Annotated in this window: 51 protein-coding genes (2 of these 51 only partly in view); 19 read left to right on the top strand and 32 right to left on the bottom strand. The window is 59.9% G+C overall.

The annotated features are described in order from the left end of the window. The 6 genes from GTU76_RS16235 to ilvD all read left to right on the top strand — a co-directional run. Window positions 1–528: the 3' portion of a type 1 glutamine amidotransferase domain-containing protein gene (locus GTU76_RS16235; protein WP_016983221.1), read on the top strand. It extends 12 nt beyond the left edge of the window; the window shows 528 of its 540 coding nt (coding positions 13–540); its start codon lies beyond the left edge, outside the window; the stop codon is at window positions 526–528. A 173-nt stretch (window positions 529–701) separates the two neighbouring features. Continuing rightward, the gene (locus GTU76_RS16240) at window positions 702–1,898 is read left to right on the top strand and encodes a class I SAM-dependent rRNA methyltransferase (protein WP_016983220.1); all 1,197 of its coding nucleotides are present in this window, start codon (window positions 702–704) and stop codon (window positions 1,896–1,898) included. Between the two features lie 455 nt (window positions 1,899–2,353). Continuing rightward, the gene (locus GTU76_RS16245) at window positions 2,354–3,427 is read left to right on the top strand and encodes a SagB family peptide dehydrogenase (protein ID WP_180699061.1); all 1,074 of its coding nucleotides are present in this window, start codon (window positions 2,354–2,356) and stop codon (window positions 3,425–3,427) included. Next, window positions 3,424–4,401, top strand: coding sequence for a diiron oxygenase (locus GTU76_RS16250; RefSeq protein WP_175555564.1), 978 nt, complete (start codon window positions 3,424–3,426; stop codon window positions 4,399–4,401). Before GTU76_RS16245 ends, GTU76_RS16250 begins: the two co-directional genes overlap by 4 nt. Then, complete coding sequence (locus tag GTU76_RS16255; protein WP_175555565.1) at window positions 4,394–5,626, top strand: multidrug effflux MFS transporter; 1,233 nt, start codon at window positions 4,394–4,396, stop codon at window positions 5,624–5,626. The genes GTU76_RS16250 and GTU76_RS16255 overlap by 8 nt, the downstream gene beginning before the upstream one ends. 268 nt (window positions 5,627–5,894) lie before the next feature. Beyond that, complete coding sequence (ilvD, locus tag GTU76_RS16260) at window positions 5,895–7,736, top strand: dihydroxy-acid dehydratase (protein WP_077574927.1); 1,842 nt, start codon at window positions 5,895–5,897, stop codon at window positions 7,734–7,736. A gap of 192 nt (window positions 7,737–7,928) precedes the next feature. Here ilvD and GTU76_RS16265 read toward each other — a convergent pair whose 3' ends face one another. Further along, window positions 7,929–8,990: an HAD family hydrolase gene (locus GTU76_RS16265; RefSeq protein ID WP_016983215.1), complete on the bottom strand. Its 1,062-nt coding sequence runs from the start codon at window positions 8,988–8,990 to the stop codon at window positions 7,929–7,931. Between the two features lie 240 nt (window positions 8,991–9,230). On the opposite strand from GTU76_RS16265, the gene GTU76_RS16270 reads away from it, so the two are divergent. Then, entirely contained in the window at window positions 9,231–10,622 is a 1,392-nt protein-coding gene (locus GTU76_RS16270) for an L-cystine transporter (protein ID WP_175555566.1), read from the top strand. A gap of 89 nt (window positions 10,623–10,711) precedes the next feature. Here GTU76_RS16270 and GTU76_RS16275 read toward each other — a convergent pair whose 3' ends face one another. Next, the gene (locus tag GTU76_RS16275) at window positions 10,712–11,224 is read right to left on the bottom strand and encodes a dihydrofolate reductase (protein WP_016983213.1); all 513 of its coding nucleotides are present in this window, start codon (window positions 11,222–11,224) and stop codon (window positions 10,712–10,714) included. Window positions 11,225–11,309: 85 nt separating this feature from the next. Here GTU76_RS16275 and GTU76_RS16280 point away from each other — a divergent pair, with 85 nt between their 5' ends. Then, on the top strand, window positions 11,310–12,689 hold the full coding sequence (locus GTU76_RS16280) for a DUF2868 domain-containing protein (RefSeq protein ID WP_180699062.1): 1,380 nt from the start codon (window positions 11,310–11,312) through the stop codon (window positions 12,687–12,689). Further along, window positions 12,682–14,067, top strand: coding sequence for a GTPase/DUF3482 domain-containing protein (locus GTU76_RS16285; protein ID WP_175555568.1), 1,386 nt, complete (start codon window positions 12,682–12,684; stop codon window positions 14,065–14,067). Before GTU76_RS16280 ends, GTU76_RS16285 begins: the two co-directional genes overlap by 8 nt. 67 nt (window positions 14,068–14,134) lie before the next feature. Here GTU76_RS16285 and GTU76_RS16290 read toward each other — a convergent pair whose 3' ends face one another. From GTU76_RS16290 to GTU76_RS16325, 8 genes are all read right to left on the bottom strand, one after another. Beyond that, window positions 14,135–15,280, bottom strand: coding sequence for an integrase core domain-containing protein (locus GTU76_RS16290; RefSeq protein WP_102902214.1), 1,146 nt, complete (start codon window positions 15,278–15,280; stop codon window positions 14,135–14,137). A gap of 230 nt (window positions 15,281–15,510) precedes the next feature. Beyond that, the gene (locus GTU76_RS16295) at window positions 15,511–16,071 is read right to left on the bottom strand and encodes a phosphonate degradation HD-domain oxygenase (RefSeq protein ID WP_180699063.1); all 561 of its coding nucleotides are present in this window, start codon (window positions 16,069–16,071) and stop codon (window positions 15,511–15,513) included. Next, window positions 16,071–17,204: a TIGR03364 family FAD-dependent oxidoreductase gene (locus GTU76_RS16300; RefSeq protein ID WP_180699064.1), complete on the bottom strand. Its 1,134-nt coding sequence runs from the start codon at window positions 17,202–17,204 to the stop codon at window positions 16,071–16,073. Before GTU76_RS16300 ends, GTU76_RS16295 begins: the two co-directional genes overlap by 1 nt. 119 nt (window positions 17,205–17,323) lie before the next feature. Continuing rightward, on the bottom strand, window positions 17,324–18,349 hold the full coding sequence (locus GTU76_RS16305) for a putative 2-aminoethylphosphonate ABC transporter substrate-binding protein (protein ID WP_016983209.1): 1,026 nt from the start codon (window positions 18,347–18,349) through the stop codon (window positions 17,324–17,326). Between the two features lie 26 nt (window positions 18,350–18,375). Then, on the bottom strand, window positions 18,376–20,100 hold the full coding sequence (locus GTU76_RS16310; RefSeq protein ID WP_180699065.1) for a putative 2-aminoethylphosphonate ABC transporter permease subunit: 1,725 nt from the start codon (window positions 20,098–20,100) through the stop codon (window positions 18,376–18,378). After that, window positions 20,100–21,176: a putative 2-aminoethylphosphonate ABC transporter ATP-binding protein gene (locus GTU76_RS16315; RefSeq protein WP_016983207.1), complete on the bottom strand. Its 1,077-nt coding sequence runs from the start codon at window positions 21,174–21,176 to the stop codon at window positions 20,100–20,102. The genes GTU76_RS16310 and GTU76_RS16315 overlap by 1 nt, the downstream gene beginning before the upstream one ends. A gap of 232 nt (window positions 21,177–21,408) precedes the next feature. After that, window positions 21,409–22,272 carry a LysR substrate-binding domain-containing protein gene (locus tag GTU76_RS16320; RefSeq protein ID WP_180699066.1) on the bottom strand — a complete coding sequence of 288 codons (864 nt, stop codon included), beginning with the start codon at window positions 22,270–22,272 and terminating at the stop codon, window positions 21,409–21,411. A gap of 13 nt (window positions 22,273–22,285) precedes the next feature. Then, a complete protein-coding gene (locus GTU76_RS16325; protein ID WP_180699067.1) occupies window positions 22,286–24,595 on the bottom strand; it encodes a heavy metal translocating P-type ATPase in 2,310 nt (769 codons plus the stop codon). 84 nt (window positions 24,596–24,679) lie between these two features. Between GTU76_RS16325 and cadR the strand changes: the two genes are divergently transcribed. Further along, entirely contained in the window at window positions 24,680–25,129 is a 450-nt protein-coding gene (cadR, locus tag GTU76_RS16330) for a Cd(II)/Pb(II)-responsive transcriptional regulator (RefSeq protein ID WP_016983204.1), read from the top strand. 121 nt (window positions 25,130–25,250) lie between these two features. Here the strand turns inward: cadR and GTU76_RS16335 are convergent, their stop codons facing one another. The 3 genes from GTU76_RS16335 to GTU76_RS16345 form a co-directional block, all read right to left on the bottom strand. Continuing rightward, entirely contained in the window at window positions 25,251–26,222 is a 972-nt protein-coding gene (locus GTU76_RS16335; protein ID WP_007913001.1) for a thymidylate synthase, read from the bottom strand. A 50-nt stretch (window positions 26,223–26,272) separates the two neighbouring features. Then, entirely contained in the window at window positions 26,273–27,088 is an 816-nt protein-coding gene (gene lgt / locus GTU76_RS16340; RefSeq protein ID WP_095186949.1) for a prolipoprotein diacylglyceryl transferase, read from the bottom strand. A 79-nt stretch (window positions 27,089–27,167) separates the two neighbouring features. Further along, complete coding sequence (locus GTU76_RS16345) at window positions 27,168–27,950, bottom strand: sulfite exporter TauE/SafE family protein (protein ID WP_122604460.1); 783 nt, start codon at window positions 27,948–27,950, stop codon at window positions 27,168–27,170. Window positions 27,951–28,082: 132 nt separating this feature from the next. Here GTU76_RS16345 and GTU76_RS16350 point away from each other — a divergent pair, with 132 nt between their 5' ends. Next, window positions 28,083–28,829 carry an NRDE family protein gene (locus tag GTU76_RS16350; protein WP_180699068.1) on the top strand — a complete coding sequence of 249 codons (747 nt, stop codon included), beginning with the start codon at window positions 28,083–28,085 and terminating at the stop codon, window positions 28,827–28,829. Window positions 28,830–29,154: 325 nt separating this feature from the next. Here the strand turns inward: GTU76_RS16350 and ptsP are convergent, their stop codons facing one another. Both ptsP and GTU76_RS16360 read right to left on the bottom strand, forming a co-directional pair. Then, on the bottom strand, window positions 29,155–31,434 hold the full coding sequence (gene ptsP / locus GTU76_RS16355; protein ID WP_180699069.1) for a phosphoenolpyruvate--protein phosphotransferase: 2,280 nt from the start codon (window positions 31,432–31,434) through the stop codon (window positions 29,155–29,157). 22 nt (window positions 31,435–31,456) lie between these two features. Next, window positions 31,457–31,936 (bottom strand): RNA pyrophosphohydrolase, encoded by a 480-nt coding sequence (locus tag GTU76_RS16360; RefSeq protein WP_003229203.1) that lies wholly within the window; start codon window positions 31,934–31,936, stop codon window positions 31,457–31,459. Window positions 31,937–32,079: 143 nt separating this feature from the next. Here GTU76_RS16360 and GTU76_RS16365 point away from each other — a divergent pair, with 143 nt between their 5' ends. Further along, on the top strand, window positions 32,080–32,736 hold the full coding sequence (locus tag GTU76_RS16365; protein WP_016987422.1) for a histidinol-phosphatase: 657 nt from the start codon (window positions 32,080–32,082) through the stop codon (window positions 32,734–32,736). Between the two features lie 104 nt (window positions 32,737–32,840). Here GTU76_RS16365 and GTU76_RS16370 read toward each other — a convergent pair whose 3' ends face one another. Further along, entirely contained in the window at window positions 32,841–33,254 is a 414-nt protein-coding gene (locus GTU76_RS16370; RefSeq protein ID WP_016987423.1) for a DUF2269 family protein, read from the bottom strand. A 40-nt stretch (window positions 33,255–33,294) separates the two neighbouring features. Then, complete coding sequence (gene ilvA, locus GTU76_RS16375; protein WP_180699070.1) at window positions 33,295–34,809, bottom strand: threonine ammonia-lyase, biosynthetic; 1,515 nt, start codon at window positions 34,807–34,809, stop codon at window positions 33,295–33,297. A 147-nt stretch (window positions 34,810–34,956) separates the two neighbouring features. On the opposite strand from ilvA, the gene rpiA reads away from it, so the two are divergent. Continuing rightward, on the top strand, window positions 34,957–35,631 hold the full coding sequence (gene rpiA, locus GTU76_RS16380; RefSeq protein ID WP_007913886.1) for a ribose-5-phosphate isomerase RpiA: 675 nt from the start codon (window positions 34,957–34,959) through the stop codon (window positions 35,629–35,631). A gap of 145 nt (window positions 35,632–35,776) precedes the next feature. Here rpiA and GTU76_RS16385 read toward each other — a convergent pair whose 3' ends face one another. The 4 genes from GTU76_RS16385 to GTU76_RS16400 form a co-directional block, all read right to left on the bottom strand. Beyond that, the gene (locus GTU76_RS16385) at window positions 35,777–36,694 is read right to left on the bottom strand and encodes an SdiA-regulated domain-containing protein (RefSeq protein WP_180699071.1); all 918 of its coding nucleotides are present in this window, start codon (window positions 36,692–36,694) and stop codon (window positions 35,777–35,779) included. A 117-nt stretch (window positions 36,695–36,811) separates the two neighbouring features. Beyond that, window positions 36,812–37,735, bottom strand: coding sequence for an SdiA-regulated domain-containing protein (locus GTU76_RS16390; protein ID WP_016983786.1), 924 nt, complete (start codon window positions 37,733–37,735; stop codon window positions 36,812–36,814). Window positions 37,736–38,003: 268 nt separating this feature from the next. Continuing rightward, window positions 38,004–38,669 (bottom strand): fumarylacetoacetate hydrolase family protein, encoded by a 666-nt coding sequence (locus GTU76_RS16395; protein ID WP_007913879.1) that lies wholly within the window; start codon window positions 38,667–38,669, stop codon window positions 38,004–38,006. Window positions 38,670–38,710: 41 nt separating this feature from the next. Continuing rightward, window positions 38,711–40,105: an FAD-binding oxidoreductase gene (locus GTU76_RS16400; protein ID WP_110718062.1), complete on the bottom strand. Its 1,395-nt coding sequence runs from the start codon at window positions 40,103–40,105 to the stop codon at window positions 38,711–38,713. Between the two features lie 204 nt (window positions 40,106–40,309). Here GTU76_RS16400 and serA point away from each other — a divergent pair, with 204 nt between their 5' ends. Continuing rightward, complete coding sequence (gene serA, locus GTU76_RS16405; protein ID WP_008085296.1) at window positions 40,310–41,539, top strand: phosphoglycerate dehydrogenase; 1,230 nt, start codon at window positions 40,310–40,312, stop codon at window positions 41,537–41,539. Between the two features lie 62 nt (window positions 41,540–41,601). Here the strand turns inward: serA and GTU76_RS16410 are convergent, their stop codons facing one another. Continuing rightward, on the bottom strand, window positions 41,602–42,027 hold the full coding sequence (locus GTU76_RS16410; protein WP_016983788.1) for a DUF4399 domain-containing protein: 426 nt from the start codon (window positions 42,025–42,027) through the stop codon (window positions 41,602–41,604). Between the two features lie 135 nt (window positions 42,028–42,162). Between GTU76_RS16410 and GTU76_RS16415 the strand changes: the two genes are divergently transcribed. Then, window positions 42,163–42,726 carry a transporter substrate-binding domain-containing protein gene (locus GTU76_RS16415; RefSeq protein WP_175555579.1) on the top strand — a complete coding sequence of 188 codons (564 nt, stop codon included), beginning with the start codon at window positions 42,163–42,165 and terminating at the stop codon, window positions 42,724–42,726. 192 nt (window positions 42,727–42,918) lie between these two features. Here the strand turns inward: GTU76_RS16415 and GTU76_RS16420 are convergent, their stop codons facing one another. Together GTU76_RS16420 and GTU76_RS16425 are read right to left on the bottom strand one after the other, a co-directional pair. Continuing rightward, window positions 42,919–43,404, bottom strand: a complete 486-nt coding sequence (locus GTU76_RS16420; RefSeq protein WP_180699072.1) for a 2-thiouracil desulfurase family protein — start codon at window positions 43,402–43,404, stop codon at window positions 42,919–42,921. A gap of 1 nt (window position 43,405) precedes the next feature. Continuing rightward, on the bottom strand, window positions 43,406–44,038 hold the full coding sequence (locus tag GTU76_RS16425) for a 2OG-Fe(II) oxygenase (RefSeq protein WP_077574950.1): 633 nt from the start codon (window positions 44,036–44,038) through the stop codon (window positions 43,406–43,408). A 108-nt stretch (window positions 44,039–44,146) separates the two neighbouring features. On the opposite strand from GTU76_RS16425, the gene GTU76_RS16430 reads away from it, so the two are divergent. Then, window positions 44,147–44,878 carry a DUF2059 domain-containing protein gene (locus tag GTU76_RS16430; protein ID WP_180699073.1) on the top strand — a complete coding sequence of 244 codons (732 nt, stop codon included), beginning with the start codon at window positions 44,147–44,149 and terminating at the stop codon, window positions 44,876–44,878. A 132-nt stretch (window positions 44,879–45,010) separates the two neighbouring features. Here the strand turns inward: GTU76_RS16430 and bipL are convergent, their stop codons facing one another. Continuing rightward, on the bottom strand, window positions 45,011–45,958 hold the full coding sequence (gene bipL, locus GTU76_RS16435; RefSeq protein WP_150706335.1) for a phospholipase BipL: 948 nt from the start codon (window positions 45,956–45,958) through the stop codon (window positions 45,011–45,013). A gap of 98 nt (window positions 45,959–46,056) precedes the next feature. On the opposite strand from bipL, the gene GTU76_RS16440 reads away from it, so the two are divergent. Both GTU76_RS16440 and GTU76_RS16445 read left to right on the top strand, forming a co-directional pair. Next, window positions 46,057–46,635, top strand: a complete 579-nt coding sequence (locus tag GTU76_RS16440; protein WP_180699074.1) for a DUF6436 domain-containing protein — start codon at window positions 46,057–46,059, stop codon at window positions 46,633–46,635. Between the two features lie 102 nt (window positions 46,636–46,737). After that, window positions 46,738–49,149, top strand: coding sequence for a penicillin acylase family protein (locus GTU76_RS16445; RefSeq protein ID WP_180699075.1), 2,412 nt, complete (start codon window positions 46,738–46,740; stop codon window positions 49,147–49,149). Between the two features lie 181 nt (window positions 49,150–49,330). Here the strand turns inward: GTU76_RS16445 and GTU76_RS16450 are convergent, their stop codons facing one another. Further along, a complete protein-coding gene (locus tag GTU76_RS16450) occupies window positions 49,331–50,296 on the bottom strand; it encodes a GlxA family transcriptional regulator (RefSeq protein WP_180699076.1) in 966 nt (321 codons plus the stop codon). 154 nt (window positions 50,297–50,450) lie between these two features. Here GTU76_RS16450 and GTU76_RS16455 point away from each other — a divergent pair, with 154 nt between their 5' ends. After that, the gene (locus tag GTU76_RS16455) at window positions 50,451–51,089 is read left to right on the top strand and encodes an HD domain-containing protein (RefSeq protein WP_175555584.1); all 639 of its coding nucleotides are present in this window, start codon (window positions 50,451–50,453) and stop codon (window positions 51,087–51,089) included. 148 nt (window positions 51,090–51,237) lie between these two features. Here GTU76_RS16455 and GTU76_RS16460 read toward each other — a convergent pair whose 3' ends face one another. The 6 genes from GTU76_RS16460 to GTU76_RS16485 all read right to left on the bottom strand — a co-directional run. Then, window positions 51,238–52,128, bottom strand: coding sequence for an ABC transporter permease subunit (locus GTU76_RS16460; RefSeq protein ID WP_180699077.1), 891 nt, complete (start codon window positions 52,126–52,128; stop codon window positions 51,238–51,240). Continuing rightward, window positions 52,125–53,006, bottom strand: coding sequence for an ABC transporter permease subunit (locus tag GTU76_RS16465; RefSeq protein ID WP_180699085.1), 882 nt, complete (start codon window positions 53,004–53,006; stop codon window positions 52,125–52,127). The genes GTU76_RS16460 and GTU76_RS16465 overlap by 4 nt, the downstream gene beginning before the upstream one ends. Before the next feature lie 35 nt (window positions 53,007–53,041). Beyond that, window positions 53,042–54,184, bottom strand: coding sequence for an ABC transporter ATP-binding protein (locus tag GTU76_RS16470; RefSeq protein WP_007913856.1), 1,143 nt, complete (start codon window positions 54,182–54,184; stop codon window positions 53,042–53,044). Window positions 54,185–54,250: 66 nt separating this feature from the next. Continuing rightward, on the bottom strand, window positions 54,251–55,348 hold the full coding sequence (locus tag GTU76_RS16475) for a polyamine ABC transporter substrate-binding protein (RefSeq protein WP_180699078.1): 1,098 nt from the start codon (window positions 55,346–55,348) through the stop codon (window positions 54,251–54,253). A 188-nt stretch (window positions 55,349–55,536) separates the two neighbouring features. Continuing rightward, entirely contained in the window at window positions 55,537–56,649 is a 1,113-nt protein-coding gene (locus GTU76_RS16480; protein WP_008085325.1) for a polyamine ABC transporter substrate-binding protein, read from the bottom strand. A gap of 172 nt (window positions 56,650–56,821) precedes the next feature. After that, a protein-coding gene (locus tag GTU76_RS16485) for an aspartate aminotransferase family protein (protein WP_180699079.1) crosses the window boundary here: on the bottom strand, window positions 56,822–57,542 show its 3' portion. 644 nt of this gene lie beyond the right edge of the window; 721 of the gene's 1,365 nt are visible here — the last part of the coding sequence; its start codon lies off the right edge, out of view; its stop codon occupies window positions 56,822–56,824.

The raw sequence follows: 57,542 nt of genomic DNA on the forward strand, positions 1-57,542 counted from the left end.
CTCAACGGCAAGCGCGTCGCTTTTTTGGTAACCGATGGTTTCGAACAGGTTGAATTGACAGGTCCCAAGCAGGCTTTGGAGCAGGCTGGCGCGCAGGTCGACATCCTCTCCGCCGAGCCCGGCAAGGTCAAAGGCTGGAACCACGACAAACCGGCAGACGATTTCACGGTCGACCAGACTTTCCAGAGCGCCAGCAGTGAGCAGTACGACGCGATCGTCCTGCCGGGCGGCGTGCAGAACTCCGACACCATCCGCATTGATCAGGATGCCCAGCACCTGGTCAAGACCGGCGCTTCTGCCGGCAAACCGATTGCGGTGATCTGCCATGGCGGCTGGTTGCTGATCTCGGCGGGGCTGGTCAACGGCAAGACCATGACCAGTTACACGACGCTCAAGGATGATCTGATCAATGCCGGGGCCAATTGGGTCGATAAAGAAGTGGTCAAGGACGGTCACCTGATCAGCAGCCGGCAGCCGGATGATATTCCGGCGTTCAACAAGGAGTTGATCAACGCACTGTCGGCGTAGCATTGGGGACCGCATTCGCGAGCAGGCTCGCTCCCACATTGATCTTGTATCGGTCACAAGCCCTTTGTGGGAGCGAGCCTGCTCGCGAAGGGACCATCAGCGTTTCATCGCTCATCAAACCCGACACAAGTCGCAACACGCTATACTCCCGCTCTTTTTTCCGGAGCGACGTCATGTCCCTGCCTAGCTTGCGCCTCAAAGCCAACGCCGACCGTCGCCTGCGCGCCGGTCACCTGTGGGTCTACAGCAACGAAATCGACGTAGCCGCCACCCCTTTGCATGGCTTCCAGGCCGGCGATCAAGCCATCCTCGAAGCTGCCGGCGGCAAACCGCTGGGCATCGTGGCGATGAGCCCGAACAACCTGATTTGCGCTCGCCTGCTGTCGCGCGACATCAAAGTGCAACTGGACAAATCGCTGCTGGTGCACCGCCTGAACGTGGCCCTGTCGCTGCGCGAACGCCTGTTCGACAAGCCGTTCTATCGTCTGGTCTACGGTGATTCCGACCTGCTGCCAGGCCTGGTCGTCGACCGTTTCGGCGACATCCTCGTCGTACAGATCGCTTCGGCCACCATGGAAGCGCATAAAGATGACGTGATCGCCGCACTGACCCAAGTGCTCAAGCCAAGCGGCATCCTGTTCAAGAACGACTCCGCCGCACGCGACGCCGAAGGCCTCAACCGCTACGTCGAAACCGTGTTCGGCCTGGTGCCGGAGTGGGTGGCGCTGGAAGAGAACGGTGTGAAGTTCGAAGCGCCGGTCATTCAGGGCCAGAAAACCGGGTGGTTCTATGACCACCGCATGAACCGCGCTCGCCTGGCCCCTTATGCCAAAGGCAAACGCGTCCTCGACCTCTATAGCTACATCGGCGGCTGGGGCGTGCAGGCTGCTGCGTTCGGCGCCAGCGAAGTGTTCTGCGTCGATGCTTCGGCCTTCGCCCTCGACGGCGTCGAGCGCAACGCAGCGCTGAACGGTTTCGCCGACAAGATGACCTGCATCGAAGGCGACGTTTTCGAAGCCCTGAAAGAACTGAAAGCCAGCGAAGAGCGCTTCGACGTGATCGTTGCCGACCCGCCGGCGTTCATCAAGCGCAAGAAAGACATGAAAAACGGCGAAGGCGCCTACCGTCGCCTGAACGAGCAAGCCATGCGCCTGCTCAACAAGGACGGCATCCTGGTCAGCGCATCGTGCTCGATGCACTTGCCGGAAGATGACCTGCAGAACATCCTGCTGACCAGCGCCCGTCACCTGGATCGCAACATCCAGCTGCTGGAACGTGGTGGCCAAGGTCCGGATCACCCGGTGCACCCGGCCATCGCTGAAACCCGCTACATCAAGAGCATCACCTGCCGCCTGCTGCCCAACAGCTGATCCTGCGGATGACGGGGAGCCAGCAGGCTCCCCGTTTGCTGTACGCCTGGCCCTGGCAGTCATTCCGCGCCTGTTGATCCTTCCGACGTTTACGACTTCCTACACTTGCCTTCCTATGAACGTGCAGGATATTTCCTTACGTCTTTTAATTATTGAAACTTACCCTACAAAATCAATCTCCAGCTAAAGATTATTCCGACAAAATTACTGGAGCATTCCTACTTAATATCCACTTGCCAATAATCCATTACAAACTATTATGAAGTCGTCGCCACGAGGTGACTTAAAATTTCAACGAACAAGGAGTTCACATCATGAAAAAGATTTCTCTGGAAACCAACAAAATCGCAAACCTGGCTTTTCTGGTTGCTCCTAAAGCCCGTTAAGTAAGTCAGGACGCTGGGGAGTGCCGGCAACTCAGCGTCCTTTCGACTTCAGCCAGAGTGAACAGCCCCATGTACATCAACCCTTATCTGTTTATATTGCCGCGCTCGCCAGGACAAGTAGTATGGAATTACAAAGACCACACTCAACATGAACTCGACATCAACTATTCATCGCGCCTTGCCCAACTAATAAACGATCCAGACCTGTTCGACACCCACAACATCATAGATACACAACTATTAAGCGTGGGCATTCTAACCATTGCAAAAATCGACACCCCGCAATGGGGCTGGGATGAATTATCAAAGATTTATCACATCGGCACTCAAAACATTCCCTGCGAACACTCACCACAGAACATTCATGAGTGGTCCAGACAATATCTGGCGCACTGCAACGAAGTATTGGCTAGCCCGCCCCCCTCGACTGAACGCCCGCAGCATGAAACTGATCAGCGCATTGCGCTGCCCGTTCCGTGCGCATTGAGCAACGACAGCCTGAATAACGCGTTGCTTCAGCGAAAGACTTGCCGCTCCTTTACCAATGCAGCGATGACGCTCAGCGACGTCGGCACCCTGCTTTATCTTTCACTCGGTTATCTCCACGAACGCGACATTGATCGCGACGACAGCATCGCTCAAGGCTTCGGCGCACGTCGCAGCAGCCCCTCCGCAGGCGGCCTGAACGCCTGTGAAGGCTTTCTGCTGGTACAGAATGTCGAGGATCTGGAGCCCGGCATCTACGCCTACCACCCGGCGCAACACACCCTGAGCCGGGTCAATCCATTACCACAACCGGCACTGGGCGATTTGCTCGGCGGCCAGCATTTCATCAACAACCTGCCGCTTGGGTTGTTCATCACGGCCCGATTTGATCGGCTCTGGTGGAAGTACGAGCACTCACGGGCCTATCGAATGGCGTTCGTTGAAGCAGGTCATCTATCGCAGACCTTTCAACTGGTTGCCACAGCGCTTGGCCTTAACACCTGGCTGACCGGTGCGTTTGCCGACAAACATGTCGAAACACTGCTCAAACTTGAGGGAAGCGCTGAACAAACGCTGTTTTTTGTCGGCTGCGGTGCGAGCGACGGATACGTGATGTGCGCGGAAATGCGCGATCTGCTGCGCGAGGTCCAGGCATGACCCTGCTGATCCCCGATCCGAATGAAGTACCGGTGTCATGGGCGCTCAAGTTCACCCTGGGGGACTGGGACAGCCGAGCCTCGGTACGCAGCAGCACCCACGACTATCAATTGCCGGACGACGTGCAGCAGCAACTGCAAAGCCGCTACTGGTTCCCTCCGGCCTTCCTGCCCTACCTGGCTCATCCCGCGATTCAGGCCGCAGGGCGTGAGGTGGTGCACCGACTGAGCGCCAACCATCTGGTGCATTTTCTGGATTACACCACCCTGCTCGAACACCGTATCGTCAATCGCGCGGTGGAAGTCATCGTCCACCGGGAACTGCCCATCTACGTACCCTTGCCAATGAAACACGCGGCGCTGCAGCTCTACACCGATGAGGGTTACCACGCGCTGTTCTCCAATCGTCTGGCCGAACAGATCGCCGCGCTCTATGGGATGACCGGACGTCCGGTTGTGCCGAAGCGGATCACCCGCATGAACGCAATGATCGCCCGCACCCCAGAGAAGAACCGCCCACTGGCATGGTTTCTGCTCGGCTTCGTCTCGGAGACCATCATTGCCCGCGAGCTGCTGGACATCTGCCGCGACACTCTGGTGTCCAGCGTGAACGACATGCTGCGCGATCATCTGACCGACGAAGCCCGCCACAGCCGCTACTTTGCCGAGGCGTTCCATTACTTCTGGCTGTCCATGAACAGTCGCCAGCGTACGTTTGTGAGCAGAACGCTGCTGGAGATCATCGGAATTTTCTTCGAGGTCGACGAACGCTGGCTGCAACAGAGCATGCGTGGCGCGGGCATCGCAGACAGTGACGTGATGGAGATAGTCGGCGGCATGGCAACGGTGCAGGCCAACCGCGCGCGTGCACGATCAGGTTGCATCGCTACGGTGGATGCATTGCGCAAGGCCGGATTTTTCGCCACGCCCCATAACCAGACACTTTTTGCCAAGGCAGGACTGATCGATGGATAAAGGAAAATCCGTGGTAACTCCCCGTCAACGTCGCGGGGCGGTCAGCCTGTTGCTCGCAATGGTGCTGCTTGGCGTGTTTCCACTGGATGTCCTGCTGCCTTCGTTTCCGGCACTGGCGGCGCATTTTCGCAGTACACCGGCGGACATCGCACTGTCGATCAGTCTGTTCGCCGTAGGTATCGCGTTTGCCCAGGTGTTGATCGGCCCACTGTCCGACGTGATCGGGCGCAAGGGCTTGTTGCTCGCCGGCATGAGCGTATCGATGCTCGGTGCCGTCGGTTGCGTGATGACCAGCGATTACGCATTGTTCCTGATGTTCCGGGTAGTACAGGCCTTGGGGTGCGGCTGCTTCGTGCTGTCCCAGGCACTGGTACAGGATCTGTTCGAAGGTGAAGAGCGTGATCGCCTGCGTATCCTGATGGTTACGGCCACCGGGATTTTCATCTCCGTATCGCCGCTGGCCGGCACTTTTCTGCAAGCAACCCTTGGCTGGCGCGGCAGCTTCTGGGTGTTCACTGCGCTGGCTGGCGCAGTGTTGCTCAAGGCCTGGATTTTTCTGGAGAACACCCGCCCCGTTGTCAGCGGCCCTCCCATGAGTTTCCTCAAGGCCTATCGACGGGTGTTGGGAGATTTCGACTTCCTCGGCTACTGGCTGATTTCGGCCTTCGCATTTGCCTGCCATTTTTCCTTTATCGTGATTTCACCGCTGATTTTCATGGACCAACTGCAATTGTCGGCCTATGAGTTTTCGCTGATCCTGCTGGTATACGGCGCCGCGTATGTCGTGGGCGGCATCATTGCCACGGTATTGAACCGACGTATCACGCCGGGCCGGCAAATCATCACCGGTCTAAGCCTGATTCTGCTGTCAGGACTGGTCATGCTGTATCTCGCCGCCCACCATCCTTTGGCCCCCGCCACGGTGCTGATCCCGATGCTGATCTGCACCGCCGGCACCACCATCACGCGTCCAGCCGCCACCTCCCGGGCTATGGGTCTGTTTCCCGAAAATGCCGGCACCTCAGCCTCGGCCGGCAGCACAATCATCTTCATCTGCGGCGGGTTGATCAGCGCATTGATCAGCCTGAGTCCGACCAATATGCAATCGACGCTGGGATACAGCTTCGTGCTGCTCAGCGGCATCGCGCTGATGCTCAACAGCCGGATAAGCCAGCGCGCCAGGAACCTTGCAATCAATGCGCTTGCGCAACCGGGTAGGGATTAAACCTGCCGATCGTCATCCCACACGCACCGTCGGCACTGGAACAACACTTTGCGCCATTCCCTCCAGACGCCAGCGGTGTAGAATCGGCTGATTCATCGCCATTCATCCCCCGGCGGGTTTATGAGCTCAGGCTGAGACCAGCGGCGATCCCGCAACGTCATCGGCAACATCACGGACACACGGCCATTTCTGAGTGTCCCAGACGTCAATAGAAGCTCACTCCCCTTTTGCACCTGATTAGTAAGTGATTAGCCGCCCGGAGTGCTCCATGCCAGATTACCGCTCGAAAACATCCACCCACGGCCGCAACATGGCCGGCGCCCGCGCACTGTGGCGCGCCACCGGGATGAAAGATGACGACTTCAAAAAGCCGATCATCGCCATTGCCAACTCGTTTACCCAGTTCGTACCGGGCCACGTGCACCTGAAAGATCTGGGCCAACTGGTCGCCCGCGAAATCGAACGCGCCGGCGGTGTAGCGAAAGAATTCAACACTATTGCCGTGGATGACGGCATCGCCATGGGCCACGACGGCATGCTCTATTCGCTGCCGAGCCGCGAGATCATCGCCGACTCCGTCGAGTACATGGTCAACGCCCACTGCGCCGACGCCATCGTGTGCATTTCCAACTGCGACAAGATCACCCCGGGCATGTTGATGGCTGCGTTGCGCCTGAACATTCCGGTGATTTTCGTTTCCGGCGGCCCGATGGAAGCCGGCAAGACCAAACTCGCGTCCCACGGCCTCGACCTTGTTGACGCCATGGTAATCGCCGCCGACGAAAGCGCTTCTGACGAGAAAGTCGCTGAATACGAGCGCAGCGCCTGCCCGACCTGCGGTTCGTGCTCCGGCATGTTCACCGCCAACTCGATGAACTGCCTGACCGAAGCCCTGGGCCTCGCACTGCCGGGCAACGGTTCGACCCTCGCCACCCACAGCGACCGCGAACAGCTGTTCCTGCAGGCTGGCCGCACCATCGTCGAGCTGTGCAAGCGTTACTACGGCGAGAACGACGAGTCGGTATTGCCGCGCAACATCGCCAACTTCAAGGCGTTCGAGAACGCGATGATGCTCGACATCGCCATGGGCGGTTCGACCAACACCATCCTGCACTTGCTCGCTGCTGCCCAAGAGGCAGAGATCGACTTCGACCTGCGCGACATCGACCGTCTTTCGCGCACCGTTCCACAGCTGTGCAAAGTCGCGCCGAACATCCAGAAGTACCACATGGAAGACGTGCACCGCGCCGGCGGCATCTTCAGCATCCTCGGCTCGCTCGCCCGTGGCGGTCTGCTGCACACCGACCTGCCGACCGTGCACAGCCGCAGCATGGAAGAAGCCATCGCCAAATGGGACATCACTCAGACCACCGATGAAGCGGTACACCACTTCTTCAAGGCTGGCCCGGCCGGTATCCCGACCCAAACGGCGTTCAGCCAGTCGACTCGTTGGGAAACTCTGGATGATGACCGTGAAAACGGCTGCATCCGCAGTTTCGAACACGCCTATTCGCAGGAAGGTGGTCTGGCTGTGCTGTACGGCAACATCGCTCTCGACGGCTGTGTGGTGAAAACCGCCGGTGTCGACGAATCGATCCACGTCTTCGAAGGCAACGCGAAGATCTTCGAAAGCCAGGACAGCGCCGTACGCGGCATCCTCGCTGACGAAGTGAAGGCTGGCGACATCGTCATCATTCGCTACGAAGGCCCGAAAGGCGGCCCGGGCATGCAGGAAATGCTCTACCCGACCTCGTACCTGAAATCCAAAGGCCTGGGCAAAGCTTGCGCACTGCTCACCGACGGTCGTTTCTCTGGCGGTACTTCCGGTCTGTCCATCGGCCACGCTTCGCCAGAAGCCGCCGCCGGCGGCGCGATCGGTCTGGTGCAGGATGGCGACAAAGTGCTGATCGACATTCCGAACCGCTCGATCAACCTGTTGGTCAGCGACGAAGAACTGGCGGCACGCCGCGCCGAGCAGGACAAGAAGGGCTGGAAACCTGTGGAAGTGCGTCCACGTAAAGTGACCACCGCACTAAAGGCCTACGCCCTGCTGGCGACCAGCGCCGACAAAGGTGCTGTGCGTAACAAAGCGATGCTCGACGGGCTGTAAGGCTTAACCGTCGAATACAAAAATGCCCCGCCTGAGTGCGGGGCATTTTTTTTGCCTGAGCAGATTCCCGAAACACTAAAAATCAAACTGTGGGAGCGAGCTTGCTCGCGAAAGCGGCATGTCAGAAATACAAATGGTGACTGACACGACGCATTCGCGAGCAAGCTCGCTCCCACATTAGATCTGCGGTGATTACTGAATTTCTTCTGGCTTGACGATCACCCAATTCTTGTCCGCCGTCACCGGCAACCCTTCTTTCGCCTGCGCCGCCGCGTGCTTGGCCATCATGCCGTTCAACTGCGTCATGTACTTGTCCTTGCGGTTGATCCACAAGTGAATGCCGCCCTTGGCCACATCGACATCGTGGAACAGCATGTAACCGTCGCTGGTCGGCGTATCGCCACCGACCAACACCGGTTTTTTCCATTCATCGATGTAGGTCAGAATCGCTGCGTGCTTGCCGGCCATCCAGGTTGCCGGGGTCCACAGGTACGGTGTCAACTCAAGGCCGAGGTTGGCCTTCTCGTCATATTTGCCGGCAGTGATCTGCTTGCGCGCAGTAGTCAGTTCGTTGGTTTCGCGGTTCTTCAGCAGCGTGGTCACGCCAATGACGTTCTGCGGTTTGACGTTGTAGCCGTACTTCGGATCCGCCGCGACCATGCGCACCAACTCCTCAGAGGCCGCGGTCATCACGTAGACCTCGATGCCGTTCTCCATCAGCTTGTTGTACAGCTCTTGCTGACCGGTAAAGATTTTCGGCGGATTAACGTCGAGTTTCTTCACCACATCGCCTTCGTAATACGTCGCCGGCACCGGTTTGCCCGAAGCCATCAGCTCATCGACGTAGCCTTTGAGTTCCTTGAGGGTAAAGCCAGAGAACACCTGTGCCACCCACGGATAGCAAACCATGTCATCGACTTCGCAGAGGCGATAGTAGTAACTGAACAGGCTTTCCTTGTGGTCGGCGGTGTCCTTGAACGGCATCAGTTTCAGGGAAGGGTCGAGTTTGTCGCGAGTGATCAGGCCCTTGTTTTCCATGAACGGCAACAAGGATTCTTCGAGGTCGTAGCGGTAACTGGTGTTGTCCATGTCGAACACCGCGTAGTTACCCTTGTTGGCATTGGCGGCGATCATCGCATCCAGCGCCTTGGCCTGATCGGCCGGCCAGTGTTTCAGGTCGGTGGCGAAGGCCTGAGTAGCCAGGCCCATGCCCACAGCCAGTGCGACAGCCAGAAATTTCGGTGCGAACTTCATAAGCCTCTTCTCCCTGATTCAAAGAGATCGACGCTAACAAATATGTGTGACAGTCCTCGTCTGTCAGCGACCGCCCACGTCCCTATCGCGCCAGATGCATTGCCGAGAGCGACACGGGCTTATTCCAAAAACGACGGACGCCCTAAGATTTCGGTATTAAATCATTGCAAATCAAACTGTTAGGCTTGCCGGTTCGCAGCAGCCCCGGAAGGCTGTTGGCAAAGTCTTTCTGGAGTTCTCATGAACCTACCGTTGATTCTCAACTTGCTGGTGTTCCTCGCCCTGCTCTTCGGTCTGGCGCAAACCCGCCACACCACCTGGAGCCTGGCGAAAAAAGTCCTGCTCGCACTGGCGATGGGCGTCGCGTTCGGCGTGACCCTGCACACCGTTTACGGTGCCGGCAACCCGGTGCTGAAAGCCTCGATCGGCTGGTTCGATCTGGTCGGCAACGGTTACGTGCAGTTGCTGCAAATGATCGTCATCCCGCTGGTGTTCGCCTCGATCCTCAGCGCCGTGGCACGTCTGCACAACGCCTCGTCGCTGGGCAAGATCAGCTTCCTGACCATTGGCACCCTGCTGTTCACCACTGCGATTGCGGCGCTGATCGGCATCGGCCTGACCAACCTGTTCGGCCTCACCGCCGAAGGTCTGGTCGCCGGAACCCAGGAAATGGCGCGTCTGCAAACCATTCAGACCGACTACGCCGGCAAAGTCGCCGACCTGAATGTGCCGCAACTGCTGCTGTCGTTCATCCCGCAAAACCCGTTTGCCGACTTGGCGCGGGCCAAGCCGACCTCGATCATCAGCGTGGTGATTTTCGCAGCATTCCTCGGCGTTGCTGCACTGCAATTGCTCAAGGATGACGTCGAAAAAGGTCAGAAAGTGATCAACGCCATCGACACCCTGCAAGCCTGGGTGATGCGTCTGGTGCGTCTGGTGATGAAACTGACCCCTTACGGCGTGCTGGCGCTGATGACCAAAGTGGTCGCCGGTTCCAACCTGCAGGACATCATCAAACTCGGCAGCTTCGTCGTGGTGTCGTACCTCGGTCTGGGCCTGATGTTTGTCGTGCACGGTTTGCTGGTATCGGCGGCCGGGATCAACCCGCTACGCTTCTTCCGCAAGATCTGGCCGGTGCTGACGTTCGCGTTCACCAGCCGCTCCAGCGCGGCGAGCATTCCGCTGAGCATTGAAGCGCAGACCCGTCGTCTGGGGATTCCGCAATCGGTGGCGAGTTTTGCCGCATCGTTCGGTGCGACCATCGGCCAGAACGGTTGCGCCGGTTTGTACCCAGCGATGTTGGCGGTGATGGTTGCGCCGACCGTAGGCATCAACCCGCTGGATCCGCTGTGGATCGCGACGCTGGTGGCGATTGTGACGTTGAGTTCGGCCGGTGTGGCCGGTGTCGGTGGTGGCGCGACGTTCGCGGCATTGATCGTGCTGCCGGCGATGGGCTTGCCGGTGTCACTGGTGGCGTTGCTGATTTCGGTTGAGCCGCTGATTGATATGGGGCGTACGGCGTTGAACGTGAGTGGTGCGATCACGGCTGGGGCGATTACCAGTCAGGTGATGCAGCAGACTGATAAAGAATTGCTGGATGCGGATGAGCATGCGGAACTTGCTCAGGCTTAAGTAGCGCCTGACAGACCGCTTTCGCGAGCAGGCTCGCTCCTACATTGGAATGCGTTTCCCTGTAGGAGTGAGCCTGCTCGCGATGCTTTTTAGGCTTTTTCCCAGACTTCGAAGTTGTACGCCGGCTTATCTTCAACCGCCGGGTTTTCAACGTTGGAAACCAGCTTCCACTGGTGCAAATCAAACTCCGGAAACCACGCATCACCCTCCGGGCTCAACGCCACGCGCGTCAGATACAGACGATCCGCCTGCGCCAGCCCTTGCGCGTACAACTGCGCGCCGCCAATCAGCATCAGCTCATCAACGCCCTGCTCTTTCGCCCATTCCTCAGCGCGAACCACGGCAGCTTCCAGCGACGGATAAACTTCCGCACCTTCCAGCACCAGATCGGCCTGACGGCTGACCACGATATTCAAGCGCCCCGGCAATGGCCGACCGAGCGAATCCCAGGTCTTGCGACCCATGATGATCGGCTTGCCCAAGGTGGTGGCCTTGAAGTATTTGAAGTCCCCCGGCAGGTGCCAGGGCATGCTGTTGTCGACGCCGATCACGCGGTTTTCACCGAGGGCTGCGATCAGGCTGAGGGGGAGTGATTTAGTCATGCCGGCGAGGATACCAGAGCCGCGCTTACCCCGATAAGCGCCACAGCGGTTATGCTCAGCGCTCAATTGAGCGACGGGATGCCGCGTGACTGAACTGACTCCACTGCAAAACCTCTGGCTCACCGAGACCGTGCGCCTGCGCGAAGAACACGCAGGCCCCTTGGAAGATCTGGAAGCCAATCGCCTGGCCCGCACCGCCGGCGGCGATCTGCCAAGCCGCATTCAGCGCCGGGCGCTCTGGCTGGCCGAGCGTGACGGGCTGACGGCCGCCCTCAAACACTGGCTGCAAGGCGCGCGCCTGGCACTGCTATTGATGGTGGTGCTGGCCTGCGTCACCGGGGCTGGCATGGCATTTTCTGCGCTCGGCGACGGTACGCGAGCGGTGAACATTTTCTGGGCGCTGGGCACGTTGCTCGGGGTCAATCTGATCCTGCTGCTGAGCTGGGCATTCGGCCTGCTATTCGCTGGCGAACATGCGGCAGCGCTTGGCAGGTTGTGGCTGTGGCTTAGCGAGAAATTTGCCCGGGACGCCAAAGCCGCGCAGTTGCCCCCCGCGTTGCTGGTCTTGCTGCAACGTCACAAACTCAATCGCTGGGCAATTGGCACGCTGGTCAATGGCCTGTGGCTGCTGATCATGTTCAGCGCGCTAAGCATGCTGATATTGATGATGGCCACTCGGCAATATGACTTCATCTGGGAAAGCACGCTGCTGGGCGCAGATTTCTTCGCGGCACTGACTGATGCGTTGACGGTCATTCCCCATGCGCTGGGCTGGAGTGCGCCGAGCGTGGACATGATTCGCGTGACGCTGGACACCGACTACAACCGTGTCCTGGTTCGCCAGATGTGGGCAATATGGCTGGTCGGCGCGGTGCTGATCTATGGCGTGCTCCCCCGTCTGCTGCTGATGCTGTTCTGCCGTTGGCGCTGGAAGCGTGGACGTGATCGCTTGCGTCTGGAACTGAACCTGCCCGGCTACGCGCAACTGCGCGAACGCTTGATGCCGACCAGCGAACGCCTTGGCGTCAACGACCCGGAGCCTGCGCAGTTGCATCGCGTCGAAAGCAGCGTCGGCGAACTCGCCAGCGAAGGCGCATTGCTGGTGGCCATCGAACTCGACGAACAACGTCCATGGCCGCCAGCGCTGCCGAAAAACGTCAGCAACGCCGGCATCCTCGACAGTCGCGAATCACGGCACAAACTTCTCGAACAACTCAGTCGCTTCCCGCCGGCACGGCTGGCAATTGCCTGCGACCCACGGCGTTCACCGGACCGCGGCAGCCTCGCCTTGATCGCCGAACTGGCGCGCAGCGCGGGCGAAACCCGCGTCTGGCTGCTGCAAGCGCCGCCCGGTGAAGCACTGGATGCCGAGCGCCTCGGAGACTGGCACGTTGCGCTGCAACAGCTTGATCTGAAGTTCGCCGATTGCGCGCCGTTGAACTGGCTGGAGACTGGCCATGACTGATGCCTGGAAAGCGCCGCTGAAACTCGCAGTGGTCGGCCATACCAACGTCGGCAAGACCTCGCTGCTGCGCACGCTGACCCGCGATGTCGGCTTCGGCGAAGTCTCGCATCGCCCGAGCACCACGCGGCATGTCGAGGGTGCGCGGTTGTCGGTGGATGGCGAGCCGTTGCTCGATCTCTACGACACACCTGGGCTGGAAGACGCCATCGCCCTGCTCGACTTTCTCGAGCGTCTGGAACGCCCCGGCGAACGCCTCGATGGCCCGGCAAGGCTGGCGCGGTTTCTCGACGGCAGCGAGGCGCGCCAGCGTTTCGAGCAGGAGGCGAAAGTGCTGCGGCAACTGCTCGCCTCCGACGCCGGTTTGTATGTGATCGATGCCCGCGAACCGGTGCTGGCCAAGTACCGCGACGAACTGGAAGTGCTCGCCAGTTGCGGCAAACCGCTGCTGCCGGTGCTGAATTTCGTCAGCAGTGCCAACCATCGCGAGCCGGATTGGCGTGAGGCGTTGGCACGGCTTGGGCTGCATGCACTGGTGCGTTTCGACAGTGTGGCGCCGCCGGAAGATGGCGAGCGGCGGCTGTATGAAAGTCTGGCGCTGCTGCTGGAAAACGCTCGTCCGCAACTGGAACGCTTGATTGCTGATCAACAGGCTCAGCGCCTCGCCCGCCAGCAAAGTGCGGCGCGATTGATTGCTGAATTGTTGATCGACTGTGCGGCTTGTCGGCGCAGTGTGGTCAGCGAAGCCGAGCAGGAACAGCAAGCCATCAGCGAACTGCGCAAGGCCGTGCGCCAGCGCGAGCAGAAGTGTGTTGAGGCATTGCTCAAGCTGTATGCGTTTCGTCCACAGGATGCGGCGGCGAGTGATTTACCGTTGCTGGACGGGCGTTGGGGCGATGACCTGTTCAACCCGGAAACCTTGAAACAACTCGGCGTGCGTGTGGGCGGCGGCATTGCTGCCGGTGCGGCGGCGGGGGCTGGTGTGGATTTGCTGGTTGGCGGGATTACCCTCGGCGCTGCGGCGTTGGCGGGGGCGATTGCCGGTGGTGCGCTACAAACGGCGCGCAGCTATGGCAGCCGGTTGCTGGGCAAGATCAAAGGGCAGCGTGAGTTGACGGTGGATGATGGTGTGTTGCGGTTGTTGGCGTTGCGCCAGCGGCAGTTGGTGGTGGCGCTGGATCAGCGTGGGCATGCGGCGATGGATGCGGTTCAGGTGGCGACGCCACAGGACAAAACCTGGCGTGAGGGCAAGTTGCCTGAAGCGCTGAACAAGGCGCGGGCGCATCCGCAGTGGTCGTCGTTGAATCCGCAGGCGAAGTTGAATCAGGGGGAAAGGCAGGAGCAGATTGAGGCGTTGGTGGGGAAGGTGCTTGAGCTGTAGACGCCGACCCTCACTGTAGAGACCGGTACATCCTTTACAAATTAGACCGGGGACATCGTTTACACCTTTACAGGCTTGAAACGCGTTTGGCGCCGCTTTCAAGCCTGCCTAAACAGTGGCTGCAAAGGTACAGTTCCCAAGCGTCATCAGCCACTTCCTTCAGCGCGATGTCCTCTCCAATCAGAGCCTCTCCTAGAAAAATCAGCTGTCCTTTCCATTTAATTTCCCCATTTGACCGAACCTTGCGTACTTCAACATCGGAACCGTATTCAAGCGCAGGCAAGTAACCGGGATAAGCGCGTGTCGACGGGCTATAGACAGATGCCGGCGGTTTCATGCCCAGCGCGGTGTGCGGTCGGTGGTGGTTGAAGTCTTGGATGAATTCCTGAAAAGCCAACTGCTGGCGCACCAGGTTTTCCGCCGGTGGCACTGCTGCCTTTAGCGTTCGATGCATCCGTTCATGTCGACCATTTTGGTCGGGACGGCCAGGCGTAATCGTTTCGACATGGATTCCAAGCCTGATGAACCAAACCGATAACTTCGAAAGTCGCGCTAGACCTGTCGATGCGAAAGGAGCGCCATTGTCAGTGCGGATTACATCCGGCAGCCCATATTCTCGAAAAGCCCACTCGAAGCCTTCCCGCGTCGGCGCTCCGTGCGTACTGGGCAAAGCGCGACAGACGAATAAAAAGCGGCTCATCTGATCGGTAATGGTCAGCGGATAGCACCAATTACCGTCCTGCATTTTGAACTGCCCTTTGTAATCAGCACACCAAGTCTGGTTGGGCGCGTCGACCGGACGCAAATGTGTTGGAGCACGGGGACGCGGGGGATAGGGCCGTCGCGCCACCACCAAACCAGCTTTCTTCAACCACTCCCCGGCGGTACTCGCCGCCGGCCATTGGATATGCGGATCGGAATCGCGCAGGCGACCAATGATCTGCTTGGGTCCCCGATCGGGATGTTCGTTTTTCTTGGCCAGCAGCGTGGCAATAATTTCGTCGGGCGTTTGATGAGGACAGTTCAACGGCTTGCGCGATTGCTCTTTCAAGCCATCTACGCCCAACGCTGCGTATCGTTCCAGCCACTTGTCGATGGTTGGACGGCTGACACCATAGCGCCGGCTTAATTGGCTCTTGGTGTAACTGCCGCCAAGCCAGTCGCTGACTAACTTCACTCGTTGATCCATTGGGGACTCTTGATTCCAGGGCATGGTCAGCACCTCCTGACCATGATTGATACCTGTAAACCATGTCCCCGGTCTCAAACGTAAAGGATGTACCCGGTCTTTACCCACCCCAGCCCTCTCCCAGAGGGAGAGGGAGCTGACCGTGTTGTTCTTCCGTCATACGTCGACCTGAGATATCCAGTCGAACTCAGGTTTGAAAGGCATGAAAATCGGCCCCCTCTCCCTCCGGGAGAGGGCTGGGGTGAGGGTGACAATCACTCAGCCGCCAACAAAACCTCAGCCTTGCGCTTGAGCACCGCCAGATCAATAACCGGCACCGCCGTCTCCTTGGCCAACTCATCCCACTGCCGCATGCGCAAACTCACCGCACACAACGGATCACGCTCAAACACATCCGCCTCAGCCTCCGTCATCACCCCACCCTGATACGCCAACGTCCGCTGACTCGCCTCACTTAACCGCTCGAAATACCCAGGCTCACGCAATGTCAGATACCGCTTGGCCTGCACGTGATATTCCACCAACCGCGCCATACGCTCGCTGAAACCGGCCTCACGCAAATAATCCGCACCCAGCCGTTCATGGCTGACCACACCATACCCGCCCATGTTTTCCGCGCCCTCGGCACACAAATGGCCGATGTCATGAAAGAACGCCGCGAGCACCACTTCATCATCAAAACCTTCGGCGATCGCGAGTTCGGCAGCCTGGGACATGTGCTCGATCTGCGACACCGGTTCGCCGATGTAATCGTGGGTGCCAAAGCGTTCATACAGCGCGAATACCTTGGCGACGGTTTGCTCGTGACCTGTCATCAAATTTCCTCCAGCAACTGCGCAACGTTGCGTTCAGCCATTGCCGGGCCAACGCTCATGCCGACGCCGGTGTGCATCAGCGCCACACTCAAACCGGGTGCCGGGTGCAGGAACGAAAACGGCCCCGGCCCCCGGGAACCATAGACGCCCTGCCAGCGCTCGACCACTTGCACCTTGCAGCCCAGCGTCTGCTCGGCCAGTTCGAGCATCCAGTTATCGACCTGCTCGGCGTTGAACGGTGAAGGGTCGCTGCCGTAATGGTGCGAGTCGCCGATGATCAGTTCGCCGTACGGCGTCGGGCTGATCAGCAGGTGGATACCGTTGTCGTGCAGGTGCGGTTGTTCACGCAGGATCTGCGCCTGCACCGCCGCCGCTTCCGGCAGATCGGCGAAGGCGCCGTAGTGCACGCAGCTCAGGCCGGTGAGCAAGGCGTGTTGCAGATTGAGATCGATCTGCGGTTTGGCGCGGAGCATTTGCAGGCGGCAGATTTGCGGGTCGAGCGCGGCGATCGGTTCGGCCAGCAGGGTCTGATAGTCGTGGCCGGAGCAGACGATGATCTGCTTCGCGGTAAAACTGCCGGCGGTGCTGTGCAGATGTCCCGGCTCGACGTCGCGTACCAGGGTGGAGAAGTGGAACTCGACGCCGAGGTCGCGGCGCAGGTAATCGATCAGAGCCGGAATCGCTTCGCGCGAATACAGCTGTTGATCGTCCATGCCGTGCAACGCGGCGCGGTGATGGCTGAACTGGCCGTGATACAGATCGCGCAAGGCAGCGCCGCGCAGCAACTGGATGTTGTAACCGTGTTCCACGGCGCGACCGTTGCAGAAGGCTTCGAGCAGATGTTCTTCGGCTTCGGTGCGGGCAAACAAGTAGGAGCCGTTGCGTTTGATTTGCAGCCCGGCGAGTTGTGCCCAGTCACCCCATATCTCGCGGCTGGCCTTGGCCAGTTCGAGCATTGGGCCCGGCGGTTGGCCGGTGACCAGGGCCTGGCCGAAGTTGCGCACCGAGGCGCCGAGGGGCGTGGCGGTGCGTTCGAAAACGGCGACCTTGAGGCCGCGTTTGGCGGCGGCGTAGGCGTGGGACAGGCCAAGGATGCCGGCGCCGACGATGAGCAGGTCTTTGTGTTGTGTCATCTGGATGATGTCCTGAATGAAAGACCGCAATCGCGAGCAGGCTCACTCCTACAGTTGGAATGCGTTCCCCTGTAGGAGTGAGCCTGCTCGCGATGAGGCCCTGTCAGTCGATAAAAATCTTACTTGGCAACCACTTTCTCGGACTTGCCGTCATAACGCTTGCGCCACTCGGTCAGAATCTCGTCACGATTCTTCGAGGCCCAGGCAAAGTCGTTCTTGATCAAACGCTGCTCATAATCCGCCGGCAATTCGGTCTGCGGCTTGGCGATACCCGGTTGCGCAAGAACAGCGAAGTTCTCCTTGTACAGATCCATCGCCTCAGCGCTGGCGGAGAAGTCGGCGAGTTTCTTCGCCGCCTCTTCATGCGGCGTGCCTTTGATCACAGCGGTCGCTTCGATCTCCCAGCCCAGACCTTCCTTCGGCAGGATGATGTCCAGTGGCGCGCCCTGACGCTTCAGTTGTACGGCTGGATACTCGAAAGAAATGCCGATCGGGAATTCCCCCGCCGCCGCCAGTTTGCAAGGCTTGGAACCGGAGTGAACGTATTGGCCGATGTTCTGGTGCAGACCGTCCATGTACGCCCAACCCTGCTTCTCGCCGAAGGTTTGCAGCCAAGCGCTGACGTCGAGAAAACCGGTGCCGGACGACGCCGGGTTCGGCATGACGATCTTGCCCTTGTACTCAGGCTTGGTCAGATCCTGCCAGCTCACCGGTTTAGTCAGGCCCTGCTTCTCGGCTTCGACGGTGTTGAAGCAAATCGTTGCGGCCCACACGTCCATACCGACCCAGGCTGGCGGGTTGGCAGCATCGCGGTAATTCGCGCCGATCTTGCCGAGATCCTTCGGCGCGTAGCTTTGCAGCATGCCTTGCTGGTCGAGGATCGCCAGGCTCGATGCCGCGAGGCCCCACACCGCGTCAGCCTGCGGGCGGGCTTTTTCGGCGAGCAGTTTGGCGGTGATGATCCCGGTGGAATCACGCACCCATTTGATCTCGACGTCCGGGTTGGCCTTTTCAAAGGCTTCTTTGTAGGACTTCAGTTGCTCGGCTTCGAGGGCGGTGTACACCGTCAACTCGGTTTTTGCCGCGAAGGCATTCAGGCTGAAAGTAGCGAGCACAGCAGCGGCCAGGGCCATAGGCTTGAACATGATCGTTTTCCTGTAGGTGAGTTGAATCAGTGACCGGGCGCGGTTTGCCGCCAGGCTTGGGAACGGCGCAGCAAGCCGCGCGAAGCCCACGCCAGCAGCAAGGACACGCCCGCCGAGGTGAACAGAATCAGAGTCGACATCGCCGCCGCGCCGCCGACGTTGCCGGCGTCATCCATGTTCAGCACCGCCACCGCCGCGAGGATGGTGTCGGGGCTGTAGAGGAAGATCGCTGCCGACACGGTGGTCATCGCCGAGACGAACAGGTAGCGCACAATGTCGAGCAGCGCCGGCAGGCAGATCGGCACGGTGACGCGCAGGTAGTGCCGATACAGCGGCGCCTTCAGCGACAACGCGGCGGCTTCGAACTCGGCGTCGAGTTGGCGCAGCGCGGTGGTCGCGGTCATTTGTGCAGTGGTCAGGTAGTGCGCAATGGTGCAGACAATCAGCAGCGTCATCGTCCCGTACAGCACATGCAGCGGGTTACCGGTGAGGTTGAAGAAGAAAACGTAACCCAGACCGAGCACCAGCCCCGGCACCGCCATCGGCACGAAACTGAGCATGCGCAACGCCAGGTTGAGGCCACGTTGGCTGCGGGTTTTCTCCATCAGATAGGCGCCGGTAAAAATCAGCACGCTGCCGATCAACGCCGTACCCAAGGCCATCTTCAGACTGTTGCTGTAGGCCAGCCAGCCACCGCCAGCGGTTTCGTTGAACTGGTAATGGTTGAGCGACAGCGACAGGTTGTACGGCCAGAATTTCACCAAGGAGGAGAACACCGCCATGCCGAACACCAGAATCAACGCCGCGCTGATCAACAGGACGATCGTCAGATAGCAGCCATCGCGCAGCTTCGACGGCGCCGGTTTGAACACCTGCGCCCGACCGCTCATGGAGTCACCGTGACGGCGGCGCAGCCAGGCATCGACACCGAAGCTGAACAGCGCCGGCAGCAACAGCACCATGCCGATCAACGCGCCGCGACCGAATTGCTGCTGACCGACCACGGCTTTGTAGGCTTCCAGCGCCAGCACTTGATAGTCGCCACCGACCACCACCGGCACCCCGAAATCGGTGATGGTCAGGGTGAACACCAGACAGAACGCGGCGAACACAGCCTGGCGAGTCGCCGGCCAAGTGATGCTGCGAAACGCCTTGGCCGGACTGGCGCCCATGCTCGACGCGGCATCGAACAATCGTGCATCGGCCAGTGACAGCGCCGAGAGCAAGATCATCAGCGCATGCGGGAAGGTGTAAATCACCTCGCCCAGCACAATCCCCCAGAACCCGTAGATGTTGTCCGAGAGCAGGCCGCGCAACATGCCCTGGTTGCCAAACAGATAGACCAGCGCAATGCCCGGCAGCATCGACGGTGCCATCAGCGGCAACAACGAAATGCCTCGCCAGATACCTTTCGCCGGAATCAGCGTGCGTTGCAGCGCGTAGGCAAACAGATAGGCCAGCGGTACGACGATGGCCGCGACGCTGAGGGAAACTTTCAGACTGTTGCCGAGCAACCAGTGAAAATTCTCGCTGCTCACCAATTCCTTCGCCGCAACCCAGCCACCGCCCTGCCCGGCCTCACTGCTGAAACCGCGCCAGAAGATTGCCAACAACGGCAGCAACACCGCGACGCCGAGCAACAGCAGCAAGAGAACTTTGCCACCGACGACAAAAATGCGGTCGCCGATCTCGGCTTTCGAAGTCTGGCGCACCTGCTTGTGCGGTAGCGGCAGCGCGAGGTTGCTGTTCATCAGGCAAACACCTGCAGGCTGCGCGGCGGCAAGGCGACCATGATTTGCTGGGCGCCGAGGCGCGGCATGGCTTCCGGGGCGAGTTCGGCGAGCAGTGCGTGGCCCGGCAGTTGATCGAGTTCGAAACTCATGCGGCAGCGGTTGCCGAGGAAGGTGATTTCACGAACCTTGGCCGGGAACAGGTTTTCTTCGTGCACCGGCGGATTGACGTTGATCGCCTCCGGGCGGCAGAACAAACGACCCGAAGCACGCTGAACGCTGCCATCGCTGAGGCGCAGGTTCATTCCGCCGACCTGCGCGTGGCTGTCGCTGCTGCGCTGGAACGGCAGCCAGTTGCCCTGGCCGACAAACTCGGCCACGAACGGTGTGGCCGGGCGGTTATAGATTTCCTGCGGGGTGGCGTATTGCTCGACGCGGCCGTTATTCATCACGGCGATGCGGTCGGCCATCAACATGGCTTCGTCCTGATTGTGCGTGACCATCAGGGTGGTGATGCCGAGGTTGCGCTGCAGTTGCCGCAGCTCGGTGCACAGATGCTCGCGGACGCGGGCGTCGAGGGCGGACATCGGTTCGTCGAGCAATAGCAGAGATGGTGCAGGCGCCAGAGCGCGGGCCAGCGCGACACGTTGCTGTTGGCCGCCGGACAATTGGCCGGGGTATTTTTTCTCGCTGCCGGTGAGGCCGACCAGTTCGAGCATCTGGCCGACACGACGGCGCACTTCGTCGCGACCGCTGCCGGCGAGGCCGTAGGCAATGTTCGCTTCGACGGTCAGATTGGGAAACAACGCGTAGGACTGGAACAGAATCCCGTAGTCGCGGGCCTGCGGGGCGAGGTGCGAGACGTCGCGGTCGCCAAGGTACAACTCGCCGCTGTCCTGTTTCTCCAGACCGGCGATGCAGCGCAGCAACGTGGTCTTGCCGCAGCCCGACGGGCCGAGCAGGCACACCAGTTCACCGGCGGCGACGTCGAGGGAGACGTTATCCAGCGCGGTGAAAGCGCCGAAGCGTTTCTGCACGCCGCGCACTTTCATGGGTGCGCCGGGGTTGGTCAGGGCAGTTGCGATGGCAGGATTCATGGACAGACCTCATCAAGCAGATGGGGCCAATCCTAGAGTTGTAATGCGTCCGTCATGTGGCAGTGAGGCAAAAACTGGCGATAGTGGTATTCGGGGATTTTGGTTCAGAAGATTCAGGTCTTGGGTTGTTTGAACCGACGCCTTCGCGAGCAAGCTCGCTCCCACAGGGGGAACGCATTCCAATGTGGGAGCGAGCTTGCTCGCGAAGAGGCCGGCGCAGGCACTGAAAATCTCAGGCCGGGGACATTTCCTGCGCCAACCCGAGGAACGCCGCCGGCAACCGCGCGCCCTTTCTCTCTTTCAGGCAATACAGATACTCGGGAATCTGCGGCGCATTCTCGATCGTCAGCACGCGCAACTGCGGGTCATGCGGCACTTCCTGGCGCGCAATGATGCTGATGCCGATATTGCGCAACACCGCCTCACGGATCGACTCACGACTGCCAATCTCCAGCAACGGCCCGAAACTCACCCCAGCACTCGCCAGTAACTCTTCGGTCAACCGCCGCGTGGTTGAACCCGACTCGCGCATCAACAATGTATGCCCGGCCAGCGCGCTCAACGCCACATGCTCCTGCACAGCCAGCGGATGATTGCGATGCACCGCCAGCACCAGCGGATCCGTGCCCAACACCCGACGAATCAACCGCGCGTCATCAAGCAATTGTGACGACGCGGCGATGTCCACGCGGTAATCCTCCAGCGCTTCCAGCACCTGCTGCGAATTACCGATTTCCACCGACACTTCCACTTGCGGCAGACGCTCGCGAAAGGTCTTCACCAGATCGAGGATGTAATACGGCGCGGTCGCTGCGATGCGCAACGTGCCCTGCACCTGACCGCTGTTGCGCAGGAAAAACTCGATATCCGCCTCTTGCTGCAACAGCGTCTTGACCATCGGCAGCAACCGCGCGCCTTCGTCACTGACGCTCAAGCGCCGGCCGCCACGGTAGAACAGCTCCACCGAATACTGACTTTCCAGATGGCGGATCTGCGTGGTCACGGTGGGTTGGCTGAGGCCGAGTTTTTTCGCCGCCAGCGTGATGCTGCCCAGGCGGGCGACCATGTAAAACGCTTTCAGCTCGGCACTCAGCACAACCTTTCCTCATCTATTTGCGCAGCAGGCGCAAACCGTTGAACACCACCAACAGGCTCACGCCCATGTCGGCGAACACCGCCATCCACATGGTGGCGAGCCCGGCGAAGGTTACCGCAAGAAAGATCGCTTTGATCACCAGGGCCAGCGCGATGTTCTGTTTCAGGATGCTTGCGGTGTTGCGCGACAGGCTGATGAATGCCGGGATCTTGCGCAGATCGTCGTCCATCAGGGCGACATCAGCGGTTTCGATGGCGGTATCGGTGCCGGCAGCGGCCATGGCAAAACCGATCTCGGCGCGGGCTAGTGCCGGCGCGTCGTTGATGCCGTCGCCGACCATGCCGACCCGATGACCTTTACCGTAAAGCTCCTCGATGGCTTGCAGTTTGTCGGTCGGCAGCAAGTCGCCACGGGCCTCGTCGATGCCAACCTGCGCGGCAATCGCCTGAGCGGTGTGCACGTTGTCACCGGTGAGCATCAGGGTTTTCACCCCGAGTTCGTGCAACTGGCGAATCGCTTCACGGCTGGTTTCCTTGACCGTGTCGGCCACGGCGAACAGTGCCAGCGGGCCAGAGCTGTCGAGCAGCAGCACCACGGATTTGCCCTGTTTCTCCAGCGCAAAGAGTTTTTCTTCCAGTGCTGGCGAGCACAGGCCGAGTTCTTCGACCAGTCGATGGTTGCCCAAGTGGTAGGTCTGACCGTTGATTTCACCTTTGACGCCACGCCCGCCCAGCGCTTCGAAGTTATCCACAATCAGCGTGGCGAAGTTTTTATCCACAGCAGCGTTGGCGATGGCCAGCGACACCGGGTGGTCGGAACGACCGGCCAATGCAGCGGCGATGGCCGGGGCCGTGGCATCGGCGGTCGGATCGAGGGACAGGTAATCAGTCTGCACCGGTTTGCCGTGGGTGATCGTCCCGGTTTTATCCAGCGCCAGATAATCGAGCTTGAAACCGCCCTCCAGGTACACGCCGCCCTTGACCAGAATGCCTTTGCGCGCCGCTGCCGCAAGGCCGCTGACGATGGTCACCGGAGTGGAAATCACCAGTGCGCATGGGCACGCGACCACCAGCAACACCAGCGCGCGGTAGATCCAGTCGAACCACACAGCGCCCATGAACAGCGGCGGAATGATCGCCACGGCCAAGGCAAAGACGAACACCACGGGCGTGTAGATTTTCGAGAACTGATCGACGAAGCGCTGAGTCGGTGCGCGCGCGCCCTGAGCCTGTTCGACCGCGTGAATAATGCGCGCCAACGTCGAGTTGTTCGCCGCTGCGGTGACCGCGTATTCCAGCGAACCGGCCTGATTGATGGTGCCAGCGAAGACTTTGTCACCGACGGTTTTCTCTACCGGCAAGCTCTCACCGGTGATCGGCGCTTGATCGATGGTCGAACTGCCGCTGGCCACTTCGCCGTCCAGCGCAATGCGCTCGCCCGGCTTCACCCGCACGCGGGCGCCGAGTTCGACGCTTTTCACGTCCTGCTCAATCCAGCTGCCGTCAGCCTGCAATACCGTGGCTTGCTCCGGCGTCATCTGCATCAAACCGCTGATCGCATTGCGCGCACGGTCCAGCGAGCGCGCTTCGATCAGCTCGGCGACGGTGAACAGGAACATCACCATCGCCGCTTCCGGCCACTGGCCGATGAGGATGGCGCCAGTGACGGCGATGCTCATCAGTGCGTTGATGTTGAGGTTGCGGTTCTTCAGGGCGATCCAGCCCTTTTTATAGGTAGTCAGGCCACCGCTGAGGATCGACACCAGCGCGATGATCGCCACCACCCAGGTTGGCGCGGCGTTGGTGAAGTGGATGACTTCGGCGGCGAGCGCGCCGACACCGGACAGCGCCAGCGGCCACCAGTGTTTTTTCACCGGGGCCGGGGCTGGCGCTTCGACGCCCGCCTCCAGCGGCTCGGCGTGCATGCCGAGGGACTTGATTGCTTCGGTGATCGGCTCGGTGCCCGGCAGGTTATGGGTCACGCCAAGCACACGGTTGATCAGATTGAATTCCAGCTGCTGCACGCCGGCGAGTTTGCCGAGCTTGTTCTGGATCAGCGTCTGCTCGGTCGGGCAGTCCATCGCTTCGATGCGGAAACTGCTCAGGCGCGCATCGGCGCTGGTCTTTTCGCTCAGTTGCACCAACGCAGGCGCGGCGGCGTTCGACGAGCAGCAGGAGTCTTCGTGCGCATGCACCGGGGCCGGCGCTGCGACTTTCGACCCGCAGCAAGAATCGCCGCCATGGGCATGCTTATGCACAGGCTGCAATTTATGACTGTGATCGTGGCCGTCGCCGGGCTTGTGGGTGTGCTGGGAATCGCTCATTGGTCGCGTCCATGAAGGTGCCTGTTGCCAAGTAAAGACCCTGTAGCCACTATAGGGTCAAGCACCCTTTTGGAGATTGTCGTCATGAAGATCGGAGAACTGGCCAAACTCACCGACTGCGCCGTGGAAACCATCCGCTACTACGAGCGCGAAAACCTCCTGCCAGAGCCGGCCCGCAGCGACGGCAACTACCGCGTCTACACCCAGGCCCACGCCGAACGCCTGACCTTCATCCGCAACTGCCGCACCCTCGACATGACCCTCGAAGAAATCCGCAGCCTGCTGGCCATGCGTGACAGCCCGCAGGATCAGTGTGAAAGCGTGAATACGCTGATCGACGAACACATTCAGCATGTGAAGGCGCGGATTGATGGGTTATTGGCGTTGCAGACACAGCTGCTCGACCTGCGCCAACGCTGTGGCGAAGGGCCGATGGCCGATCAATGCGGGATTTTGCAGCGGCTGGAAGTGAGTGGCGGGGTTGTCGCGACGGAGGTTGAGCATTCCCATGTGGGCCGCAGCCACGGCCATTGAGCCCAACACAAAACCAAATGTAGGAGCTGCCGCAGGCTGCGATCTTTTGATCTTATAAACAGCAAGATCAAAAGATCGCAGCCTGCGGCAGCTCCTACACAGTGGTATTGCGTATTGCTTGTCAGACCGCCATCGGCGCGGTCATTGGCGCGTGGTGCTCGTAGCCTTCCAGCGAGAAATCGCTCGGCTCGACCAGCTCCAGCCATTCCGGCTGGTACACGCCAGTCTTGGCAAACTCCGGCACACGATCCGAGATCTTCAGCTTCGGCATGGCGAACGGCTCACGCTTGAGCTGTTCGTTGAGCATGTCCAGATGGTTCTCGTAGACGTGTGCATCACCGATGAAATAGGTGAACCAGCGCGGCGTGTAACCGGTCAGGCGACCGATCAGGCTCAGCAGCGCGGCGCCTTCGGTGAGGTTGAACGGCGTGCCCAGACCCAGATCGTTTGAGCGGATGTAGAGGGTCAGAGAAATCTCTTTGGTCTCGACATTCGGGTGGAACTGGTACAGCAGATGGCACGGCGGCAGGGCCATTTCATCCAACTGGGCGACGTTCCAGCCGTGGAACAGAATACGGCGGCTGCCCGGATCGTTGATGATCGTGTCGACGCACTGGCGCACCTGATCGATGGCTTTGTACAGCACCACGTAGGCCTGGCCGTCTTCTTCGCCCTGAGCGATCTGCTTGTAGCCGTTGGCCAGGGTTTGTTCGATGGCGGCGGTGTTGCTCAGCGGGATCTGCTTGTACGCCGGCCATTTGCGCCATTGCACGCCGTAGATTTCGCCGAGGTCGTCGTCGCCCTGACGGAACGGGTTGGCCAGCCACTGCGCGTTTTCGTTGGCGTTCTGGTCCCAGACCTTGCAGCCCAGCGCACGGAATTCAGCGGCGTTGTTCACACCACGGAGAAAACCGCACATCTCGCCGATGGCCGATTTGAAGGCCATTTTGCGCGTGGTGATCGCCGGAAAACCTTCCTGCAGATCGAAACGCAGCATCGCACCCGGGAAGCTGATGGTGTTGATGCCGGTGCGGTTGGCTTGTTTGGTGCCGTTCTGAATGACGTGCGAGACCAGTTCGAGATATTGCTTCATGAGTTACCTGTGTCCTTTGAGCCCCGGCGTTGCGCGCCGGGGTTCGTAGTTTAAGCCGTCGGCGCGAGCGGTGCTGCCGGTGCGCGACGATAGGCCAGCCAGATCAGGAACAGCCCGCCGACGATCATCGGCACGCAGAGCACCTGGCCCATGGTCAGCCAGTTCCAGGCCAAGTAGCCCAGCTGCGCATCCGGCACGCGAACGAACTCGACGATGAACCGGAAGATGCCGTAGAACAGCGCAAACATGCCCGATACGGCCATGGTCGGACGCGGCTTGCGCGAGAAAATCCACAGGATCAGGAACAGCGCCACGCCTTCGAGCGCGAACTGATACAGCTGCGACGGGTGACGCGGCAGTTGCGCCGGATCACTGAATGGCGGGAAAACCATGGCCCACGGTACGTCGGTGGCTTTGCCCCACAGTTCGGCGTTGATGAAGTTACCGATACGCCCGGCGCCCAGACCGATCGGCACCATTGGCGCGACGAAGTCCATCAACTGGAAGAACGACTTGCCATTGCGCTTGCCAAACCACAATGCGGCCAGCATTACGCCGATGAACCCGCCGTGGAACGACATGCCACCCTTCCACACTTCGAAAATCAGCGTCGGGTTGGCCAGATAAGCGCTCAGATCGTAGAACAGCACGTAACCCAGACGTCCGCCGACGATCACGCCCATCGATAGCCAGAAGATCAGATCGGAGAGCTTCTCCTTGCTCCAGGTCGGGTCGAAACGGTTGAGCCGGCGCGACGCCAGCAGCCACGCACCGCCGATGCCGACGAGGTACATGAGACCGTACCAGTGGATTTTCAGCGGACCGATGGCCAGGGCCACCGGATCGATCTGCGGGTAAGGCAGCATTGCGACTCCTCGTTAGAGTTGAAACCAAAATTCCCGGGCGACGCTGCCACCACAGGATTAAGCCAGGATTGCGACGCGATTAAAGCAGGAAGCTCACACCCACGCTGAACAGCAAAGCGGCGAACAGCCGTTTCAGCAAGCGCGGCGACAACCGATGCGCCAAACGCGCGCCGATGCGGGCGAAGACCATGCTGGTCAGGGCGATGCCCAACAACGCCGGCAAATACACAAAACCGAGACTATGCGGTGGCAACAACGGATCGTGCCACCCCAGAATCATGAAACTTAATGCACTGACCAGCGCGATTGGCAGCCCGCAGGCCGACGAAGTCGCCACCGCTTGCTGCATCGGCACACTGCGCCAGGTCAGGAACGGCACGGTCAGCGAGCCGCCACCGACGCCAAAAATCGCCGAGGCCCAGCCGATCACACTGCCGGCCACAGTCAGACCGAGCTTACCCGGCACCGTTCGGCTGGCCTTGGGTTTGATGTCCAGCGCCAGTTGCACCGAGATGATCAAGGCGAACACGCCGATGATCTTTTGCAGGTGTGGGCCGGAGATCGCTTCTGCAGTCAGGGCACCGAAACCGGCGCCGAGCAGAATGCCGACGGCCATCCACATGAAGATCGGCCAGCGCACCGCGCCGCGTCGATGATGCTCACGCACGGCGTTGACCGAGGTGAAAATGATCGTCGCCAGCGACGTCCCGACCGCCAGATGGGTGAGGATCGACTGATCAAAGCCCTGCAGGGTGAAACTGAACACCAGCACCGGCACGATAATGATCCCGCCGCCAACGCCAAACAGCCCGGCCAGCACGCCCGCACAGGCGCCCAGCGCCAGATAGAGCAGAAATTCCATGACCGTCTCCCCAGACCGCATCCGCAAAACCGGAGCGGCATGGTAACGGATGCACACCCTTTGGCTCCACTGGCGATGGATGCACGGACGCCGGATGCGTAGAGTGAGCAAAAAACACACAAGGACCACCTTATGTGCCTGATTGTTTTCGCTTGGCGGCCGGGCCATGACCAGCCGCTGATCGTCGCGGCCAACCGTGACGAGTTTTACGCCCGGCCGAGCCTGCCCTTGGCGCAATGGCCGGAGGCGCCGCATGTGCACGCGGGGCGTGATCTTGAAGCCGGCGGCACCTGGCTGGGGATCGGCGCCAACGGGCGCTTTGCCGCGCTGACCAATATTCGCGATCCGCAGCAGCCGCCGGCACGCAAGTCGCGGGGCGAGTTGGTGGCGCGGTTTCTCACGGACGACGCGTCGATTGATGATTATTTGAGCGATGTGGTCGGGCGTGCGGCGGAATATGCCGGGTTTAATCTGCTGCTCGGCAATAGTCATGAGCTGTGGCACTTCAATGCGCGGATGTCGGAGCCGGTGATGCTGGAATCGGGCGTCTACGGGTTATCGAATGCCGGGCTGGATACGCCGTGGCCGAAGTTGCTGAAGGCCAAGGCTGGGTTGAGTGCGGTGCTGGATGATCCGCAACCGCAGCACTTGCTCGATTTGCTAAGCGATGCCCAGACCGCGCCGGAAGCGGAATTGCCAGATACCGGGGTGGGTCTGGCCACTGAAACATTGCTGTCGAGTGTGTTTATTGCCAGTCAGAGTTACGGGACGCGGGCGAGTACGGCGTTGATCGTTCAGGCGGATGGGACTCGGCGGATGGTCGAGCGGAGTTTCGGGCCATATGGCGGGCATTTGGGCGAGGTGGAGATAAAAGCGTAAAAGCCGACCCTCACCCCAGCCCTCTCCCAAAGGGAGAGGGGGCCGACCGAGGTGTCTTGAGCCGTACATCGACCTGAAAGATCGAGTCGATTATGGATTCAACACAGCACTTTCAGGTCGGCGTACCTCTGCAGCATCCCCCAATCAGTCCCCTCTCCCTTTGGGAGAGGGGGCCGACCGAGGTGTCTTGAGTCGTACACCGACCTGAAAGATCGAGTCGATTATGGATTCAACACAGCACTTTCAGGTCGGCGTACCTCTGCAGCATCCCCCAATCAGTCCCCTCTCCCTTTGGGAGAGGGTTAGGGTGAGGGGCTTTTGATCTTCAGAGGGCCTTGACCACCGCCGGCGGATGCATCTTCGACAACCCAAGGTTCTTCAGCGCCAATTGCAGCGAGCTGTGGATCACTTGCGGGTTGTCGATGGTCATCAGCTCCGCCAGCAATTCCTTGGCCTTGCTCAGATTGACCTGACGCAACATCCACTTCACCTTCGGCAAGTTGGTGGCGTTCATCGACAAACTGTCGAAACCCATCGCCATCAACAGCACTGCCGCCGCTGGATCACCGGCCATCTCGCCGCAGATACTCACCGGTTTACCTTCCGCATGGGCATCGCGAACCACGGTCTGCAAAGCTTGCAGCACCGCCGGGTGCAGGTAGTCGTAAAGGTCGGCCACACGCGGGTTGTTACGGTCGACCGCCAGCAGATACTGGGTCAAGTCGTTGGAACCGACCGACAGGAAGTCGACCATCCGCGCCAGTTCCTTGGTCTGGTACACCGCTGCCGGAATTTCGATCATCACGCCGATCGGCGGCATCGGCACGTCGGTGCCTTCGTCGCGCACTTCGCCCCAGGCCCGGTGGATCAGGTGCAGGGCTTCTTCGAGTTCGTGGGTGCCGGAGATCATCGGCAGCAGAATCCGCAGGTTGTTCAGGCCTTCGCTGGCCTTGAGCATCGCGCGGGTCTGCACCAGGAAGATTTCCGGGTGGTCGAGGGTGACGCGAATGCCGCGCCAGCCGAGGAACGGGTTGTCTTCCTTGATCGGGAAGTACGACAGCGACTTGTCACCGCCGATGTCGAGGCTGCGCATGGTCACCGGTTGCGGGTGGAACGCGGCGAGCTGCTCACGGTAGATCGCCAGTTGTTCCTTCTCGCTCGGGAAGCGCTGGTTGATCATGAACGGCACTTCGGTGCGGTACAGGCCGACACCTTCGGCGCCACGCTTCTGCGCCCGCGCCACGTCGGCGAGCAGACCGGTGTTGACCCACAGCGGCATGCGGTGGCCATCGAGGGTCACGCACGGCAGGTCGCGCAGGGTGTCGAGGCCCAGCGCCAGTTGTTTCTCTTCTTCAACGACTTCGGCGAACTGCTTGCGCAGCACTTCGCTCGGGTTGGTGTAGACCTCGCCGCGAGTGCCGTCGACGATCATTTCGATGCCGTCGACCTTGGCGTACGGCAGGTCGACCAGCCCCATCACCGTCGGAATACCCATCGCCCGGGCAAGGATCGCCACGTGGGAGTTGCCCGAACCGAGTACCGAAACCAGACCGACCAGCGTGCCTTCCGGCACCTCGCCGAGCATCGCCGGCGTCAGTTCTTCACTGACCAGAATGGTTTTTTCCGGATAGACCAGATTCTGCTGACGCTCTTCCTGCAAGTAAGCGAGCAGGCGGCGACCAAGGTCTTTGACGTCCGAGGCACGCTCACGCAGATAGGCGTCGTCCATCAGTTCGAAACGGTTGACGTGCTCCGTGACCACCTGCCGCAGCGCGCCCTGGGCCCACTGGCCGGTCTTGATCACGGTGGTGATTTCGCTGCCCAGCGAGGCATCGTCGAGCATCATCAGGTAGACGTCGAACAGTGCGCGCTCTTCCGGGCGCAACTGGGTCGCGAGCTTGGCGGACAACGCGCGCATGTCGGCACGCACGCCTTCGATGGCGGTCTTGAACAGCGCCAGTTCAGCGTCGATGTCGGTGATGGTCTTGTCCGGCACCACGTCGAGATCGGCCGGTGGCAGCATGACCACCGCCGTACCGACCGCCGCACCCGGCGAACCCGGCACGCCGACGAACTTGGCTTCCTGAATGCCTTTGCCCTGACGGCCCAGACCACGGATCGATCCGGTGGCCTCGGCGTGGGCGATAACCCCGGCGAGCTGCGCGCTCATGGTCACGAGGAAGGCTTCTTCACCTTCGTCGAACTGGCGGCGTTCTTTTTGCTGGATGACCAACACGCCGACGACGCGGCGGTGGTGAATGATCGGTGCACCGAGGAACGAGGCGTAACGCTCTTCACCGGTTTCGGCGAAGTAGCGGTAGCGCGGGTGAACAGACGCGTTTTCGAGGTTCAGGGGTTCTTCACGCGTGCCGACCAGACCGACCAGACCTTCGTTGGGTGCCATGCTGACCTTGCCGATCGAGCGCTTGTTCAAGCCCTCGGTGGCCATCAGGACGAAGCGGTTGGTCTCGGGATCAAGCAGGTAGACCGAGCAGACCTGGCTGCCCATGGCCTCTTTGACGCGCAACACAATAATCCCCAACGCCGCCTTGAGATCCTTGGCGGAGTTAACTTCCTGGACGATCTTGCGCAGCGTATTGAGCATGGCTCGGGGTCGAACTCCGTCGTCAGTCGCGCGCTAAAAGGCGCGGGGCAAGCTCTTTGAGGGCGCGGCGATACACCTCGCGCTTGAATGTCACCACCTGGCCCAACGGATACCAATAGCTGACCCAGCGCCAGCCATCGAACTCCGGTTTACCGGTCAAATCCATCCGCACCCGCTGCTCGTTGGAGATCAGGCGCAGGAGAAACCATTTCTGTTTCTGGCCGATGCACAGCGGTTGGCTGTGCGTACGCACCAGACGTTGCGGCAAACGATAGCGCAACCAGCCCCGAGTACAGGCCAGTATTTCAACATCTTCACGTTCCAGGCCAACTTCTTCGTTCAGCTCGCGGTACAAGGCGTCTTCCGGCGTCTCTTCAGGGTTGATTCCCCCTTGCGGAAACTGCCAGGCATCTTGATTGATACGGCGAGCCCATAGCACCTGGCCGGCGTCATTCGTCAGAATGATCCCGACATTGGGGCGGAAACCATCGGGGTCGATCACGGGCACAACCTCGCAAACGCATGTCGCCGCATTGTTCCACAAAGGTTGATAAGGCGGCAACGAAGCTTCCTACCTTATGTGCACTCTTGTGAAAAGACCGTATTCTTGTCGCCTTTTTACAGACTTATCAGCGGGTAACTGCAATGCGCCTGGCACTCTTCGATTTGGACAACACCCTTCTGGGCGGCGACAGCGATCACGCTTGGGGCGACTATCTGTGTGAACGCGGCTTCCTCGACCCGATTGCGTACAAAGCACGCAACGACGAGTTCTATCAGGATTACCTGGCCGGCAAACTGGATAACGCCGCGTACCTGAACTTCTGTCTGGAGATCCTCGGCCGCACCGACATGGCCGTGCTCGATCAATGGCACAGCGATTACATGCGCGACTGCATCGAGCCGATCGTGCTGCCGCAAGCGCTGGAACTGCTGAAAAAGCACCGCGATGCCGGCGATAAGCTAGTGATCATCACTGCGACCAACCGTTTTGTGACGGCGCCGATTGCTGTGCGACTGGGCGTTGAAACCCTGATCGCTACCGAGTGCGAAATGGTTGATGGCCGTTACAGCGGGCGCAGCACTGATATTCCGTGCTTCCGTGAAGGCAAGGTGACGCGCCTGAATCGCTGGCTGGAAGAGACCGGGTATTCGCTGGACGACAGCTATTTTTATAGCGATTCGATGAATGATTTGCCGTTGCTGGAGCAGGTGGCGAATCCGGTGGCTGTCGATCCGGATCCGAATCTGCGCGCTGAAGCCGAGAAGCGAGGCTGGCCGGTGATTTCGCTGCGCGGCTGATTATGCCTTCGCGAGCAGGCTCGCTCCCACAAGGTATTGTGAACGACACAGATCCAATGTGGGAGCGAGCTTGCTCGCGAATGGGGTCGACTCGGTCTCAAGCCTTAAACAGGCTTGGCACCCATCAACGCCGCAATGGCGAGAAATCCGATGCCGCTGACAATCGCCAGCGCCAGCGTGAATTTCCGGTTACCTACCCCGCGAGTCCACAGCCGATTAAGCCGCACCAGCAACCACACTGCACTCAACGTGGCCACGGCATAGATCACGCTGGACCCCAAAATCCACAACTGCCCCAGTGGCCAGCCGATCAGGTGTACCAACCACCAACCGGTGAAAGGCATGCTCAGCATACCGATCAGCATCAAACACCAGATAAACAGCCAGGGACGCTGCATCGTGCTGGCCGGCCCTTCGCTGCGATTACGCCAGGTCAGAGCGGCGAGCCCCAGCCCGCTCGCGAGTATGACCACGGTCGCCGCGACGTGAAGGACTTTCAGGGTGGTCAGGGTTTCCATGAATTTCTCTTCCTTGGGCCATGCCCATCAGCGTAGCCGCTCAGCCAAGAAACAGCTGATAGGCCGGGTTCTCGCTTTCATCCCAGTACGGGTATCCGATTTCTTCAAGCGCCGCCGGCACTAGATGACGCTCGTCGTGCGGCACTTGCAGGCCCGCGACCACACGGCCATCGGCGGCGCCGTGGTTGCGGTAGTGGAACATCGAGATATTCCAGCGCCCGCCCAGCTTATTAAGGAAGTTGAACAGCGCGCCGGGACGCTCCGGGAATTCGAAGCGGAATACCACTTCATCAATCACGTGCGCCGCGTGGCCGCCGACCATGTGGCGGATGTGCAGTTTGGCCAGTTCGTTGTCGGTCAGGTCGAGCACCGGGAAGCCTTGTTCGGTGAGGCTCGCGAGCAGCGCACTGCGCGGGTCATTTTCCGGGTGAGTCTGCACGCCAACGAAGATGTGTGCTTCGCTGCCGGTGTTGTAGCGGTAGTTGAATTCGGTGATCTGGCGCTTGCCGATGGCTTCGCAGAACGCCTTGAAGCTGCCCGCCTTTTCGGGGATGGTCACGGCGATGATCGCTTCGCGACCCTCGCCCAGTTCGGCGCGCTCGGCAACGTGGCGCAAGCGGTCGAAGTTGACGTTGGCGCCGGAGTCGATGGCGACGAAGGTCTGGCCACTTACACCGCGCAACTCAACGTACTTCTTGATCCCGGCCACGCCTAACGCACCGGCAGGTTCGGTGATCGAGCGGGTATCGTCGTAGATATCCTTGATCGCCGCACAGATCTCGTCAGTGCTGACGGTGATCACTTCATCGACGTAGTCTTTGCAGATGTCGAAGGTGTGCTGGCCGATCTGTGCCACCGCCACGCCGTCGGCGAAGATGCCCACGGTCGGCAACACCACGCGCTCACCCGCAGCCATCGCCGCTTGCAGGCAGTTGGAGTCGTCCGGCTCGACGCCAATGACTTTGATGTCCGGGCGCAGGTATTTCACGTACGCAGCAATACCGGCGATCAGACCGCCGCCACCGACCGGGACGAAAATCGCGTCCAGCGGCTGCGGGTGCTGGCGCAGAATTTCCATCGCCACGGTGCCCTGCCCGGCAATGGTGTGCGGATCGTCATACGGGTGGATGTAGACGTAGCCTTTTTCATCGACCAGTTTCAGCGAGTAGGCCAGGGCTTCCGGGAACGAATCACCGTGCAGCACCACTTTGCCGCCACGCGAACGCACGCCTTCGACTTTGATCTCGGGGGTGGTCTTGGGCATGACGATGGTGGCTTTGACGCCCAGCACTTTCGCCGCCAGGGCCAGACCTTGCGCATGGTTGCCCGCCGACGCGGTGACTACGCCACGGGCGCGCTCTTCATCGCTCAGTTGCGTCAGTTTGTTGTAGGCGCCGCGAATCTTGAACGAGAACACTGGCTGCAAGTCTTCACGCTTGAGCCAAATGTCATTGCCCAGCCGCTCGGAGAGCTGGCGGGCGTTCTGCAGCGGGGTTTCTACGGCAACGTCATAAACGCGCGAGGTGAGGATCTTTTTGACGTACTGTTCGAGCATCGGAAAGCATCACTGAGCGGTTGAGCGGGACCGAGGAGTCTAACCCGGCTTTTGCCCGCACGACCACACGAATCCAGAGGTTTTAGCCACGCTTGCGGCTATAATGCCGGCCTTTCCGTTCTCTCCTTGCCCGCTTCCGGAGCCCGCATGACCCAGGATCAACTCAAACAGGCAGTGGCTCAGGCCGCCGTCGACTTCATCCTTCCGAAACTCGACGACAAGAGCATCGTCGGGGTCGGCACCGGCTCCACCGCCAACTGCTTCATCGATGCCCTGGCCCAGCACAAAGGTGCGTTCGATGGCGCCGTCGCCAGTTCCGAAGCCACTGCCGCGCGCCTGAAAGGCCACGGGATTCCGGTGTACGAACTGAACACTGTCAGCGACCTGGAGTTCTACGTTGATGGCGCCGATGAAAGCGACGCGCACCTGAACCTGATCAAGGGCGGCGGTGCTGCACTGACTCGCGAGAAGATCGTTGCGGCCGTGGCCAAGACCTTCATCTGCATCGCCGACGCCAGCAAACTGGTGCCGGTGCTGGGCGAGTTCCCGCTGCCAGTCGAAGTGATCCCGATGGCCCGCAGCCACGTCGCCCGCCAACTGGTGAAACTGGGCGGCGACCCGGTGTATCGCGAAGGCGTGCTAACCGATAACGGCAACATCATCCTCGACGTGTTCAACCTGCAAATCACCAACCCGGTGGAGCTGGAAGCGCAGATCAATGCGATTGTCGGCGTGGTCACCAATGGCTTGTTCGCGGCGCGTCCGGCGGATCTGTTGCTGCTGGGTACTAGCGAAGGTGTGAAAACCCTCAAGGCTGAGTAATCCAGACTGCCCACACTTTATGGGCAGATGAATAAACCTGTGGGAGCGAGCTTGCTCGCGAAGGCGTCGTGTCAGCCAATGAAGATGTTGGCTGAACTGACGCATTCGCGAGCAAGCTCGCTCCCACAGTGTTTTGTGGTGTTGGTCAGGGTTGTGCTGGTTTTTTGAAGACGTAGAACAGGTTCGGCTCGCTCACCAGATACAACGTCCCGTCATCATCCATGGCAATGCCTTCCGCCTGCGGTACGGTCTTCTTCAAACCCTGACGCCCGCCACTGATGGACATCGTGCTCAACGGCCGTCCACCGACATCCAGCTCCAGAATCAGCCGCGACTCATCCGACAGCGCCAATAAATGCCCACTGCGCTCGTCGTATTGCAGGCTCGACAGATCGCGCACAAACATCCCGGCATCGCGCTTCGGGTCGTTGATCACATGCACCGCGTAGGACTTCTCCGGATTGAAGTGCGGAAAACCGTGCACTTCGTAGATCAGCATCGGGTTGCGTTCCTTCGCAACAAACAGGCGCTTGCCCACCGAGTCATACGCCAGACCTTCAAAACCTTTGTTGCTGGCCATATGTACGCCAAGGGTCATCTGCTCGGCGTCCGCCGCGTCGAGGAACGTGGTATCTGCTTCCAGGTGAATCTTGATCAGCCGCTGCTGACGCTCGTCAGTGATCACGTAGGTGTCGGCGCTGATGTACTCGACAGCTTCCGGATCGCCAAAACCAATCAGGGCAATGCGCCGCAGGATCTTGCCTTCCAGCGACAGTTCGACCAGCTCGGAATTCTTGTTGGTCACGGTGAACAGGCTTTTGCGCACCGGATCGAAGGTCAGCGCCGAGACATCATCGTCCAGACCCTCGATGACCCGCGCCTCAATCTCGACGCGATACTGATCCAGCCCGATCGACTCGCTACTCTGCGGCTGCCACAACGTGTGCAGGTTGAACCAGGCGCGTTCGAACAGACGCATGTATTGGCCGAGCGCGATCAATGCGATCAGGGCAATCACCGACAGGATGATCATCAGAGGTTTGGGACGGGCAAGTCGACGCATTCGGGTGGGCTCGGGATCAAGACAGGCGGATGAAATATCACGCCCGTCTGAACTGAAGCTTAATGGCCACTTGCCTGTCAGGACAATCAGACTTGTCTGAAATTGCCGCTAGGACATTTATTGCTGTTTTTCGAAGCGATAGAACAGGTTCGGCTCGCTGACCATGTACAGCGTGCCTACCTCGTCCATGGTCACGCCTTCGGCGCGGGGGATGGTGTTCTTCAGACCGTTGAAGCCGCCGAGCAGGGTCATGAAGCTGACTTGCTCGCCCTTCTCGTCCAGCTCCAGCAGCAGATGTGAATCGGCAGAGAGCACCAGGGTGTGACGCGTGCGGGGATCGATCGCCAGTGCCGAGAGATTGCGAATATCCAGTTCATCACTGGCGAGTTTTTGCTTGTCGCCCTTGAGGGTCTGGCTGCCGTCGCTCTTCCAGGTGAACAGCGCCGGTGGCCGCTCCTCACCGAGCAGCAATTGCTGGTTGTGGGAATCCCAGGTAATCGCTTCGAAGGCTTTGTTCTGGTCTTTCGACGGACCGAGATCGTATTTGGGGAAGTCGGCGATGTTCAATTCGCGGGTATTGGCGTCGACCTTGACGATCGACAGCATGTGCTGGCGCTCATCGACAATCGCCATCAAGCCGTTTTCCATGACGGTCAGGCCTTCCGGGTTGCTCCAGCCCACCAACGGCATCTTGCGCAGCACATCACCTTGCAAGGTCAGTTCGGCGAGAAACGGGTTTTTACCCATCACTGAAAACAGCGTTTTGGTCTGCGGGTTGTACGCCAGATCCGAAGCTTCGTCCTTCTCCATCCCCTTGAGCGGCTTGGCATCGATCACCACTCGATAGTCCGGTAGCCAGATGCTTTCTTTCTGCTCGGCCTGGCTTTCGAAGCGCTCCTGCAGCCAAAGCACACCGCGATCATCCCAGTGCATGGCAAACGCCAAGGCGTATGCGGCGGCAATCACCAGCAAGAGCCAGACATACCAACGCAGGGCGAAACGTGAACGGCGAGTGGGTTTGAGCTGAGTTTGAGATGACATCGAGGGACGCGTTCCGAAAATTCAGGCTAAGGGTAATAGCACAAAGAGGCCGGCTCAGACGCCAGAATGAGAGGAATTATCCGTACAGGATGTGAAAAAAACGGCAAATGGCGGGATTGTCGTGTGTTGCCAGCGATCTTCAGGGCAGCACAAAACAATGTGGGAGCGAGCTTGCTCGCGAAGGCAGAGTGTCAGTCGACATCTTTGCTGACTGACAAAATGCTTTCGCGAGCAAGCTCGCTCCCACAGAGGATTTGCAGTGTGGCGGTTAGCGCACGCTGCTGGTGAAGCTGCTCGCACCGACCAGTTCGAGGACGATGTCATCGCCCACGTTCAGCGGGCCAACGCCGACTGGCGTGCCGGTGAGGATCACGTCACCGGCCTGCAGCGAGAAGCAGCCGGCCATGTGCTGGATCATCGGCACGATCGGGTTGAGCATCGCGCTGCTGTTGCCGTCCTGACGCACTTCGCCGTTGATGGTCAGGCGGATACCGATGTCGGTCAGGTCAGCAAAAGTGCTGCCGACCACGAACGGTGCAAGCACCGCCGCGCCGTCGAACGACTTGGCGATTTCCCACGGTAGGCCCTTGGCTTTCAGCTCGGCCTGCTTGTCGCGCAAGGTCAGATCGAGCGCCGGGGCGAAACCGGAGATCGCATCCAGCACTTCTTCACGGCTCGGTTTGGTCGACAATGGCTTGCCGATCAACACGGCGATTTCCGCTTCGTAGTGCACCGAACCGCGCTCGGTCGGAATGGCGAACCCACCCTCCAGCTCAACCACGCAACTGCCCGGCTTGATGAACAGCAACGGCTCGGTAGGCACCGGGTTGTCCAGTTCCTTGGCGTGTTCGGCGTAATTACGGCCAATGCACACGACTTTCCCGATCGGGAAGTGGATGCGCGTGCCGTCGACGTACTGGTGCTGATAGCTCATTTACCGACTCCTGCCTTCATTGATTCATCAAAGATTGCCGATCAAACCGCGAAAATCTTGCCCGGGTTCATGATGCCGTTCGGGTCGAACACCGCTTTCACCGCTTTCATGTACTCGATCTCAACCGGCGAGCGGCTGTAGGTCAAGTAATCGCGCTTGGTCATGCCCACGCCGTGCTCGGCGGAAATCGAACCGTTGTACTTCTCGACGGTTTCGAACACCCACTTGTTGACAGTCGCGCACTTGGCGAAGAACTCATCCTTGCTCAGGTTATCCGGCTTGAGAATGTTCAAATGCAGGTTGCCGTCGCCGATGTGGCCGAACCAGACGATTTCAAAATCCGGATAGTGTTCGCCGACGATCGCATCGATTTCCTTCAGGAACGCTGGCACTTTCGATACGGTGACCGAGATGTCGTTCTTGTACGGCGTCCAGTGCGAGATGGTTTCGGAGATGTACTCGCGCAGCTTCCACAGATTCTGCAGTTGGGTTTCGCTCTGGCTCATCACGCCGTCCAGCACCCAGCCCTGCTCGACGCAATGCTCGAAGGTTTCCAGCGCGCTGTTGGCCACTTCTTCGGTGGTCGCTTCGAATTCCAGCAAGGCATAGAACGGGCAATCGGTTTCGAACGGCGCCGGTACGTCGCCACGGCCCATGACCTTGGCCAGAGCCTTGTCGGAGAAGAATTCGAAGGCGGTCAGATCGAGCTTGCCTTGAAAGGCATGCAGCACCGGCATGATCGAGTCGAAATCGGCGGTGCCGAGGACCATCGCGGTGAGATTTTTCGGCGCACGATCAAGGCGCATGGTCGCCTCGACGACAAAACCGAGGGTGCCTTCAGCGCCGATGAACAACTGGCGCAAGTCATAGCCGGTGGCGTTCTTGATCAGGTCTTTGTTCAGTTCGAGCACATCGCCCTTGCCGGTGACGACTTTCATGCCGGCGACCCAGTTGCGGGTCATGCCGTAGCGAATCACCTTGATTCCGCCGGCATTGGTGCCGATATTGCCGCCAATCTGGCTGGAACCTGCCGAAGCGAAGTCGACCGGGTAGTACAGGCCCTTTTCTTCAGCGACGTTCTGCAAATGCTCGGTGACCACGCCCGGCTGACAAACGGCGGTGCGGTCGGTGAGGTTCACGTCGAGAATCTGATTCATGTAGTCGAACGAAACGACCACTTCGCCATTCGCGGCCACCGCAGCGGCGGAAAGCCCGGTGCGCCCGCCCGATGGCACCAGCGCGACCTTGTGCGCGTTGGCCCAGCGGACCACGGCCTGCACCTGCTCGATGGTCTTGGGAAACACGATGGCGCTGGGCGCCGGGGCGAAGTGCTTGGTCCAATCCTTGCCGTACGCATTCAGGGAGTCGGCGTCGGTCAGGACCTTGCCAGGCTCGACCAGGGTCTTCAGTTCATCAATCAGGGCAGGATTGGTCATCGACAGAACTCTCGAACAATTCATGGTCATCCTGAGAACGCTTCACGTCGCAGGAATGAGTGTTTAGCGGGGAGGCTATGCTAGCATATCGACCCCGCAGGACAGTGCCCAAGGCCAGATCCGCGGAGACGACTTTCTTGTCGTCCGGGTCAGCGTCTGTTGACCATTTCCTGCCATTTTTCTCCGGGATACAGGTTTACGCAGATGAGCAAGACTTCTCTCGATAAGAGCAAGATCAAGTTCCTTCTTCTCGAAGGCGTCCACCAATCGGCTGTCGACGTCCTCAAGGCGGCGGGCTACACCAGCATCGAATACCTGACAGGTTCCTTGCCGGAAGCCCAGCTCAAGGAAAAGATCGCTGACGCTCACTTCATCGGCATTCGTTCGCGCACCCAACTGACCGAAGAGATCTTCGATCACGCGAAGAAGCTGGTAGCGGTCGGCTGTTTCTGCATCGGCACCAACCAGGTTGACCTGAGTGCTGCCCGCGAGCGCGGCATCGCCGTGTTCAACGCGCCGTACTCCAACACCCGTTCCGTTGCCGAGCTGGTGCTGGCCGAAGCGATCCTGCTGCTGCGCGGCATCCCGGAGAAAAACGCTTCCTGCCACCGTGGCGGCTGGATCAAATCCGCAGCCAACTCCTTCGAGATCCGTGGCAAGAAGCTCGGCATCGTCGGCTACGGTTCGATCGGTACTCAGTTGTCGGTTCTGGCTGAAGGTCTGGGCATGCAGGTGTATTTCTATGACACCGTGACCAAGCTGCCACTGGGCAACGCCACTCAAATCGGTAGCCTGACCGAGCTGCTGGGCATGTCCGACATCGTCACCCTGCACGTTCCAGAAACCGCTGCGACCCAGTGGATGATCGGCGAAAAGGAAATCCGCGCCATCAAGAAGGGCGGCATCCTGATCAACGCTGCTCGCGGTACCGTGGTCGAGCTGGACGCCCTTGCGGACGCGATCAAGGACAAGCACCTGATCGGCGCGGCCATCGACGTCTTCCCGGTGGAGCCACGCTCCAACGACGAAGAGTTCGAAAGCCCGCTGCGTGGCCTCGACAACGTGATCCTGACCCCGCACATCGGTGGCTCGACCGCCGAAGCGCAAGCCAACATCGGTCTGGAAGTGGCCGAGAAACTGGTCAAGTACAGCGACAACGGTACCTCCGTTTCGTCGGTGAACTTCCCGGAAGTGGCCCTGCCGGCTCACCCTGGCAAACACCGCCTGCTGCACATCCACGAGAACATCCCGGGTGTGATGAGCGAGATCAACAAGGTCTTCGCCGAAAACGGCATCAACATCTCCGGTCAGTTCCTGCAGACCAACGAGAAGGTTGGCTACGTGGTGATCGACGTCGACGCCGAGTACTCGGACCTGGCGCAAGAGAAGCTGCAGCACATCAACGGTACTATCCGTAGCCGTGTGTTGTTCTGATCAAGCGTTGAGCGACAAAAAAAGGGAGCCTTCGGGCTCCCTTTTTCATGCACGGCGAAAACTTATTCGACGTTGATGGTGATTTTCTTCGAGACGATTGGCGGGTCGAATGCCATGTGACCGCTGTCGCCAAGTTCCAGCTGCAAGGTGTGTTTGCCCGGGGCGAGCTTGATGTCAGCCTGGGTCTGCGCCTTGCCGAAGTGCATATGGTTGGCATCGGTAGGGACGACCGAACCGGCAGGAACAATTTCCTTGGCGTCGATCAGCAGGTGATGGTGACCGGTGTTCTTGGTGACGTCACCGGCCGGCGCCAGTGCGACGTCCTTGGTACCGAATTTGACGGTGAAGGTCTGCGAAACCGTGGCCCCGTCTTTGGGAGAAACGATGAACACTTCAGCGCCTTTGGGGGCCGGAGTAGCCGCACTGGCCAGCACCGAAACGCCCATCAGCACACCCGCGAACGCTGCACGTGACATAAAGCTTTTCATTTTCTTCTCCAGTTTTTCCGTAAAATCCGCACGGTCATGACAACTTCATGACCATTCGTTGTCGAAGGCACTCGACAACCATAGCAAAGCGAGCCTGACTCAGAGCGTCGCGATAATGATTTCAAAGGAGTGACCATGCGTTTTCTGCCTGGCCTGATCTGCCTGCTACCCCTTTTGAGCCCACTGGCCCACGCCGAACTGATTGATGACGTCAACGACCGTGGCGAGCTGCGCATAGCCCTTGAGGCTAATACACCGCCCTTCAATTTCAAGGAAGGCGACACCCTCACGGGGTTCGAGGTCGAGCTTGGGCAACTGCTGGCCAACGAACTGGATGTGCGCGCCGACTTCATCGTCACCGACGAGGCCGATCTGCTCCAGGGCGTTGAAAGCGGCAAGTACGACGTCGCGCTCAACCACATAGCACTGACACCCGAACTCAAGGATCGTTTCGACTTCAGCGAGCCGTACGGCAAGGTCGATTCGCAGTTGTTGGCGAAGAAGGATGAGCAGCCACGGCCGATGGTGTTGGTGCAGGCGTTGACGGAAGAGAAGCCGAAAGCGGCGGAGCCGGTGAATTTGGCGATACCGTTTCAGAAAGGTAATCCGGCGTTTCAGGCCAGCCTTGCGAGTGCGATGCAGCGGATCAAGGACGACGGGCGCCTGGCAGCGCTGACCGAGAAGTGGTTGAAGCCTTGAAAGCCCCTCACCCTAGCCCTCTCCCAGAGGGAGAGGGGACTGAATGGGGGATGCTTCAGAGATACGCCGACCTGAACCTACTTTGCCGAATCCATAATCGACAAGGTCTTTCAGGTCGATGAATAGCGCCAGACATTTCGGTCGGCCCCCTCTCCCCTGGGAGAGGGCTGGGGTGAGGGCAACGATTCAGGATCAGTCCAAAGCAGCCAGGGCCAGCGCTGCTTGCGGCAGTTCGAGTTCGCTGAAGACTTGCACACCATGGCGCTTGAGCAACGCGGCCGTCACGCCCTCACCAGAGATTTTGACCCCGCTGAACGTCCCGTCGTAAGTCAGCAAATTCCCGCAAGAAGGACTGTTGGCCTTAAGCACCGCCACGCGGATGCCATATTTCTGCACCAGTTCCAGCGCCTGCCGCGCGCCATCCAGAAACTGCGCACTGACATCCTCGCCCTCGGTGGTAATCACCGCCGCGACACCATCGAGCACTTCACCACCCTGCCCGCCCGGAATCTCCGCCGCCGCCCGTGGCGTCGGCAATCCACCAGCGACTTCCGGACACAACGGCACCACCCGCCCTTCGGCAATCCACTGTTCAAGCAGATCAAACGGCCCGCTCGCGCCACCGTCGTAACGTACGCGATGACCCAGCAGGCAGCGACTGACCAGAATCCTGTGCATCTCAGAACGGCTCGTTGCCACGACGGCGGAACCAGCCAGTCAGCGACAGGCGCTCGCGGTTCGCCGGCAGCACTTCATGAGGCACTTCACCGGAAAGGAACACCACCAGACAACCGCCCGTAGGCTGCACGTCGTGCACACGCTCATCATTCAGGTACATGCGCAACTGACCGCCATCTTCCGGCAGCCACGCGTCATTGAGGTAGACCACCACTGAGACCATGCGCTTGTCATCGTCGCGGAAACGGTCGACGTGCTTGCGATAAAAAGCACCCGGCGGATACAGCGCGAAATGGCATTCAAAGTCCTCAAGACCAAGAAACAGGCCACGGTTGAGCGCCTCGCGCAGGCTCTCCATCAGGTTCAGATAGCGGTCGCTGGCCTCGGCCTGACCGGGGTCGATCCACTGAATGTGGTCGCCACGAATACCCTCGCGAATCTCTGAAAACGGCCCACGGCCAACCGCCGCCGGCGCCAGTTCACCTTCGGCCTCACGTTTACGGCACTCGGCCGCCAGCTCGCGGGTCAAACCGGCGGGCAGGAATATGTTCTGCTGCGACCAGCCGTGTTCGGCCAGATCGTCGACAATGCGTAACAGCAGTGGGTGTTCAGAGGATATTTGCATGGCGCGCATAGTATGTCGGCGGCAAGAAATCCGACAGAGCCACGCGGCGGCTTGATACGAATTCTCGACAAGTACCTGCACCGCACGGAGAATAGTCCGCTGCTGACAGGAGTCCCTATGCGCCGTTTGCTTTTTTCACTGTTGATGCTCTGCGTTTTGCCCGCTTGGGCGGACGGCCACGATCAGTTGTACAAGGTCGCCGGCTGGCCAGATCAACGTGCGCATTTCAATGACGCCCTGAGCGCCGCACAGCAGCGCTATCAGAACAGCCTGCCGCCCGCCGTGTTTCAGGCCTTGGTGAACAACAGCAATCAGCGCTTTGCTCCGCAGGCCGTGGATCAGCGCGCCGAAGCGCAACTGCGGCAGAAGCTTGCCGACCCGAAACCGGCGCTGACCTTCTTTCAATCGCCGCTGGGCAGAAAGATCGTCGCCGCTGAATTGCTCGCGACCCGTCGCGATCAATTGGCGAAAAACGCCAAGGGCCTGCCAAAGATGCAGGTCAGCGACAGCCGACTGCTGATCATCGGCCACCTTGCTCAAGCCTTGCCGGCACGTGAAGCCGGCGCCGAAGTGAGTCTGGCGATTGCAGGCGTGGCGGCGGACAGTTTGAGTTCGATGATCCCGGGACTGCTCGGCGGCGGTCAGGCGCAGGGCATGTTGAATGGTCAGCGCCAGCGTTTGATGGATCAGATCGGCGCGGACATGAACAACACGTTGCTCTACGTCTATCGCGACCTGTCGGATGAAGAGCTGGAAGAGTTCGCGACGTTTGCCGAGTCGACTGAAGGCAAGGCCTACTATCAGGCGGCGCTGGCGGCGATTCGCGCAGGGTTGGCGGTCGGGCAGTGATCCTTGTTGCCTGACAAACCGCCTTCGCGAGCAAGCTCGCTCCCACATTTGGATCTTCAGCGAACACAAAATTGTGAACATCCCCAAGCCCCTGTGGGAGCGAGCTTGCTCGCGAAAGTGCCCTCACAGGCGCTAGAGATTCCGGCCCCTGATCCGCTTGCTCAAAAACTCGAAATACTCCTCACGCATCTCCACCGTCTCGTTCGCCAGATGATGCCGCGCCTCGGCCAGCAGCAAGATCTGCGGCCGGTCGAACTTCCATTTCAATACCTGCAAATTGTGCTGCCAGTCCACGGTCATGTCCGCCTGCCCCTGAATGATCAGCGGCCGTCGCGGACTTTTTTTCGCGTGTTCGACGCGAATGATCCAGCGCGACAACGCCCCCACCCATTTCGTCGGCAAGCGTCGCGGCTGCAACGGATCAGCCTGCAGAAACGGCAGGAAATCCGGATCGTTGGAGTTCTCGCTGAAGCGCCGCGCAACACCTCTGACGAAAGGCCTGAGCAGGTAATAGCTCAGTTGCGACCAGCCCCACGCTCGCGGCCGAACCAGTGGCGCCATCAAAATCACCTGACCCTGCGCCGGGCTGTTTTCCGCATGATTGAGCAAATGATCGACCACAATCGCCCCGCCGGTGCTCTGCCCGCACAGATGCCACGGCTGCGGCAGCGCGATCGACTGCGCCTCGGCAAACAGCGCTTGCAGGACGTCCTGGTATTCAGAGAAATCGCGAATGCTCGCGCGCGGCCCACTCGACAGGCCATGGCCCGGCAAATCGCAGGCGATCACCGCGAAATCCTGATCCAGCGCCCACTCGATCACATGCCGGTAAAGCCCGACGTGATCGTAATAACCGTGCAGCAGAAACAGCGTCGCCTTGACCTTCTCCGGCCACCAGCAATGGCTCACCACTTCATAGCCATCGACTTCGAAACGGCCCATGCCACGCCAGACATCGCGATGGGGAAAGTCGGTCTGGTAGAAGCGCTGATAAGCCTTTGCTTCGTCCGACAACGGCTGCCACTCAGCCAAAGGCTTGAGGCTGGCGCGGATTTGATCGGGGTCGAAAGTTGCAGGCATGCGGGAATTCCAAAGCGGTGAACAGACTTTATCGGCCTGCGATATTCATCTGTCGTGGCAGACATGGCAAGCTAGCCCGCCTCTGAGGAATCAAATCCATGCGTTCGCCCTACCGCACCGCACTGTTTGCCAGCCTGCTCGCGCTGATTTGCGCCGGGGTGCTGTGGGCCGCGTACGATTGGTTTCAAGGGCGTTATCTGCGCGCATTCAGCGAACACACGGCGGTGTTTTCCGGTGATCCGCTGCGCCTGCCGGACAATCTCGCTGGCCCCGGCAAGATTCGTCTGGTGCATTTCTGGGACCCGGCTTGCCCGTGCAATGTCGGCAACCAACAGCACCTGACCGAGATGGTCGAGCAGTTCGGCGCCAAGGGTGTCGAGTTCTTCGCGGTGCAAAAGACTGGCAGCCACGGGCAGTTGCCCGCGACCCTCAGCAGCCTGAAAATCATCACGATATTGCCCGGCTCCGAACAGGTGCCGGCCAGCCCGGCCGTGGCGATCTGGGACCGCAGCGGCAAACTGGCGTACTTCGGCCCGTACAGCGAAGGCCTGACCTGCAACTCCAGCAACAGCTTTATCGAACCGATTTTGAATGCCCTGACGGAAGATCGCCCGGTCAATGCCACGCACACCCTGGCGGTCGGGTGTTACTGCCCGTGGCCGGTGGAGGCGCAGTAAGGCATTCCGGACTTTTCAAGGACAGCGCTGCACGGGCCGGAGGGTCTGTGCTAATTGTTTGCAGCCCGACGGGCGGCAATCCCGCATGCACAAGGAGTCACCATGAAGCGCGTGTTCACCGTAATTGGCTTGCTCATCGTTGTTCTGCTTGCCGGCGTCGGCTGGTATGTCTACAGCAAACAACCGACGCGCCAGGGCCAGGTCGAACTGCGCAATCTGCAAGGTTCGGTGACCGTGCGCTATGACGAACGCGGTGTACCGCACATCCGCGCCGAGAACGAAACCGATCTCTACCGCGCCCTCGGCTACGTGCATGCCCAGGATCGGCTGTTCCAGATGGAAGCCATGCGCCGTCTTGCCCGTGGTGAACTGGCGGAAGTGCTCGGGCCGAAGCTGCTCGACACCGACAAACTGTTCCGCAGCCTGCGCATCCGCGAACGCGCGGCCAGTTATGTCGCCAGTCTCGATAAACAGTCACCGGCGTGGAAAGGCCTGCAAGCCTATCTGGATGGCATCAACCAATATCAGGACAGCCACGCCGCGCCAATCGAGTTCGACGTACTGGGCATCCCCAAGCGGCCGTTCACGGCAGAAGACAGCATCAGTGTCGCTGGCTACATGGCCTATAGCTTTGCCGCGGCGTTTCGTACCGAGCCGCTGCTGACCTACGTGCGCGATCAGCTCGGCGCCGATTACCTCAACGTGTTCGACCTCGACTGGCAGCCCAAAGGCGCGCTGGTCAACGGTCACGCCAAGCCAGCGCCGGCACTTGCCGCTGGCGACTGGAAAGACCTCAACGCCCTCGCCCGCCTCAGCGAACAAGCGCTGATCGACAATGGTTTGCCGCAGTTCGAAGGCAGCAACGCCTGGGTGATTGCCGGCAGCCGCAGCCAGAGCGGTAAACCGCTGCTGGCCGGTGACCCGCACATTCGCTTCTCGGTGCCGTCGGTGTGGTACGAGGCGCAATTGTCGGCGCCGGGCTTTGACCTGTACGGCCATCATCAGGCATTGGTGCCGTTTGCGTTTCTGGGGCACAACCTCGATTTCGGCTGGAGCCTGACCATGTTCCAGAACGACGATCTCGATCTGATTGCCGAGAAGGTCAACCCGGACAATCAGAATCAGGTCTGGTATCGCGGCCAGTGGACCGACATGGTCGTCACCGAGCAGCAAATCAATGTGAAGGGACAGTCGCCTGTGACCCTCACCCTGCGCCAATCCCCTCATGGCCCGATCGTCAACGATGCGCTCGGCACCGCCGCCGGCAAGACACCGATCGCCATGTGGTGGGCCTTTCTCGAAACGCCGAACCCGATCCTCGAAGGTTTCTACCAGCTCAACCGCGCCGACACGCTGGCCAAGGCCCGCGCCGCCGCAGCCAAGGTGCAGGCACCGGGGCTGAACCTCGTCTACGCCAACGCCAAAGGCGATATCGCCTGGTGGGCTTCGGCGTTGCTGCCCAAGCGCCCGGCCGGGGTGCGGCCGGGATTCATTCTCGACGGCAGCAGCAATCAGGCCGACAAGGACGGTTTCTACCCGTTCAGCGCCAACCCGCAGGAAGAAAACCCGGCGCGCGGCTACATTGTCTCGGCCAACTTCCAGCCCGTCTCGCCGACCGGCATGGAGATTCCCGGTTACTACAACCTCGCCGATCGCGGGCAACAACTCAATCGTCAGCTCAGCGACAAGAGCGTGAAGTGGACCAATGAGGCCAACCAGAAACTGCAACTGGGCACGGCGACCGGTTACGGCCCGCGATTGCTTGCACCGTTGCTACCGGTGCTGCGTGAGGTGGTCAGCGATCCGGCGCAACTGAAACTGGTCGAGCAACTGGCGCAGTGGCCGGGCGACTATCCGCTGGATTCGGTTAATGCGACGGTGTTCAACCAGTTCCTCTACGACCTGACCGATGCGGCGATGCGTGATGAGTTGGGCAATGATTTTTTCGAGACATTGCTGTCGACGCGAGTGATCGATGCGGCGCTGCCGCGCTTGGCGGCGAATGCCGATTCTCCGTGGTGGGATAACCGCAGCACACCGAACAAGGAGACCCGCGCCGATATCGTCCGCGCGGCGTGGCAGGCGAGCATGCAGCACTTGAAGCTGACCCTCGGCGATAACTCTGCCGAGTGGAAATGGGGCGCGGCGCATACGCTGACTCACGGCCATCCGCTGGGACAGCAGAAGCCACTGGACCGCATTTTCAACGTCGGGCCATTTGCGGCGCCAGGCAGTCACGAAGTGCCGAACAACCTCTCGGCGAGGATCGGCCCGGCGCCGTGGCCGGTGACTTACGGGCCATCGACACGACGCCTGGTGGATTTCGCTGACCCGGCGCATGGGTTGACGATCAACCCGGTCGGTCAGAGCGGTGTGCCGTTCGACAGCCACTATGACGATCAGGCTGAGGCGTATGTCGACGGGATGTATGTGCAGGCGCACTTCAATGCTGAAGAAGTGACGGCGAATACGCGCAGTACCTTGAAGTTGTTGCCGGCGCGGGCCGCGCCTTAAGAGCCCCTCACCCTAGCTCTTTCCCAGAGGGAGAGGGGACTGACCGAGGTGTCTTTTGTCATACATCGACCTGAAAGAGCGGTGTCGATTATGGGTTCACAACCGCTCGCTCAGGTCGGCGTATCTCGCCAATCTCCCCGAATCGGCCCCCTCTCCCTCTGGGAGAGGGCTGGGGTGAGGGTCAAACCATCGCCGCAAAATTCAGCCGAAACTGCTGCGGCGTAACCCCCAACCGCCGGTTGAACACCCCGCGCATATGCTGCGCATCCCGAAACCCGCACTGATACGCCACGGTCTTCAACGGCGCCGCCGTGCTTTCCAGCATCACCCGCGCCGCATCCACTCGCGCCCGCTCGACGAACTCCGCCGGGGTGACTTTGGCCTCCCGGGCGAACACTCTGGAAAAGTTACGCGCACTCATGTTCGCCGCATTGGCCAGATCGGCAATCGTCAGATCGCCCGTGAGATTGGCCAATACATACAGCTGCACCATCGCTACCGCCGATGTCGGCTCTGCATGCGGCGTCAGAAACGGGCTGAACTGCGACTGCCCACCGGAGCGCTGCGTAAACACCACCAAACGCTTGGCCACGCTCAGCGCTACGTCAGCGCCGTAATCTCGCGCCAGCAGGTACAGCGACAGATCAATCCCCGCCGTCACCCCGGCCGAGGTGTAGAGCGTGCCGTCCTCGACGTACAGGCGATCCGCTTCAACCCGCGTTGACGGACACAACTGCGCCAACGCCTCGGCATCGTTCCAGTGCGTGGTGACGGTGCGCCCTTCCAGCAACCCTGCTCGCGCCAGCATGAACGCACCATTGCAGATCGAACCGAAGCGCTGCGCCCGTGAACACGCCTCGCGCAGCCAATCATCGAACGTCGCGCCGAAATCCATGAACGGCAATTGCGGACCACCGGCAACCAGCAGCAGGTCATAGGCGTCGAGTGCTTCGCTGAAATGCCGATGGGCATTGAGGGTCAAGCCGTTGGAACAGGCCATTGGGCCGTGCTCGACGCCGATCACCTGCAGCCGATAGTGATCTTCGGGCGCCAGGAAGCGGTTGGCCTCGGCGAACACATCCATCGGGCCGCTCACATCCAGCGACTGCACACCGGAGAACACCACGATGGCGACGGTTTTGCTCATGGCTGGGAGGCTCCTTTTTGGTCTCTGAGCCGAGTTGGCACGATTTACAGGTGGATTGGCAAGGATCGCAGCCATGGATCGATTGTCCGGTTTCAGCCTCGGGAACAGACTTTCCTCATCAGCGCCACGACGGCGTTCACTGAGGAAACCTCCCATGAGCACGACCATTGCCGGCATCAAAATCCCCGACAGCGCCCTCGCCCGGGCCACCACCGAGTACATCCGCGACATCGAATCCGACCTGCTCTACCACCATTCGCGTCGGGTATTCCTGTTCGGCGCACTGAGCGGTGAGCGCCAGCAACTGGCCTACAACCCGGAGCTGTTGTACGTCGGCGCAATGTTCCATGACCTCGGTCTGGTCGAAGGTCATCGCAGTGATGACGAGCGTTTTGAAGTCGACGGCGCGAACGCGGCGGCAGCGTTTCTCAAACCGTACGGGTTGAGCGATGACGACATCGAGCAGGTCTGGCTGTCGATTGCCCTGCACACCACGCCGGGCGTACCGAAGCATCTGCGTCCGACCGTGGCGCTGGTGACCGCCGGCGTGGAGATGGATGTGCTGGGGATGGATTACGCGGCGTTCAGCACCGTGCAGCGTGAAGCGGTGGTGCATGCGCACCCGCGTGGGGAAGGCTTCAAGGAATGCATCATCTGCGCGTTTGCCGATGGCTTGCGTCATCGCCCGCAGACCACATTCGGCAATGTGAAGACGGATGTGCTGAAGGATCAGGAGCCGGGGTTCAAGCCGATGAACTTTGTCGAGGTCATCCGCAACTCACCCTGGACTTGAATATCACCAAAAAACCTGTGGGAGCGAGCTTGCTCGCGAATGCGGTGGGTCAGCCAACATTTCAGTCGACTGACACGCCCTCTTCGCGAGCAAGCTCGCTCCCACAGGGATTGGGGTTGATCACAGATTTTTGATCAACCCCATTGGCTTACGCAGCCTCCGGGCTTGGTGCGCGACGCACGTCCGGTTGCTTCCATGAATCGGCTGCGCTTTCTTCGATGGCTTGCTGAATGGCCTTCTTGCGCGCTTCTTCGGCACGGCGGCTGAAGAACCAGACCATGAAGGTCACGATCGACACAGCCAGCAGAATCAGACTGGCCACGGCGTTGATCTCAGGCTTCACGCCCAGACGCACTGCCGAGAACACTTCCATCGGCAAGGTCGTCGAACCAGGACCCGAGACGAAGCTCGCCAGTACCAGGTCATCCAGCGACAGCGCGAACGACATCATGCCGCCCGCCGCCAGCGATGGCGCGATCATCGGGATGGTGATCAGAAAGAACACCTTCCACGGCCGTGCACCGAGGTCCATCGCCGCTTCTTCGATCGACAGGTCCAGCTCACGCAGACGCGCCGACACCACCACCGCCACATACGCCGCACAGAACGTCGTGTGAGCGATCCAGATGGTGACGATGCCACGTTCCTGTGGCCAGCCGATCATCTGCGCCATGGCCACGAACAGCAGCAACAGCGACAGACCGGTGATGACTTCGGGCATCACCAACGGCGCTGTCACCAGGCCGCCAAACAGCGTGCGGCCCTTGAAGCGGGTGATGCGGGTCAGCACGAACGCCGCCAGGGTGCCCAGCGCCACCGCTGCCACCGCGGTGTAGCAGGCGATTTCCAGCGAGCGCAGCACCGAGCCCATCAGTTGCGTGTTGTCGAGCAGGCCGACGTACCACTTGATCGACCAGCCGCCCCACACCGTCACCAGTTTCGAGGCGTTGAACGAGTAGATCACCAGGATCAGCATCGGCAGGTAGATGAACAACAAACCGAGGACCAGCATCAGGCTGGAGAAACGGATGCGCTTCATTCTTTACCCTCCATTTCCTTGGCCTGACTGCGGTTGAACAGAATGATCGGCACAATCAGGATCGCCAGCATCACCACCGCCAGCGCGGACGCTACCGGCCAGTCACGGTTGTTGAAGAACTCTTGCCAGAGCACTTTACCGATCATCAGGGTTTCCGGACCGCCGAGCAGTTCCGGGATCACGAACTCACCGACCACCGGGATGAACACCAACATGCAGCCGGCAATAATGCCGTTCTTGGACAGCGGGATAGTGATTTTCCAGAAGCTGTTGAAGGTGCTCGAACCGAGGTCGGAGGCCGCTTCCAGCAGACTGTGATCGTGCTTCACCAGGTTGGCATACAGCGGCAGGATCATGAACGGCAGGTACGAGTAAACGACACCGATGTACACCGCCAGGTTGGTGTTGAGGATCTGCAAAGGCTCGTCGATGAAACCCATGCTCATCAGGAAACCGTTGAGCAGGCCGTTGTTGCTGAGAATGCCCATCCACGCGTAAACGCGGATCAGGATCGCGGTCCAGGTCGGCATCATGATCAGCAGCACCAGCACCGTTTGCATCTCTTTACGGGCGGTGGCGATGGCGTAGGCCATCGGGTAACCGATGACCAGACAGAGAATGGTGCTGATCAGCGCCATCTTCAGCGAGCCAAGGTAAGCGGCGATGTACAACTCGTCGCCCGCCAGCATCGCGTAGTTGCCCAGGTTCAGCAGCAGTTGCAGCTTCTGTTCGGCGTACGTGTAGATCTCGGTGTACGGCGGAATGGCCACGTCGGCTTCGGCGAAGCTGATCTTCAGAACGATGAAGAACGGCAGCATGAAGAACAGAAACAGCCAGATGAACGGGACCCCGATGACCAACTGCCGGCCATTGGGGATTATTCGGTTGATGCGGCGTTTGAATTTGCGCATGTTCATGAGCGCAGTACCACGCCGCTGTCGTCTTCCCACCACACGTAGACCTGATCACCCCAGGTCGGACGCGCGCCGCGACGTTCGGCGTTGGCCACAAACGACTGCACCAGTTTGCCGCTCGGCAATTCAACGTAGAACACCGAGTGCCCGCCGAGGTAGGCGATGTCGTGCACCTTGCCGCTCGACCAGTTGTATTCACAGGTCGGTTGATCGGCGGTGACCAGCAGCTTCTCCGGACGGATCGCGTAAGTCACCGATTTGTCCTGCACCGAAGTACTGATGCCGTGGCCGACGTAGATCTGCCGGTCGAGGTCTTTACAGGTGATGGTCGCATGGCCTTCGGCGTCGTCGATCACTTCGCCTTCGAAGATATTGACGTTGCCGATGAATTCGCAGACCAGACGGCTGGTCGGGGTTTCGTAGATGTCGATCGGGCTGCCGATCTGGGCGATCCAGCCCAGGTGCATGATCGCGATGCGCTCGGCCATGGTCATGGCCTCTTCCTGGTCGTGGGTCACCATTACGCAGGTCACGCCGACGCGTTCGATGATCTCGACCAGTTCCAGCTGCATCTGCGAACGTAGTTTCTTGTCCAGTGCGCCCATCGGCTCATCAAGCAACAGCAGCTTCGGCCGCTTGGCCAGCGAGCGGGCCAGTGCCACACGCTGACGCTGACCGCCGGACAGTTGATGCGGCTTGCGCTTGGCGTATTGGCTCATCTGCACCAGCTTGAGCATCTCGGCCACGCGGGCATCGACTTCAGCGGCCGGAATCTTGTCCTGCTTGAGGCCGAAGGCGATGTTCTGCGCCACGGTCATGTGCGGGAACAAGGCGTACGACTGGAACATCATGTTGATCGGACGTTCGTACGGCGGCATGTCGGTGATGTCGACGCCGTCGAGAAAAATGCGCCCCTCCGTGGGCCGTTCGAACCCTGCCAGCATCCGCAGCAGAGTGGATTTGCCCGATCCCGAACCGCCGAGCAGGGCGAAGATTTCGCCTTTCTTGATTTCCAGGGACACATCGTCCACGGCAATCGTCTCGTCGAACTTCTTCGTGACCCGGTCGATTTTGACCAACACCTGTTTCGGTGTCTGGTCGCCCTCGAGGGCTTTCTTATAGGCGCCGGAGGCAACTGCCATTTACGAAACTCCCAGAAAAAAACAATGCAGTTCGCCCCGCAAGGCGAACCCAGGATAGTGTGTGCCTTACATCCCCGACTTGACCTTGGTCCAGCTGCGGGTCATCAGGCGCTGAATGTTCGGTGGCAACTCGGTCGATACGTAGGCCTTGTCGATAACGGCCTGCGGCGGATACACCGACGCATCGGTGCGGATGGATTGTTCCATCAACTTGTCCGAACCCGGATTGGGATTGGCATAACCGACGTAGTCACTGACCTGAGCGATCACCTCAGGTTTCAGCAGATAGTTGATGAAGGCATGGGCCTGCTTCACGTTCGACGAATCCTTGGGGATTGCCAGCATGTCGAACCACAAGGCGCCACCCTCTTTCGGCACCGTGTAGGCGATGTTCACGCCCTTCTTGGCTTCGGCTGCGCGGTTCTTCGCCTGGAAGATATCGCCAGAGAAACCGATGGCTACGCAGATGTCGCCGTTGGCCAGATCACCGATGTATTTCGAGGAGTGGAAGTAGGTCACGTAAGGACGCACCGCGAGCAATTTGTCGGTGGCTTTTTCGTAGTCCTTGGGGTTGGTGCTGTTGGCATTCAGGCCCAGATAGTTGAGCACGGTCGGCATCATTTCATCCGCCGAATCGAGGAACGCCACGCCGCAGCTTTGCAGCTTCTTGATGTTCTCAGGTTCGAACAAAACGCCCCAGGAATCGATCTTGTCGACACCCAAAACGGCCTTCACTTTATCGACGTTGTAACCGATGCCGTTGGTGCCCCACAGGTACGGCACGGCGTACAGGTTGCCCGGATCGTTTTGCTCCAGACGCTTGAGCAGCGCAGGGTCGAGATTGGAATAATTCGGCAGTTGCGCCTTGTCGAGCTTCTGGAACGCGCCCGCCTTGATCTGCTTGCCGAGGAAGTGGTTCGACGGCACGACCACGTCGTAACCGGTGCGCCCGGCCAGCAGCTTGCCTTCCAGGGTTTCGTTGGAGTCGAACACGTCGTAGACCGGTTTGATCCCGGTCTCTTTCTGGAAGTCGGCCAGCGTGGTCTCGCCGATGTAATCGGACCAGTTATAAATATGCACCGTACCGGCGGCCTGGGCTCCGACAGCAACTGTCAGGCCGGCAGTGGCCAGCAGGGCTTTGCGCAAAGAAGAAAAAATAGGCAAGTGGAGGTCCTCTAAATTAGTTGGGCCCAAGTTGCCCCGCGCTGCATGACAGCGATGGCTGCCCGGCAACAAAACCGGCGCGCAACTTACCCTCGAAAAACCGTTCCTGCAAAACTTCCTGTCATTTAATTGATCCGCTGGCCGCCCGCGCAGGGCATGACGGCCAACGGTTGTTGCCTCAAACCGGCTTATTTACCCGATTTGATCTTGGTCCAGCTGCGGGTCAGGATGCGCTGAGTCGCGGCCGGCAAGTCGGCAATCGCGTACAGCTTGGCCAGCACGTCAGCCGGTGGGTAAACGCCCGGGTCGCTGGTGATGTCTTTATCAACCAGTGGGGTTGCAGCGGCGTTACCGTTCGGGAAGCGTACGGCGTTGGTGATTTCCGCCATGATTTCCGGCTTCTGCAGGAAGGTCATGAACTTGTAGGCGCCTTCGACGTTTTCGGCATCTTTAGGGATGGCGACCATGTCGTAGAAGCTGCCGGCACCTTCTTTCGGAATGTTGTAGCTGACTTTCACCTTGTCACCGGCTTCAGCAGCGCGCGACTTGGCCTGGTAGATGTCACCCGAGTAACCCACAGCCACACAGATGTTGCCGTTGGCCAGGTCGGAGATGTACTTGGACGAGTGGAAGTAGGCGATCGAAGGACGCACCTTCATGATCAGCGCTTCAGCCTTGTCGATGTCTTCTTTCTTCTGGCTGTCGGTTGGCAGGCCCAGGTAGTGCAGCGCCACCGGAATCATCTCGGTTGGCGAGTCGAGCAGGCTGATGCCGCAGGATTTCAACTTGGCCGCGTTTTCCGGCTTGAAGATCAGATCCCACGAATCGACCGGCGCGTCGGCGCCCAGTGCAGCCTTGACCTTCTCGGCGTTGAAGCCAATACCGATCGAGCCCCACATGTACGGGAAGGCATGCTCGTTGCCCGGGTCGCTGACCGACACGGCTTTGAGCAAGTCAGTGTTGAGGTTCTTCCAGTTAGGCAGCTTGGACTTGTCCAGCTTCTGGTAGACACCGGCCTTGATCTGCTTGGCGAGGAAGTTGTTCGACGGTACGACGATGTCGTAGCCGGACTTGCCAGCCAGCAGTTTGGCTTCAAGGGTTTCGTTGCTGTCGAAGACGTCGTAGACGACTTTGATACCCGACTCGTCTTCAAACTTCTTGATGGTGTCCGGGGCGATGTAGTCGGACCAGTTGTAGACGTGCAACACCTTGTCGTCCGCCTGAGCCGCAGCCGCCATGATTCCCATCAGGGACATGGCGAGCAGAGTCTTGCCAGCGAGCTTTTTGCCTAATGCCTTCATGCGTTAATGCTCCAAATTTTTCTTTTTTGAACCACTTTGTTCAGCGGCCGAACCCGGACAACTGGAACCGCGGCTAGTCTGGCAAGATCCGAGGCGGTCTTTCAAGAAAAGACCAGCCTTTCTGACAGCTTTGAGCGCGAGCGCCACGGCTCCCCCGCTCAAAGCCTAGCACTTAGCCCTGCAACGCACTGAGGGTCAGGTCCAGACACTTGCGTGCCTTTGTAACCAGCTCATCGATCTCGGCTTTGCTGATCACCAGCGGCGGCGCGATGATCATGGTGTCGCCCACAGCGCGCATGATCAGGCCGTTGTCGAAGCAGAACTGGCGGCAGATCATGCCGACGCCCCTGCCTTCGTAACGCTTGCGCGTGGCCTTGTCCTGCACCAGCTCGATCGCGCCCAACAGACCAACCCCGCGAACTTCACCCACCAACGGGTGATCGTTCAGTTCCCGCAGACGTTTCTGCAAATACGGTGCCGTTTCGTTGTGCGCGTTCTCGATAATTTTTTCATCGCGCAGGATGCGGATGTTTTCCAGGCCCACCGCTGCCGCCACCGGGTGACCGGAGTAAGTGAAGCCGTGGTTGAAATCGCCACCTTCATTGAGCACCGCAACCACGCTATCGCGCACGATCAGGCCACCCATCGGGATGTAGCCTGAGGTCAGGCCTTTGGCGATGGTCATCATGTCGGGTTTGAGATCGTAGAAATCGCTACCGAACCACTCACCGGTGCGGCCGAAACCGCAGATCACTTCGTCCGCCACGAACAGGATGTCGTACTTGGCGAGGATTTCCTTGATGCGCGGCCAGTAGCTGTCGGGCGGAATGATCACACCGCCGGCACCCTGGATCGGCTCGGCAATAAAAGCACCGACGTTGTCGACGCCGACT

The organism is Pseudomonas crudilactis (genome assembly GCF_013433315.1).
Taxonomy (GTDB): Bacteria; Pseudomonadota; Gammaproteobacteria; order Pseudomonadales; family Pseudomonadaceae; genus Aquipseudomonas; species Aquipseudomonas crudilactis.

Excerpts from the sequence above, each read along its gene's own strand:
- GTU76_RS16240 (WP_016983220.1), top strand. The coding sequence starts at position 702 with ATGTCCCTGCCTAGCTTGCGCCTCAAAGCCAACGCCGACCGTCGCCTG.
- GTU76_RS16245 (WP_180699061.1), top strand. The coding sequence starts at position 2,354 with ATGTACATCAACCCTTATCTGTTTATATTGCCGCGCTCGCCAGGACAA.
- GTU76_RS16250 (WP_175555564.1), top strand. The coding sequence starts at position 3,424 with ATGACCCTGCTGATCCCCGATCCGAATGAAGTACCGGTGTCATGGGCG.
- GTU76_RS16255 (WP_175555565.1), top strand. The coding sequence starts at position 4,394 with ATGGATAAAGGAAAATCCGTGGTAACTCCCCGTCAACGTCGCGGGGCG.
- ilvD (WP_077574927.1), top strand. The coding sequence starts at position 5,895 with ATGCCAGATTACCGCTCGAAAACATCCACCCACGGCCGCAACATGGCC.
- GTU76_RS16265 (WP_016983215.1), bottom strand. The coding sequence starts at position 8,990 with ATGAAGTTCGCACCGAAATTTCTGGCTGTCGCACTGGCTGTGGGCATG.
- GTU76_RS16270 (WP_175555566.1), top strand. The coding sequence starts at position 9,231 with ATGAACCTACCGTTGATTCTCAACTTGCTGGTGTTCCTCGCCCTGCTC.
- GTU76_RS16275 (WP_016983213.1), bottom strand. The coding sequence starts at position 11,224 with ATGACTAAATCACTCCCCCTCAGCCTGATCGCAGCCCTCGGTGAAAAC.
- GTU76_RS16285 (WP_175555568.1), top strand. The coding sequence starts at position 12,682 with ATGACTGATGCCTGGAAAGCGCCGCTGAAACTCGCAGTGGTCGGCCAT.
- GTU76_RS16290 (WP_102902214.1), bottom strand. The coding sequence starts at position 15,280 with ATGCCCTGGAATCAAGAGTCCCCAATGGATCAACGAGTGAAGTTAGTC.
- GTU76_RS16295 (WP_180699063.1), bottom strand. The coding sequence starts at position 16,071 with ATGACAGGTCACGAGCAAACCGTCGCCAAGGTATTCGCGCTGTATGAA.
- GTU76_RS16300 (WP_180699064.1), bottom strand. The coding sequence starts at position 17,204 with ATGACACAACACAAAGACCTGCTCATCGTCGGCGCCGGCATCCTTGGC.
- GTU76_RS16305 (WP_016983209.1), bottom strand. The coding sequence starts at position 18,349 with ATGTTCAAGCCTATGGCCCTGGCCGCTGCTGTGCTCGCTACTTTCAGC.
- GTU76_RS16310 (WP_180699065.1), bottom strand. The coding sequence starts at position 20,100 with ATGAACAGCAACCTCGCGCTGCCGCTACCGCACAAGCAGGTGCGCCAG.
- GTU76_RS16315 (WP_016983207.1), bottom strand. The coding sequence starts at position 21,176 with ATGAATCCTGCCATCGCAACTGCCCTGACCAACCCCGGCGCACCCATG.
- GTU76_RS16325 (WP_180699067.1), bottom strand. The coding sequence starts at position 24,595 with ATGAGCGATTCCCAGCACACCCACAAGCCCGGCGACGGCCACGATCAC.
- cadR (WP_016983204.1), top strand. The coding sequence starts at position 24,680 with ATGAAGATCGGAGAACTGGCCAAACTCACCGACTGCGCCGTGGAAACC.
- GTU76_RS16335 (WP_007913001.1), bottom strand. The coding sequence starts at position 26,222 with ATGAAGCAATATCTCGAACTGGTCTCGCACGTCATTCAGAACGGCACC.
- lgt (WP_095186949.1), bottom strand. The coding sequence starts at position 27,088 with ATGCTGCCTTACCCGCAGATCGATCCGGTGGCCCTGGCCATCGGTCCG.
- GTU76_RS16345 (WP_122604460.1), bottom strand. The coding sequence starts at position 27,950 with ATGGAATTTCTGCTCTATCTGGCGCTGGGCGCCTGTGCGGGCGTGCTG.
- GTU76_RS16350 (WP_180699068.1), top strand. The coding sequence starts at position 28,083 with ATGTGCCTGATTGTTTTCGCTTGGCGGCCGGGCCATGACCAGCCGCTG.
- ptsP (WP_180699069.1), bottom strand. The coding sequence starts at position 31,434 with ATGCTCAATACGCTGCGCAAGATCGTCCAGGAAGTTAACTCCGCCAAG.
- GTU76_RS16365 (WP_016987422.1), top strand. The coding sequence starts at position 32,080 with ATGCGCCTGGCACTCTTCGATTTGGACAACACCCTTCTGGGCGGCGAC.
- GTU76_RS16370 (WP_016987423.1), bottom strand. The coding sequence starts at position 33,254 with ATGGAAACCCTGACCACCCTGAAAGTCCTTCACGTCGCGGCGACCGTG.
- ilvA (WP_180699070.1), bottom strand. The coding sequence starts at position 34,809 with ATGCTCGAACAGTACGTCAAAAAGATCCTCACCTCGCGCGTTTATGAC.
- rpiA (WP_007913886.1), top strand. The coding sequence starts at position 34,957 with ATGACCCAGGATCAACTCAAACAGGCAGTGGCTCAGGCCGCCGTCGAC.
- GTU76_RS16385 (WP_180699071.1), bottom strand. The coding sequence starts at position 36,694 with ATGCGTCGACTTGCCCGTCCCAAACCTCTGATGATCATCCTGTCGGTG.
- GTU76_RS16390 (WP_016983786.1), bottom strand. The coding sequence starts at position 37,735 with ATGTCATCTCAAACTCAGCTCAAACCCACTCGCCGTTCACGTTTCGCC.
- GTU76_RS16395 (WP_007913879.1), bottom strand. The coding sequence starts at position 38,669 with ATGAGCTATCAGCACCAGTACGTCGACGGCACGCGCATCCACTTCCCG.
- GTU76_RS16400 (WP_110718062.1), bottom strand. The coding sequence starts at position 40,105 with ATGACCAATCCTGCCCTGATTGATGAACTGAAGACCCTGGTCGAGCCT.
- serA (WP_008085296.1), top strand. The coding sequence starts at position 40,310 with ATGAGCAAGACTTCTCTCGATAAGAGCAAGATCAAGTTCCTTCTTCTC.
- GTU76_RS16410 (WP_016983788.1), bottom strand. The coding sequence starts at position 42,027 with ATGAAAAGCTTTATGTCACGTGCAGCGTTCGCGGGTGTGCTGATGGGC.
- GTU76_RS16415 (WP_175555579.1), top strand. The coding sequence starts at position 42,163 with ATGCGTTTTCTGCCTGGCCTGATCTGCCTGCTACCCCTTTTGAGCCCA.
- GTU76_RS16420 (WP_180699072.1), bottom strand. The coding sequence starts at position 43,404 with ATGCACAGGATTCTGGTCAGTCGCTGCCTGCTGGGTCATCGCGTACGT.
- GTU76_RS16425 (WP_077574950.1), bottom strand. The coding sequence starts at position 44,038 with ATGCGCGCCATGCAAATATCCTCTGAACACCCACTGCTGTTACGCATT.
- GTU76_RS16430 (WP_180699073.1), top strand. The coding sequence starts at position 44,147 with ATGCGCCGTTTGCTTTTTTCACTGTTGATGCTCTGCGTTTTGCCCGCT.
- bipL (WP_150706335.1), bottom strand. The coding sequence starts at position 45,958 with ATGCCTGCAACTTTCGACCCCGATCAAATCCGCGCCAGCCTCAAGCCT.
- GTU76_RS16440 (WP_180699074.1), top strand. The coding sequence starts at position 46,057 with ATGCGTTCGCCCTACCGCACCGCACTGTTTGCCAGCCTGCTCGCGCTG.
- GTU76_RS16445 (WP_180699075.1), top strand. The coding sequence starts at position 46,738 with ATGAAGCGCGTGTTCACCGTAATTGGCTTGCTCATCGTTGTTCTGCTT.
- GTU76_RS16450 (WP_180699076.1), bottom strand. The coding sequence starts at position 50,296 with ATGAGCAAAACCGTCGCCATCGTGGTGTTCTCCGGTGTGCAGTCGCTG.
- GTU76_RS16455 (WP_175555584.1), top strand. The coding sequence starts at position 50,451 with ATGAGCACGACCATTGCCGGCATCAAAATCCCCGACAGCGCCCTCGCC.
- GTU76_RS16460 (WP_180699077.1), bottom strand. The coding sequence starts at position 52,128 with ATGAAGCGCATCCGTTTCTCCAGCCTGATGCTGGTCCTCGGTTTGTTG.
- GTU76_RS16470 (WP_007913856.1), bottom strand. The coding sequence starts at position 54,184 with ATGGCAGTTGCCTCCGGCGCCTATAAGAAAGCCCTCGAGGGCGACCAG.
- GTU76_RS16480 (WP_008085325.1), bottom strand. The coding sequence starts at position 56,649 with ATGAAGGCATTAGGCAAAAAGCTCGCTGGCAAGACTCTGCTCGCCATG.